Raw genomic sequence first — 57,671 nt, 5'->3', positions numbered from 1 at the left:
TGCGTCGACGCCGCCGAGCGTCCCACGCCGATCACGCGGCGCGCACCGCCCACGTCGGTGCGTTCACGCAGCGCGCGAGCGAGCGATCCGCCGATCAGCCCGACGCCGAAAATCACCAGTTTGTCGAAAGAGAACGCTGCCACGTCAGTCACAGAAAAAAACGCGCCTCGCACTCGATGAGGCGCGTGGATTGCATTGAACGCTCAGGCCGTCGCCAGCGTCTTTTCAAGCGCGGCGATGAACGCTTCGTTTTCCTCGGGCAGGCCGATCGTCACGCGCAGCCACTGTGGCAAGCCGTAACTGCCCACGGGCCGCACGATCACACCCTGCTTCAGCAGCTCGAGATTGACGCGATTGCCCGCGCTGTCGTCGTCGCCGACGCGCACCAGCACGAAGTTGCCGTCCGACGGCACGTACTCGAGACCCAGCTTGTCGAACGCTTCCGTCAGCCGGCGATAGCCCTGTGCATTCAGGTCCGCGCTCTTCTGCAGGAAAGGCTTGTCGTTCAGCGCGGCTATCGCGGCCGCTTGCGCCAGCGTATTCACGTTGAACGGCTGACGCAGACGGTTCATCAGATCGGTCAGCTCCGGCTGCGCGATCGCGAAACCGACGCGCAAGCCCGCAAGACCAAACGCCTTCGAGAACGTGCGCGACACCAGCAGATTCGGATAGCGGCGCACCCACGCGATCGAGTCGTAGCGCTTGTCCGCGCTCAGGTATTCCGTGTACGCCTCGTCGAGCACCACGGCGACGTGGCGCGGCACCTTCGACAGGAACGCTTCGAACTTCGGACCGTCGATGAACGTGCCCGTCGGATTGTTCGGGTTCGCGACGAAAACGAGCCGCGTGTCGTCGGCGATCGCGGCCAGCATCGCGTCGAGATCATGGCCGTACTTCACGGCGGGAACGACGATCGCGCGTGCGCCCAGGCCTTGCGTCGCGAGCGCGTACACGGCGAACGAATATTGCGAGTAGACGACCGACTGGCTCTTCTCGACGAACGCGTGCGCGGCCAGTTCGAGGATGTCGTTGCTGCCGTTGCCGAGTGTGATCCAGTCGGCGGGCACGTCGTAGTGCGCGGAGAGCGCCGCCTTCAGTTCGAACGCATTTGCATCCGGATAGCGGCCGAGTTCGCTCGCCGCCTGCGCCATCGCCGTCTTCGCGGAATCCGGCATGCCGAGCGGATTCTCGTTCGACGCGAGCTTCACGATGCGCGCTTCGTCCAGCCCGAATTCACGCGCGACTTCCGAGATCGGCTTGCCAGCCACATAAGGCGCGATCGCGCGAACGTAGGAAGGACCGAAAGACGTTGTCATAAGGCTCTCCGGATAGCTCTGTCCAGGTGTGTTGGTTGGATCGGAATCGAACGCGGCGTATCAGCGGGCGCGCGGATACGAGCCGAGAATCTTCAGGAAGGCCGCTTTCTGGCCGAGTTCGGCAAGCGCGGCCGCAACGGGCGCATCGTCGCGATGGCCTTCGACGTCGATGTAGAAGTAGTACTCCCACGTGCCGACGCGCGCCGGACGCGACTCGAAGCGCGTCATCGACACGCCGTGCCGCGCGAGCGGCTCCAGCAGCTTGAACACGGCGCCGGGTTCGTTCGCGACCGACACGATCAGCGACGTCTTGTCGTAGCCGCTCGCGCCCGTCGGCTCCTTGCCGATCATCACGAAGCGGGTGCGGTTGTGCGGGTCGTCCTGGATCAGCGCATAGGTGACTTGCAGACCGTATTGGGTTGCCGCGCGATCGCCGGCGATGGCCGCGATGGTCGGATCTTCCGCCGCCATCCGCGCGGCTTCGGCGTTGCTCGACACCGCCTGGCGCTCGACATGCGGCGCATGCGCGGACAGCCAGCGCTGGCACTGCGCGAGCGCCTGCGCGTGCGCGCATACGCGGGTCACGCCCGTTAGCGCGCCGTCGAGCGTCAGCAGATTGTGGTGGATCGGCAAAGCAAGTTCGCCACCGATCACCAACTGCGTTTGCAGCAGCAGATCGAGCGTGCGCGATATCGCGCCTTCCGTCGAATTCTCGATGGGCACGACGCCGAATTCCGCGCCACCCGCTTCGACCGAGCGGAACACTTCGTCGATCGACGAACACGGCAGCCCTTCGATCGACTGGCCGAAGTATTCGTGCATCGCCTGTTCGCTGTAGGTGCCCGCCGGCCCGAGGTACGCGGCCGTGAGGTTCTTTTCCAGCGCACGGCTCGCGGCCATGATTTCGCGCCAGATCGCGCCGATGTGCTCGCCGGCGAGCGGGCCCTGGCTCATGTCCTGAAGACGCGCGATCACCTGCTGCTCGCGCTCCGGACGAAACACGGGCGCGTTGAAATGCTTCTTCACCTCGCCGACTTCGAGCGCGACGGCGGCGCGTTGATTCAGCAACGCGATGAGCTGCGCGTCGATCGCGTCGATCCGGTCGCGCAGCGGTTTGAGTTGGGAATTGAGTTCGTCGTCCATGCGTCTAAAGGGCCGCTTCGGGTCCTGTATGGGCCAGTTCGGAAAGGATGCGCGCGCCGTGTCCCGGAGGATCACGCGGTGCGCTGTTCGAATTCCCTCATGTACTCGACAAGCGCTTTGACGCCTTCGAGCGGCACCGCGTTGTAAATCGACGCCCGCATGCCGCCGACGGACTTGTGGCCCTTCAGCTGCACCAGCCCGCGCGCTTTCGCGCCGGCCAGGAAATCTTCATTGCGCGACTCGTCGGCGAGGAAGAACGGTACGTTCATCCGCGACCGCGCGTTGCGCTCAACCTTGTTCAGATAGAAGCGGCTCGAATCGATCGTGTCGTACAGCAGCTTCGCCTTCTCGACGTTGCGTGCCTCGATCGCCTTCAGACCGCCCTGCTTCTTCAACCACTTGAACACGAGCCCCGCGACGTAGATCGCGTATGTGGGCGGCGTGTTGTACATCGAATTGTTCAGCGCGACCGTCTTCCACTCGAACGCCGACGGACAGATGGTCATCGAACGGTCCAGCAGGTCTTCGCGCACGATCACGACGGTCACGCCCGCCATGCCGATGTTCTTCTGCGCGCCGCCGAACAGCACGCCGTATTTGGCGATGTCCATCGGGCGCGACAGGATGTGCGACGACGCGTCCGCGACGAGCGGAATGTCGCCGAGATCGGGAATCTCGAACGTCTCGACGCCGTGAATCGTTTCGTTCGTGCAGAGGTGCACGTAGGCGGGATCGTCGGACAGCTTCCACTCGGCGCGCGGCGGCACGCGCGTAAAGCCTTCGGGCGTTTCGCCACTGGCGGCCAGATTCGCCGCGCCGTATTTCTGCGCTTCCTTGAACGACTTCTGCGACCACGAACCGGTCACGACGAAGTCGGCGCGCGCCTTGCGGCCCATCAGGTTCATCGGCACGATGGCGTTCTCGCCGAGCCCGCCGCCTTGCAGGAAGAGAATCTGATGGCTGGACGGCACCTGCAGCAACTCGCGCAGATCGGTCAGCGCCTCTTCGTGGATCGTCATGAACTCTTTGCCGCGATGGCTCATTTCCATCACGCTCATGCCGCTGCCGCGCCAATCGAGCATTTCGTCGGCTGCCTGGCGCAGCACGTCTTCGGGCATGGCCGCCGGACCGGCGGAGAAATTGAACACGCGCATCGTGAGAACCCCGAAAGGCAGGCGCACGGCATGGAAAAGAACCGGAAACCGCGCCTGAAAGAAAATGGCCGTCTGCGCGCAAGCGCAAACGGCCATTATCGCATTGACGCTCAAAACCCGCCAAACGGCGGCGATTCAAGGGGATTCAACGAATTCCTTCGACCACCGCCTGTGTCACGCGCTTCGGACGTCGTTCAGCCTCGTTCGACCTGCTTACTTCGCCGGCTTGACGGAAGCGACTTCCTTGTCGGCCTGGTCGCGCGTCGCCTTGATCGATTGCGGCATGTACTTCTGCATCAGACCGTTCACCACGTCGCGGCCAACCTGATCCTGAACCTGGATGAACTTGCGACCCGTCGGGCTCTTGTAGAACGTCGTCAGGTCCTTGATTTCCTGCACGCTGTAGTACTTCGCGTATGCGTCGTACTGAGCTTGCATCGCGTCCTGCTTGAACGCGTCCGTTGCGAAGACCTGGCCCGCCGAGTCAACCAGCTTCGGCACGGCGTTCTTCTGCAGCGCCGGGACGGAAGCCTGCTTTTGCTTGTCCGTCATCGTCTTGTTTTCCGACAGCGCGTCCGACAGGATCGCCGGAACCAGTTGCTTCGCCTGCATCTGCGCGCTGTTGCCGATCGCGCCGACCAGCTTCTGCGCGTCGATCGCATCCAGCAGATCCTTGATGGCGGCTTGCTTCGCGGGGTCGACCGGGGCAGCGGCAGCCGGGGCAGCCGGAGCCGGCTGCTGGTTTTGCAGCGCTTGCGCCATCGCCAGGGTCGGCACGAAAGCGGCCAGAACCATCAACTGCTTGAATCGTTTTTGCATCACTACTCCCTATGAGAAATTAATCTAACTGGTTTGCCGCGCAGGCGGCGCATCGGCCCGATGCGCCCATGTGGCCCGCGCGGTCACACGCATGACTTGAGAAGCTTCGGTGCAGATCAGGACGCTTCGCCGTTGGTGTCGCCTGCTTCGTCGGCGGAAGTGTCGGCGTCGCCGTCCACGTCAGCTTCCGCTTCGGCAATCTGTTGCAGACCGGAAAGCTTGGTGCCTTCATCAAGGCTGATGAGTGTAACACCTTGCGTTGCACGGCCCATTTCTCGAATTTCCGACACACGCGTACGGATCAGCACGCCCGTGTTGGTGATCAGCATGATCTGCGATTCCGGATCGGCCAGCGTCGCGGCGACCACCTTGCCGTTGCGCTCGGACGTCTGGATCGCGATCATGCCCTTTGTGCCGCGGCCGTGGCGCGTGTACTCCGTGATCGGCGTGCGCTTGCCGTAGCCGTTTTCCGTTGCCGTCAGCACCGACTGCTGCTCGTCGCCGGCCACGAGCAGCGCGATCACCTGCTGGCCATCTTCGAGTTGCATGCCACGCACACCGCGCGCTTCGCGGCCCATCGGACGCACGTCGTTTTCGTCGAACCGGACCGCCTTGCCCGAATCCGAGAACAGCATCACATCGTGCTCGCCGTCGGTGATCGCCGCGCCGATCAGGTAATCGCCGTCATCCAGACCGACCGCGATGATGCCCTTCTTCAGCGGACGGCTGAACTGTTCGAGCGGCGTCTTCTTGACGGTGCCGAGCGCCGTCGCCATGAAAACGAACTTGTCCGCCGAAAATTCCTTGACGGGCAGAACGACCGTGATCTTCTCGCCTTCCTGCAACGGGAACATGTTGACGATCGGACGACCGCGCGAGTTGCGCGAGCCCTGCGGCACTTCATAGACCTTCAGCCAGTAGACGCGGCCGCGATTCGAGAAGCACAGGATGTGATCGTGCGTGTTCGCGATGAAGAGCGTGTCGATCCAGTCGTCGTCCTTCATCTGCGTCGCCTGTTTGCCGCGACCTCCGCGCTTCTGGGCGCGATATTCGGACAACGGCTGCGATTTCACATAACCGGCATGCGACATCGTCACGACCATGTCCTGCGGCGTGATCAGGTCTTCGGTGTTCAGCTCCGTCGCGTTCATTTCGATCTTCGAGCGGCGTTCATCGCCGAATTCGCTCTTGATCGACGTGAGTTCGTCGAAGATGATCGCAGTTATGCGCTCCGGGCGCGCCAGGATGTCCAGCAGGTCGGCGATCTGCGCCATCACGTCGCGGTACTCGCCGATGATCTTGTCCTGCTCCAGACCCGTCAGGCGTTGCAGGCGCATCTGGAGAATTTCCTGAGCCTGCGTGTCCGACAGACGGTAGAGGCCGTCGGCCTGCATGCCGTACGCGGGGTTCAGCCCTTCCGGGCGGTACGCCGCGCGGCCGCCGGACGACGCCGCGTCGGATTCCGCGCGCTGCAGCATGTCGCGCACGATCGTCGAATCCCACGTGCGGTCCATCAACTCCTGCTTCGCGATCGGCGGCGTGGGCGCGGCCTTGATGAGCGCGATGAATTCGTCGATGTTGGCAAGCGCCACGGCGAGGCCTTCGAGCACGTGACCGCGTTCGCGCGCCTTGCGCAGTTCGTATACGGTGCGCCGCGTCAGCACTTCGCGACGATGCGACAGGAAATGCGTGAGCATTTCCTTCAGGTTCAGCAGCTTCGGCTGGCCGTCGACCAGCGCGACCATGTTCATGCCGAACGTGTCCTGGAGCTGCGTTGCCTTATAAAGATTGTTGAGAATCACCTCAGGCACTTCGCCGCGCTTCAGCTCGATCACGACGCGCATGCCGCTCTTGTCGGATTCGTCGCGAATATCCGAAATGCCTTCGAGCTTTTTCTCATTCACCAGCTCGGCGATCCGCTCGAGCAGCGAGCGCTTGTTCACCTGATACGGCAGCTCGTCGACGATGATCGCCATGCGCTGACCGCGGTCGATCTCTTCGAAGTGCGTCGCGGCGCGCATCACCACGCGCCCGCGGCCTGTGCGATAGCCGTCGCGCACGCCGGCGACGCCGTAGATGATGCCCGCCGTCGGAAAATCGGGCGCGGGCACGATCTCGATCAGCTCGTCGACCGTCGATTCCGGATTTTTCAGAAGATGATGGCAGGCGTCGACGATTTCGCTCAGATTGTGCGGCGGAATGTTCGTCGCCATGCCCACGGCAATACCCGACGAGCCGTTGATCAGCAGATTGGGAATGCGCGCGGGCAGAATGGACGGCTCGTTCTCGCTGCCGTCGTAGTTCGGCTGGAAGTCGACCGTTTCCTTGTCGATGTCGGCGAGCAGCTCGTGGCCGATCTTCGCCATGCGGATTTCGGTGTAACGCATCGCCGCGGCGTTGTCGCCGTCGACTGACCCGAAATTGCCTTGTCCATCGACGAGCATATAGCGCAGCGAAAAATCCTGCGCCATGCGCACGATCGTGTCGTATACAGCCGAGTCGCCGTGCGGATGGTATTTACCGATCACGTCGCCGACGATACGCGCCGATTTCTTGTATGCCCGATTCCAGTCGTTGTTCAGCTCGTGCATCGCGTAGAGCACGCGCCGGTGAACCGGCTTCAGACCATCGCGGACATCGGGAAGCGCGCGCCCTACGATCACGCTCATCGCGTACTCGATATACGAGCGGCGCATTTCCTCCTCTAGGGAGATTGGTAGAGTCTCTTTGGCGAATTGATCCATTGTCCGTATCGTTTACGCGCGAAGACGATGAGGGACACGCGTTTTTCGCCTCACCGCTTGGGCCTACCCCTATGCGTCTGCGAGCGCAGCGCATCACGCGATTCTAACATGCGGCGCAACCGCTCCCGACGACGTGCGTATACCTATTAGTGGGACACGCGAAAACAGCACCTGGAAGCGCCTCGCGCGCGCCATGGCCGGGCCCGGAAAATGCTCCCCGCCAAGCCGCGCCGAACCGCCTCCAGTGGGCTCCAGGCGAACTTGGCACCTTTTGTTGCGCATGAACCACATTCCACCGGGCGTATCTGTAGGGGGAGGATTTTTTTATCGTCGGAAGGGAACGATATGGCAAAATGCGAACGCACAAAGTTAGACACTGCTCGAAGTCTACACACAGCGTCTTTTGTTCCGCACCGATGTTATACTTCGAGCAATGTATGACTGGTCTTCGTCAACAGGCTCGCAGTAAACCTGCGGTAATCTCAATTTCGAGAGGAGAAATATGAATAAACTTTCAAAGCTCGCGTTCATTGCAGCTACCGCAGTTATGGCTGCATCCGCTTCGGCACAGTCGGTGCCGGCGTCGCGACAAGCCACGAACGACAACTGGGTGAACGGCACCGGCGAATACGTGTGGATGAACGGCACGAACGAGCTTTGCTGGCGCGATGCGTTCTGGACGCCGGCAACGGCTAACGCAAAGTGCGATGGCGCACTGGTCGCACAAGCACCGACCCCGCCGGCTCCGCCGCCGGCAGCTCCGGCTATCACCAGCCAGAAGATCACGTATCAGGCTGACGCCCTGTTCGACTTCGACAAGGCAATCCTGAAGCCGGCCGGCAAGGAAAAGCTGGATGACCTGGCATCGAAGATCGGCTCCCTGAACCTGGAAGTCGTCGTGGCCACGGGCTACACCGACCGCATCGGTTCGGACAAGTACAACGACCGTCTGTCGCTGCGTCGTGCACAAGCTGTCAAGGCATACCTGGTCAGCAAGGGCATCGAAGCCAACCGCATCTACACGGAAGGCAAGGGCAAGCGCAACCCGGTCACGACGGGCTGCAACCAGAAGAACCGCAAGCAACTCATCTCCTGCCTCGCACCGGATCGTCGCGTGGAAGTCGAAGTTGTCGGTACTTCGAAGCAGTAAGCTACAAATTACCGCAGTGTCAAAGCCCCGCTCAGCGGGGCTTTTTTTATGGCGTTTTGCACGCCCTCCGACGGGCGCCTGATCACGCATCCGGTCACGCGGAGAAAGGCGCAACCGCAGCGCGAAGCCGTTCCGCGCCGGCCGCTTTTGCCGCCCTGTTCGCGGCCCTATATACTCAGGGTTTCTCCGATCCACCCCGCTTTTTCAGCCTTCGAGACCGCATCCGTCATGACCAACGCCGATCCCCACGAGCTGCAGAAATTCAGCGATCTAGCGCATCGCTGGTGGGACCCGAACGCCGAATTCAAACCTCTGCACGAACTGAATCCGGTGCGGCTCAACTGGATCGACTCGCATGCGCATCTCACGGGTAAGCGTGTGCTCGATATCGGCTGCGGCGGCGGCATCCTGTCCGAATCGATGGCCACTCTGGGCGCCGATGTGAAGGGAATCGACCTTTCTCACGAAGCATTGGGCGTCGCGGACCTTCACAGCCTTGAAAGTGGTGTAACCGTAAATTACGAGGAAATCGCCGCCGAGGCGCTTGCCGCTCGCGAACCGGCCTCGTTCGACGTCGTGACATGCATGGAAATGCTCGAGCACGTGCCCGACCCATCGAAGGTCGTCGAGGCGTGCAAGACGCTGGTCAAACCGGGCGGCTGGGTGTTCTTTTCGACGCTCAACCGTAACGTCAAGTCCTATCTCCTGGCCGTGATCGGCGCGGAGTACCTCGCGCGCATGCTGCCGAAGGGCACTCATGACTACGCCCGCTTCATCCGTCCGTCGGAACTCGCGGGATTCGCGCGCATGGCGGGCCTGCAAACGGCCGACATCAGGGGCATCACGTACAACCCGCTCACGCGCCACTTCGGCCTGTCGAGCGACACCGACGTCAACTACATGCTCGCGTGCCGTCGCGACGCCTGAGCCACCCGCCTTTTCCGCGCCTTGCGCCTATATCAATGAGCGATCCCACGCCCCTGCCACAACGAGAAGACGAAGATGCGTCGATCGGTCTCTGCCAAGGCATTCTGTTCGATCTCGACGGCACGCTCGCGGACACCGCGCCCGACCTCGCCGCCGCCGTCAACAAGATGCGCCATGAGCGCGGCCTCGAGATGGTGCCGCTCGAGCAGTTGCGCCCGCTCGCGTCCGCCGGCGCGCGCGGACTGCTAGGCGGCGCGTTCGGCATCGGGCCCGAGCATCACGACTACTCGTCGATGCGCGAAGAGTTCCTCGCGAACTACGAAGCTGACCTGTGCATCGAGACGACACTGTTTCCCGGCATCGGGGACATCCTCGACGAACTCGATGCGCGCGGCGTCCGCTGGGGCATCGTGACGAACAAGGTCGCGCGGCTGACCGAGCCCCTCGTCGCGCAACTGGGGCTGGATATGCGCGCGGGATGCGTCGTCAGCGGCGACACCACACCGCACTCGAAGCCGCACCCCGCGCCGCTGCTACACGCCGCGAAAGAACTGGACTTGCCGGCCGAGCGGGTCGTGTATGTCGGTGACGACCTGCGCGACGTGCAGGCGGGCTTTGCCGCCGGCATGGTGACGGTGGCCGCAGCCTACGGCTATTGCGGCAACGACATTCCGCCGACTCAATGGCACGCGAGGCACGTCGTGAATTCGCCTGCGGAATTACTGGAACTGCTGCGCTACATCAGCTGACCTGCAGATCGGCGGCGGACCACGAGCCAGCGCAGGCGAACGATCGCCGTGACTCGCGGCAGCGGGTATTGTAAAATGACGTTTGAGCCACATATGTGGCTTATTCCTTCTGTGGGGGCGACCTGGTTTCGACAGGGGTTGCGAAGCGGCTAGGGCATGTCGAGGACCCGTCACCTCGTTAATCAATGGGAAAAACGTAACTGCAAACGACGATACGTTCGCACTGGCAGCCTAAGGCCGCCGTCCTCTGCCTGGCTCACTGACGGGTCAGAGTCGCAAGACCGGTAGCAATACCGCCAGAGGTCATATACGTCAGTTAAGCCTTGGTGGCGTCACGACGCCAAGGTCGAAAATTTAGTGAATCGCCGTAGCGCAGCGTGTTCGTCCGCGTCGCTGCGGTTAAATCAAAAGACAGGACTAAACATGTAGAACTGGTCGTGGAGGACTTCTGGACGCGGGTTCGATTCCCGCCGCCTCCACCACATATTTCCCCGGCAGCGTTCACGCTGTCGCGAAACCCGCGATAGCCTTGGCTACGCGGGTTTTTTGTTGTGCGTCGCCTATGTACTGCATATGCCTCGGGGCACGGCCAAACACCGTCCGCCCCGCGTTTTCAACCTTTTCTGATAGCCAGCTTCACGCGACATAGCGTGAAATCTCGAAACACCGATCAGTTCCGACGGTCCGCGACATTCGCACAGTAGAACTAACCACCTCAACTGATAGAAACAGACATGAGAGACATAGACGAGCGCTCAATGGCCCGCCTCGGCGACATCACCAGTCACGGCGGAAAGATTGTCGAGGCAGCGTTGGATCTGACGGACGAAGGTGTCCGCGTCGCACTCGACGGCCATCTGGTCGCATGCCCTCGCTGCGGCGGCAAGTACCCCATCATCGCCAGCGGCAGACGCCGGCATGACGGCCTGCGTGTGGCCTACCTCGGTGACATCACCACCTGCGGCGCAACGCTGATCCGAACCTGACCGGTTGCCAATCTGACGCGGTGCTCTGCATCGTCACCGGCGATGACAACCGCAAGACAAACGATCAGTAAATCGTTGCCGTCCCACAACGCATGGAATATCGCGGCTCGCAAACCGTTTAACCCATGCGCACGCAATTACAGCGTACGCATGCCGACCGATTGCATACACTCCATATACAACGTCAGAACAGGAGCCGCATCATGCGCAAGACTCTCCTTCTCATCGCCGCGCTCGCCGTTCAGCAGACTGCCTTCGCTGCGCCGCCGAAAACCATGGACGGACGTCTCGTCGATGAACAAGGCAGAACGCTCTACACCTTCGACAAGGACACGACACCCGGAAAAAGCGCCTGCACGGGCGGCTGCACGACGTACTGGCCCGCCGCCGCCGCCGATTCGGCCGACAAGCCCTCGGGCGACTGGACCGTGATCGACGGCGGCGATGGCAAGAAGCAATGGGCTTACAAAGGAAAGCCGCTCTACCGCTTTGCCAAGGACGAAAAGCCCGGCGACATGAAGGGCGAGGGCTTCAAGGACATGTGGCACACAGCGAAGCCGTAATCACCAGCCTTTCCGTCAGCATGCAACGCACGGCAAAACGGCCGCAGCCGAAATCCTGAACGGTTATTGATCTTCGGGACACTTGAGGTTGCAGCCGTTCGGATCGCCGTTGTCGCCGCGCTTGCGCATTTTTGTGGGCTTGTCGCCCTGGAACTTCTTCGACGGAGCCGACGCGCCAAACGGCATCTGCGGATGCTCGTTCAGACGGAACTCGTCGTTCAGGATGCCGCCCGGCACGCCGGGCGAATTCTGCGCGAACGCAACAGACATCGTGGCAAACAACGTGCCGGCAGTGAGCACGGCAGCACAAGCGGGAACAAGATATTTCATGTCGATTCGGCGCGGCACACGAGCCGCGCAAATGAGGCTAAGTAACGAAAGCGTAGAGATTAGCGCAAAGCGCGCAGCGACGCAGCCTCTACGGCTTTAGCCCCCTTTACGCTCCATTACCGTCGCTTACCCGCGCAGCGAAAGCCGTCCGCCTCACACCTGCCCTACCCCGCAAGCCCTTCGTTCAGTTCGAGCAGCCTGCCGCAATCGATGGGATCGTAGCCTTCCAGATGCGCGACGCTCTGCCGGAACGTGTCGCCGCCCAGCACCGTCATAACCGTCGTCAGCGGCTCGCGCTCGAGCCGCGCGCGATCGCACGCAAAGTAATAGTCCTCGTCGACAATCGGAATGAAGTCGAGTCCGAAGTGATGCGCGGCCGGTTCGACGCCGAACCCGACGTCCGCCATCCCGCTCGCGACGAACGCCGCGATCGCCGAATGCGTCAGCTCCGTCGATGCATAGCCGTTGATCCGGTCCGGATCGACGCCCACGCGCCGCAGCGCAAGATCGATCAGCATGCGCGTGCCCGAACCGTGCTGGCGATTGACGAAGCGAATGTCGTCGCGCGCAAGGTCGGTCAATCCTTCGATGCGTTTCGGATTGCCCTTCGCGAGAAAGAGCCCTTGCTTGCGCCGCGTCAGATGCACGAGCACATGACGTTGCGGATCGAGCCACTGCCGATACTTGTCCGCGCACACTGCGCGAAACTCGCCGCGCGGCAGGTGAAAGCCCGCGAGATCGCACTCGCCGCGCGCGAGCGCGGTGATCGCTTCGGCGCTGTCGCGATACTTGATGTCGAGCGGCACGTCGTCGGCGACGAGCGCCGTCACGAGCGCGGCCACCGCGTAACCATGCGATGCATGAATGCGCACATCGTCGGCAGGCGGCGCGAGCCAGCGGTTCAGATCGCTTGCGACTTCGCTCGCCAGAGCCTGCATGTTGCCGTTCAGCCGCTCGCCGCAAAGTCGTTGCGCGCGCAACACTGCCTGCCCCAGTTCCGATAGCGCAGAGCCGCGCCCGCGTTCCTTTTCGATCAGCGCGCCGCCCAGTTGCGTCTCGATTGCGCGAAGCAAACCCCACGCATGACGGTAGGACAAACCCTTAAGCGCAGCGGCCTGCGCAATGCTCCCCGTCTGGTCGACGAGCGCGAGCAGCGGCACAGCGTCAGTCAGGCTGGACGTTCCGCCGTTGCTGTCCCGCACAATCAGCTGCGCCTGGCATTCGATTCGAATCATATATGTAGTTAGAGTTCCTATTGCGAAAGCCGGTACACCCGCCTATCGTTCGCATTGATATATCACACAAGCCAAGCATAGATGCACGACTTATGAATAACAAGTGCATATATCGCTTTTGGAGGAGCCCCACAGTGGATCGTTCGACCGCCATAGCACCAGATGACCTCGTGCGACGTCATGCACAACCCGGCATGTCGCTGGTTGCTGTACTACATGCCATTCAGGATGACGTCGGCTTCGTGCCGCCCGCGACCGTCGCGCCGCTCGCGCGGACGATGAACCTCTCGCGTGCGGAAGTCCACGGCGTGATTACCTATTACCACCACTTCCGCCAGTCGCCCGCTGCGCCCGTCACGGTGCAGCTGTGCCGCGCGGAAGCGTGCCGCAGCATGGGCACGGAAGCGCTTGCGCAGCACATCGAAGCGCGCACCGGCTGCCGGTTCGACGCGCACAAGCACGACGACGCGCACGATCACGCGTGCGATGGCCCCGTCGGCCTCGAATCGGTCTACTGCCTCGGTCAATGCGCGCTGTCTCCGGCGATGATGATCAACGGCGAGTTGCACGCGAAAGTGACGCCGCAGAAATTCGACGCGCTGCTCGCAGCCGCCATGAAACGCGTGGAGGAAACGGTATGACGCGCATCTACGTTCCCCGCGACTCCTCCGCACTGGCGCTCGGCGCGGACGCCGTCGCACAGGCCATCGCCGACGAAGCGCAAGCACGCGGCATCGAAATCGAACTCGTGCGCAACGGCACGCGCGGCCTGCTGTATCTCGAACCGCTGATCGAAGTAGCGACGCCGGAAGGCCGCGTCGGTTACGCCAATGTCGAAGCCGGCGATGTGAAGTCGCTGTTCGACGCAGGCTTTGTCGAAGGCAAGACGCACCCGAAGCATGTCGGCCTCGTCGAAGAGATTCCTTATCTGAAGAAGCAGCAGCGCCTGACGTTCGCGCGCATCGGCATCACCGATCCGCTTTCGACCGACGACTACATCGCGAACGGCGGCATCGTCGGGCTGTACAACGCGCTCGCGATGAACGGCGACGCGGCCGTCGAAGCGCTCGTCGAATCCGGCCTGCGCGGCCGCGGCGGCGCGGCGTTCCCGGCAGGCATCAAATGGCGCACGGTGCGCGCCGCGAAAGCGGACCAGAAGTACATCGTCTGCAACGCGGACGAAGGCGACTCGGGCACCTTCTCCGATCGTCTCGTGATGGAAAGCGATCCGTTCGTGCTGATCGAAGGGATGATCATCGCGGGCATCGTGACGGGCGCGACGGTCGGCCATATCTATGTGCGCAGCGAGTATCCGCATTCGATCGCGACGCTCGAAGAAGCCATCTTCAAGGCGCGCGCAGCCGGCTGGCTCGGCGACAGCGTGCTCGGCTCGGCGCATCGCTTCGAGCTGTTCGTCGCAAAGGGCGCGGGCGCCTATGTGTGCGGCGAGGAAACAGCGCTGCTCGAATCGCTCGAAGGCAAGCGCGGCATCGTGCGCGCGAAGCCGCCGCTGCCCGCCATCGAAGGCCTGTTCGGCAAACCGACCGTCATCAACAACGTGATCACGCTCGCGACCGTGCCCATCATCTTCGCGAAGGGCGCCGCGTACTACAAGGACTTCGGCATGGGCCGCTCGCGCGGCACGCTGCCGTTCCAGATCGCGGGCAACGTAAAGCGCGGCGGTCTCGTCGAGCTCGCGTTCGGCTGCACGCTGCGCGAGCTGATGTTCGACTACGGCGGCGGCACGGCGAGCGGCCGTCCGGCGCGCGCGGTGCAGGTCGGCGGCCCGCTCGGCACGTATCTGCCGGAAAGCCAGTGGGACATCCCGCTCGACTACGAGGAATACGCGAAGGTCGGCGCCGTCGTCGGTCACGGCGGTCTCGTGATTCACGACGACACATCGAATCTCGCCGAGCTTGCGCAATACGCGATGCACTTCTGCGCGCTCGAATCGTGCGGCAAGTGCACGCCGTGCCGGATCGGCTCGACGCGCGGCGTCGAAGTGATCCAGCGCATCCGCAACGGCGATACGTCGACGAAGCAGGTGCAGCTGCTGCGCGATCTGTGCGACACGATGGTGTCCGGTTCGCTGTGCGCGATGGGCGGCATGACGCCGTTCCCGGTCGTCTCCGCCCTCGACCATTTCCCCGAAGACTTCGGTCTCGGAACCGCGACGCCGAAACAGGCGGCGTAACAGGGAGCCCAACATGTCTGATCCGATCACCTTCAAGTCCGGCGGCTGCGGCTCCGGCAACTGTGCCTGCAAGGCAGGCGCGCTGCGCAACGAGCGCGGCCCGTTCGACGATACCGACTACGGCACGCCGCTGCGCCACTCGGACGTCGACGTGACGCTCGAAATCGACGGCCAGGCGATCACGGTGCCCTCGGGCACGTCGGTGATGCGCGCCGCCGCCGAAGCGGGCGTCAACATCCCGAAGCTGTGCGCGACCGATTCGCTCGAACCGTTCGGCTCGTGCCGTCTGTGTCTCGTCGAAATCGAAGGACGGCGCGGCTATCCCGCGTCGTGCACGACGCCTGTCGAAGCGGGCATGAAGGTGCGCACGCAGACCGACCGTCTGCAAGACCTGCGCCGCAACGTGATGGAGCTGTACATCTCCGATCACCCGCTCGACTGCCTCACCTGCCCCGCCAACGGCAACTGCGAGCTGCAGGACATGGCGGGCGTGACGGGCCTGCGCGAAGTGCGCTACGGCTTCGACGGCGCGAATCACCTGAAGGACCAGAAGGACGAGTCGAATCCGTACTTCACCTACGACCCGTCGAAGTGCATCGTCTGTAACCGCTGCGTGCGCGCATGCGAAGAGACGCAAGGCACGTTCGCGCTGACCATCACCGGACGCGGCTTCGAATCGCGCGTTGCCGCGAGCGAGAGCCAGCCGTTCATGGACTCCGAGTGCGTGTCGTGTGGCGCGTGCGTCGCGGCATGCCCGACGGCGACGCTGCAAGAGAAGAGCATCGTGATGATGGGCCAGGCCGAGCACTCCGTCGTGACGACATGCGCGTACTGCGGCGTCGGCTGCTCGTTCAAGGCCGAGATGAAGGGCAACGAGGTCGTGCGGATGGTGCCGCACAAGAACGGCCAGGCGAACGAAGGCCACGCGTGCGTGAAGGGACGCTTCGCCTGGGGCTACGCGACGCACAAGGACCGCATCAAGAAGCCGATGATCCGCGCGAAGATCACCGATCCGTGGCGCGAAGTCAGCTGGGAAGAAGCGCTCAGCTACGCCGCGTCGGAGTTCCGCCGCATCCAGCAGAAGTACGGCCGCGATTCGATCGGCGGCATCACGTCGTCGCGTTGCACGAACGAAGAAACGTATCTGGTGCAGAAGCTCGTGCGCGCCGCGTTCGGCAACAACAACGTCGACACCTGCGCGCGCGTGTGCCACTCGCCGACGGGCTACGGTCTGAAGACCACCCTCGGCGAATCGGCGGGCACGCAGACCTTCGCGTCCGTCGACAAGTCCGACGTCATCATCGTGATCGGCGCGAATCCGACCGACGGCCACCCGGTGTTTGGCTCGCGTCTGAAGCGCCGCGTGCGTCAGGGCGCGAAGCTGATCGTCATCGACCCGCGCCGCATCGATATCGTCGATACCGCGCACGTGAAGGCCTCGCACCATCTGCAATTGCGTCCGGGCACGAACGTCGCGATCGTCACGTCGCTTGCACACGTGATCGTCACGGAAGGCCTGCTGAACGAGGCGTTCATCGCCGAGCGCTGTGAGACGCGCGCATTCCAGCAATGGCGCGATTTCGTCGCGCTGCCGGAAAACTCGCCAGAGATGATGGAAAGCGTGACGGGCGTGCCGGCGCAGGACGTGCGCGAAGCCGCGCGGCTCTATGCGACGGGCGGCAACGCGGCGATCTACTACGGCTTGGGCGTGACGGAACACGCGCAAGGCTCGACGACCGTGATGGGCATCGCTAACCTCGCGATGGCGACGGGCAACATCGGCCGCGAAGGCGTCGGCGTGAATCCGCTGCGCGGCCAGAACAACGTGCAGGGCTCGTGCGACATGGGCTCGTTCCCGCACGAACTGCCGGGCTATCGCCATATCAGCGATACGATCACCCGCTCGCTGTTCGAAGGCGAATGGGGCGTGACGCTGCAGCCGGAACCGGGCCTGCGCATTCCGAACATGTTCGACGCCGCGATTCACGGCACGTTCAAGGGCCTGTATTGCCAGGGCGAAGACATCGTCCAGTCCGATCCGAACACGCAGCATGTGGGCGCGGCGCTGTCGTCGATGGAATGCATCGTCGTGCAGGACATCTTCCTGAACGAGACCGCGAAGTACGCGCACGTGCTGCTGCCGGGCTCGACGTTCCTCGAAAAGGACGGCACGTTCACCAACGCTGAGCGCCGCATCTCGCGCGTGCGCAAGGTGATGCCGCCGCTCGCCGGCTACTCGGACTGGGAAGTGACGATCCTGTTGTCGCGCGCGCTCGGCTACGAGATGGATTACACGCATCCTTCGCAGATCATGGACGAGATCGCGCGCCTCACGCCGACTTTCCACGGCGTGTCGTTCGACAAGATCGACAAGCTGGGCAGCATCCAGTGGCCGTGCAACGAACACGCGCCGGAAGGCACGCCGACGATGCACATCGACGAGTTCGTGCGCGGCAAGGGCAAGTTCGTGATCACGCGGTATGTCGCGTCGCCGGAAAAGGTCACGCAGAAGTTCCCGCTGATCCTGACGACGGGCCGCATCCTGTCGCAGTACAACGTCGGTGCGCAGACGCGCCGCACGGAGAACTCGCGCTGGCACGAGGAGGACCGCCTCGAGATCCATCCGCAAGACGCAGAAGACCGCGGCATCAAGGACGCCGACTGGGTCGGCATCGAATCGCGCGCGGGCTACACGGTGCTGCGCGCGAAGGTGTCGGACCGGATGCAGCCGGGCGTGGTCTATACGACGTTCCACTTCCCCGAATCGGGCGCGAACGTGATCACGACGGAAAGCTCCGACTGGGCGACCAACTGTCCCGAGTACAAGGTGACGGCCGTGCAGGTGCTGCCCGTCGAGCAGCCGTCGCAATGGCAGAAGGACTACTCGCGCTTCAACAACGAACAGCTCGAACATCTGCGCAACCGCGAGCTGGCGGCTATCACGTCAGGCAAGTGAGGCAACACAATGGACGTACACAACCTGGTCGATATGGCAAACCGGATCGGCGATTTCTTCGAGTCGATGCCGGATCGCGAAGAAGCGATCGACAACATCGCGGATCATATCCGCCGCTTCTGGGAACCGCGGATGCGTCGCGCGCTGCTGGCCACGCTTCATTCGAAGCCCGAAGGCCTGGAGCTGGAGTTGCATGAGATGGTCCGCGAGGCGCTCGTCCGCCATCGCGAGGATCTGACGCCGAAGGAGGCTGCGGCGGCGTAACACGCTTTCATTCACGCAGAAGCGACAGCACCTGGCGTTCGCATCGGGCACGATGCGAACGCTTTTTTTATTGGCGCGTCACTGCGCCGCCGACGGCGGCTCGGGCAGCGCGCTCTTCGCGAACCACGCTTCGCAATGGCGCAGCAGTCCGTTCAGATCGGACCCGGGGCGGCCGCGCGCGCAGACGTAGCCATCGGGCCGGAGCAGATAGAACGAAGGCCGCGTGCGCCCGAACGATTCGCTGAGCGACGGGCCGCCGTCCTCGCCGTTCGCATCCGACACGCGCCAGATACGCACCGCGCCCGGCAGCAGGCCTTCGACGGCTGCGACGAAACGGTCGAGATCGGCGGCGCGCACGGGCTTGCGATGCAGCGGGAGCAGCGTGCCGTTGTTCGATGCCGCTTCTTCTGGCGGATCGACGAGCAGAAAAAGCGAGAAGAACGCGGGATCGTGCAGATCGAAAATGCAGCCGACGCCGGGCGCGCGTCCCAACGGCCCATCGACGACATGCACGAGCGCATCGGGCGCGCGCTCGCCCGCGCGCGGACCGCCGTCGAGCACGCGTTCGAGCGTCAGCGGACTGCGCCTGTACTGAACCGACAGCTCGCTGACAGTGAGCCGCGCGGCATCGCGCAATGGTCCCAGCGCGGCCAGCACTGGCATCACGCGATCGCGCAGCAGCTTCATCGGACCATGATCCGCTTCCGCCATATGCGTGACGAAGGTCGTGTGACGCAGCACGTCGCGCTCGATCGGATGACGTTCGAGGTGGTACGTATCGAGCAAACGGTCGGGCGCGTCGCCCTTCAGCACGCGCGCAAGTTTCCAGCCCAGGTTGAACGCTTCCTGGATGCCCGTGTTCATCCCTTGCGCGCCCGCAGGGCTGTGCACGTGCGCGGAGTCGCCGGCAAGAAACACGCGCTGCGAGCGCAACTGCTCGACCATGCGGCTATTCAGGTGAAAGTAGCTCGACCACGACAGCGCCGTCAGCGCGATGGGATGATGAATGCGGCTCTTCGCGATCTGTCGGCACTCGTCGAGCGTCGGCGCGGGGATCGACGAAAGCGGCGCAGGGTTGCCGCTCGCCGATGCGTTCGATGGCATCGCGGGATGATCGGCGATCAACCGGTGCCGGCCCTTGCCCATCGGAAACAGACCCGCAAGCCCCGCGCCCGACGCGAAGATGTGGAACTCGTCGTCGGACCAGTCGGTATCGGCCTCTGCGTCGGCGAGCAGAAAGGTCTGCTCGAACGTCTTGCCCGCGAAGCTCATGCCGAGCCGATGACGGATCGCGCTGTGCGCGCCGTCGGCGGCGATCATGTACGACGGATGCAGCGTCTCGATGTGGCCGTCCGCGCGCCGCAGCGTCGCGTTGATGCCCGCCGAGCCCTGCGCAAACATCGTCAGTTCGACGCCGCGTTCGACGTGCACGCCGAACGTCGCGAGATGTTCCGTCAGCAGGCGCTCCGTGATCGATTGATCGAGGAACAGCAGATACGGATAGCGCGTTTGCAGCGGATCGAAATCGAGCCGCGCGAGACGCTGCCCATTTGAATAGAGGTTCGCGGCACGCGCGCGATGGCCGAGATCGAGAAACGGTTCGACGAGGCGATGCTGTTCAAGCAGTTCGAGCGTGCGCGCCTGAATGCCGATCGCGCGCGAATGGGGATCGGGTTGTGGCGCCTTGTCGATGAGCCGCACGGGCACGCGCGCGCGTGCAAGGCTCATGGCCGCCGCGAGTCCCGTCGGCCCCGCGCCGACGATCAGCACGGGCGGCACGTCGAAGGAAGCACCCGTCATGCAGACCTCCGCTGTCGGACATGCTTGCTAGTGTACGCCGTGCCTTCCGATCGCTGAGCCATCGCCGACGACGCGCCGCATCAAACAGACACGCGGCGCAAGCGCTCAATGCGTGCCGCGCGCCTGATCGAGCGAACAGCGATGATGCGTCGTGCCGATGTCGACCTGCAACGTCGCGTGATGCATGTCGAACTCGTCGCGCAACGTGCAGACGATGCCGTCGATCACGTTGTCGCCGGGATGGCCGTCCGGTATCACCAGATGTGCGGACAGCGCGTTGCCCGTCGTCGAGATCGCCCACACGTGCAAGTCGTGCACATCGATCACGCCCGGCTGCGCGGCGAGGTAGTCGCGGATCTTCTGCACGTCGACGCCAGGCGGCACGGCATCGAGCGCAAGGCTCACGGAATCGCGCAACAGGCCCCACGTGCCGTAGACGATCACCGCGACCACGACGATGCTCATCACCGGGTCGAGCCAGGTCCAGCCTGTGAAGAGAATCGCGAGACCGCTGATCGCGACGGCGGCGGACACGGCAGCGTCGGCCGCCATGTGCAGAAACGCGCCGCGGATGTTCAGGTCGTCTTCCTGGCCGCGCATGAAGAGCCACGCCGAGAAGCCATTCACGATCATGCCGACGGCGGCGACGATGAACACGTCGAGACCCGCGACGGGCGCAGGATGAATCAGACGCCCGGCCGCTTCCGCGACGATCACGCCGCACGCGAACAGCAGCAATCCGGCATTGAGCAGGCTCGCGAGAATCGACGAGCCGCCGAGGCCGAACGTGAAACGCGCCGACGGCCGGCGCGTCGCGAGCCACGTCGCACCCCACGCGAGCAAAAGGCCCAGCACGTCCGAGAGATTGTGGCCGGCATCGGCGAGCAGCGCCGTCGAGTTGGCGAGCACGCCATAGACGGCTTGCACGACGACGATGAACACGTTCAGCGCGACGGCAAGCGCAAACGCGCGGCCATGTCCCGCGACGGGCGCGTGGTGATGGTGATGATGGCCGTGCCCGTGATGATGCGCGTGCGATGCGTTGCGGTCATCCGCGTCCGCATGGTCGTGCTCACGGTCGTGCTCGCGGTCGTGATCGTGTTGATGCTCGTGCGCCGCGTGGTCATCGGCCGCGTGATCGCATGCGCCCGTGTGCGCGTGCGATCCGGGCGCGGGCTGATGCTTCGCTGCCGCGGCGGTGTTGTTCGTGTTGGTGTTGGTGTTGGTGTTGGTGTTGTATTTCATGCGTGGTCCTGCGCGAGATCGACGGCCGTTTCGCCGACGGAATCGTTGAGAGGTTCGACGACGTGTTCGAGCATGTCCGCCAGCATGCCGCTGATGTGGCGGTCGGCTGCGACGTAGAACACCTGCTTGCCCTGCCGCTCCGCGCGCACGATGCGCGCCGCGCGCAACAGCCGCAGATGATGGCTCACGAGCGAAGGCGACAGCTTCAACGACTCAGCGATCGCGCCGACCGCGCGCCGCTCGTCGACGCACGCGAGCACGATGCGCAGGCGCGTCGGGTCGCCCAGCAGACGGAACAGATCGGCGATCTGGACGAGGCGGTCGTCGGCATTCAAAGAGACAACAGCTGACATGATTCGGACATATATGAACACGTGTTCATATGTTATTGAGCAACACTCGCCGCGTCAAGTCGGAGGTGCGCGCGCCGAGTGTGGGAAAATGCGCGTTTTCCCGCATCCCCCCACCGCCTCCGTCATGCAACCCCTTTTCGATCGCGCGTACAGCGCGCATCGTGACGGCCGGCTCGACGACGCAGAGCGCGGCTATCGCGCGACGCTCGAACTCGATCCTGCTCACGTCGACGCGCTGCATCTGCTCGGCGTGCTGCGCCATCAGCAAGGCCAGCACGAAGAAGCGGCCGACCTCGTGCGCCGTGCCGCCGATCTGCGTCCGCAGGACGCCGCGCTGCAGCTCAACCTCGGCAATGCGCTGAAGGCGCTCGGCCAGCTCGACAAGGCAATCGAACGCTTTCGCAACGCGCTGACCCTTGCGCCCGCGTTCGCGATCGCGCACTACAACCTCGGCAACGCGTATGCGCTCGCGGGCCGCCATGAAGATGCCGTCGACGCCTTCCAGAAGTCGTTGCGCCTTCAGCCGACGGACGCGTCGTCGCACGTCAATCTCGGCAACGCGCTGCATGCGCTCGGACGCCATCGCGAAGCCGTCGACTCGTTACGGCGCGCGCTCGAATTGCGGCCGGGCCACGCGGGCGCGCACAACAACCTCGGCATGGCGCTCAACGCGCTCGGCTCGGCCGACGAAGCGATCGTGCATTTCCGCGCGGCGCTCGAAGCGGAGCCGCGCTTCGTCGCCGCGCAGTTCAATCTCGGCAATACGCTCGACGCGACGGGCCGGCACCAGCAAGCCGTTGCCGCGTTCGAGGCCGCGCTCGCGCTCCAGGCCAACCTGCCGCCCGCGCTGTTTGGACTCGGCAACGCGCTCGCGGCGCTCGGCCGTCACGAAGAAGCGCTGCCGCGTTTCGAGCGCGCGGTCGGCCTCGACCCCACATTCGCGCTCGCTTGGCTGAGCCTGGGCGCCGCGCATCATGCGCTCGGCGCGCACGAAGCGGCGATTCGCGCGTTCGATCAGGCGCTGCGTCTGCGCCCCGATCTCGCCATCGCGCATATGAACCGTGGCGTGACGCTGCTCACGCTCGGCAATTTCAAGCGCGGCCTGCCCGAATACGAATGGCGTCTGGAGAATGTGGCGCAGTCGCCGAATGCGGCGTCGCTGCCGCGCTGGAACGGCGAGCCGATTACCGCGCGCACGCTCTTCGTGCATGCGGAACAGGGCTTCGGCGATACGCTGCAATTCGCGCGCTTCGTCGAAATTGCCGCGCAGCGCGCCGCACATGTCGTACTCGAAGTGCAGCCGCAACTCGTCTCGCTGCTCGCGCCCACTGCGCAGCAATGGCGCGTCACGTTGATCGCGCAAGGCGCGAAGCGCCCGCATGCCGACTTGCAGTGTCCGTTGCTGAGCCTGCCGCTCGCGCTCGGCACCGATCTCGACGCGATTCCCGCGCGCGCGCCTTATCTGAATGCGCCCGCTGCGTCGCGTCGCGCGTGGCGCGGTTCGCTCGGCGGACACGCGAAGCGCAAGATCGGGCTCGCGTGGTCGGGACGCGCGCAGCGCCAGGAAAACCGCTCGTTGCCGCTTGAGGCGCTGGAACCGCTGTTCGCGCTCGACGGCATCGACTGGATCGTGCTGCAGCCCGTGCTCAGCGACGACGAGCGCGCCGCGCTCGACGCGCATCCGCGCGCGAAGAACATTCATCGCTTCGATGCGCGCATCCACGACTTCGCGGATACCGCGGCGATCATCGAGCGGCTCGACGGCGTGGTGTCGGTCGATACGTCGATCGCGCATCTGACGGGTGCGCTGAACCGTCCGCTGTGGCTGATGCTCCCGTTCGCCGCCGACTGGCGCTGGTTCGTCGGCGACGCGCGCAGTCCGTGGTATCCGTCGGCGCGTCTCGTGCGGCAGCCACGGCCGGGCGCGTGGGAAGATGTCGTCGCAGAGGTGGCGTCCGCGCTGCGCAGTTGATCGCGCGGCCTTGCGTCGCCGACGACCCGATGAAAAACCCCCGCTGGCAAGTACCAAGCGGGGGTTTTGTTTTCCGGCGACGCAACCGGATAGGCGAAAAGCGCTTACGCCACCCGATACTGGTTGCGCGCTTCCGGCGTTCGGTACAGCACGAGCGTCGCGATCAGCCCGCAGACGGCTGCGACGCTCATCCACAGGCCAGGCGCCGCCTTGTTGCCCGTCGAATGAATCAGATACGTCGCGATGGCGGGCGTGAAGCCGCCGATCGTCGTCGCGAGACTGTACGCCAGCGAGAAGCCCGCCGTGCGCACATCCGACGGCATCACTTCCGTCAGCGCGACGACCATGCCGCCGTTGTAGCAGCCATACAGGAACGACAGCCACAGTTCGACCATCAGCAGGCGCACGAACGACGGATCGGCGACGAGCCATTGCACGGCCGGATACGACGTGAGAATCGTCAGGATCGTGAATGTCAGCAGCACTGGGCGACGGCCGACGCGATCCGAAATCGCGCCCGACACGGGCAGCCAGATCAGGTTCGACACGCCAATGCAGACGGTCACGATCAGCGTATCGATCGCGGAGAGCTTCAGCACTTCCTTGCCGAAGGTCGGCGTGTACGCGGTGATCATGTAGAACGACACCGTCGTCATGATGACCATGCCCATGCCGCCGAGCACGATGCCCCAGTTCTGCGCCATCGAACGGAAAATTTCGCCGACCGTCGGGCGATGCTTCTTCGCGAGAAACTCTTCCGTTTCCTTCAGCGAGCGGCGGATCAGGAACAGGAACGGCACGATCAGGCAGCCGATCAGGAACGGCACGCGCCAGCCCCACGCGGTCATCTGGTCGGCGGGCAGCAGGCGGTTCAGGAATACGCCGATCAGCGCGGCGAACACGACGGCCACCTGCTGGCTGCCCGACTGCCACGAACAGTAGAAGCCCTTGTTGCCCTTCGTCGCGATCTCCGACAGATACACCGACACGCCGCCCAGCTCGACGCCCGCCGAGAAGCCCTGCAACAGGCGCCCGAGCAGCACGAGCGCGGGCGCGAGCACGCCGATCGTCGCGTAGCCCGGAATCGCGGCGACCGTCAGCGTGCCGAGCGCCATCAGCGACAGCGTGAGGATCAGACCCTTGCGCCGGCCGTGATGATCGACGTAAGCGCCGAGCACGATCGCGCCCAGCGGACGCATCAGAAAGCCCGCGCCGAACACCGACAGCGACAGCATCAGCGAGGCGAACTCGTTGCCCCTCGGAAAATACGTCTTCGCGATCGCACTGGCGTAGTAGCCGTAGACCATGAAGTCGTACATTTCCAGGAAGTTGCCGCTGACGACGCGGAATACGGTACGGGCCTTGGATTCGCCCGTCGATGTGTGGGCATGGGATGCTGTTGCCATGTCTACCTCGGTATTGGCCCGCAACCTGCACAACGCAGGTGACACGGGGCAGTGGAAACGATCCGCACGGACAGCAGATACGATTGGCTCCGGCACGGCGTTCACGTGGGCGCGGTATTCTGATCTTGCGAATTCCACCGATGCATCAGGGTAAACCTGTAGTCGCGCTTAGGACACGCGGTTGTCTCGATAGTAACGTTTCTGAGAACGTTGCGCATTCAATACAATTTGCTTACATTGGCGCATTTTCAGGAAAATTCTTCCGATGCGGTCGCCGCCGCTCCCGCAATGCCAGATGACGCCGGAGGCTATGCGCCGTATCGTGAATCCTTGGCGATTTTGTCCTGCTGATTTCCAGCTTCGACCCGCCCAACCTGTCTGCTTACGTCCGTCCGGTAACGCCGCAATGCCCGATCCTGCTTCGCCACCCGCTCTTTCGACCCTCGCGCTGCGCCCGGCCACCGATGCCGACGCCGATCTCATCGCCGCCATCCATAGCGCAAGCTGGCAGGCGACATACCGCGGGCTGCTGCCCGATACGTTTCTCGATGGCGAAGTCGTGCAGGAGCGCGCGTCCTACTGGCGCGCGCGGCTCTCGGCGCCCGGTGCCGACCGGCGCATCGTGCTGATCGCCGAGCGCGCCGGAGAGCCGATCGGCTTCATGTGCGTCGAGCGTCAGCCGGATTCGCCGTGGGGCGTGCTGCTCGACAACCTGCATGCGCTGCCCGCGCACCAGGGCATCGGCGCGGGCAAGCTGCTGATGCGCGCCGCTCAGGACTGGGCGCGCGAACACGGGGAAGCTCAGCTCTATCTCTATGTGCTCGAAGGCAATGCGCCCGCGATCGCGTTCTACGAGCGGCAGGGCTGGCAGCTGTCGGGCGCGGAGCCCGATCATATGGGAGGCGTCGATATCACCGCATTGAGATACGTGTATCGCCTGGATCGCACTTCCGACTATCACTGATACCGATCAGCTTTCGGAATTATCCTATCGATCGATGTGCATCCGCCTGCCACCATGCCGCGTCGAAGGCCCCGACGGGCAGCGCAGGCAGGATGCCGGTTCACGCCTGATGTTGTCTGCCGCTTCGAGGCTCCAAGAATGCCAACAAAAACGAGGGAACGAGGCGAGGACCGTGTCGACACCACAATTCACTCTCATTGCCGGCGCCATGGCGATGCCGCGCCTCCGCCCTCTCGAGCTGGTCTCGCGCTCCATCGGCCGTGAATGGTCGCTGTTGCCGCCGAACATCAGCCTCCGAAAGGAACTGAAGGTCCTGTATACGGCGATGATGCGCACGTTCTGCCTGAACGCCGCCGCGATCCGCGCGATGTGCCGCTGGGACCCGCAGACCTTGCGCCGGCAGCCGGCCTTCCCCGACGCGCCGGCTCCCGCCCCCACCAGCAGCGCCATTCCGCTCGACTTGCGTCATCCCGCGCGCCCGTTCAAGCGCAAGGACCGTCAATGGAACACGATTGCGGGCGGCGCATGCGCGATCAGCGGCGCGGCCGTGATTGCGTGGCTCGTCGCGAGCCAGCATCGGCAGCCGCCGACGCCGACGCTGGCAGCCGCGCCTGACGTGACGCTCAACGCCCGCGCAACGCATGTCGGCGATGAACCCGCTGCACCGGAACATCTGCGCACCGGAAACGTCGCGCGATCGACCGAAGCGCCCGTCGCGTGGAATCGCGCTCGCGGCGACCTGAACGCCCGCGCGTCCGAGCCGATGACGGCGCCACAAGCCGCGGACAAGCCGGGCGCAGCTATCGCGAACGCCCCGCGCTTCGACGTCGGCAACCGTGCCGCATCCGATCGCGCACCCGCAGTTGCCCGAGGCACCGCCGATACGAACGCAAGTGCGTCTCCCAGATCCGGCGTCGATCGGTTCACACCGGCCGCGAGCCGAAAGCATCCAACGAAGCGAGCACGCGACGCCATCATCAACGCGGGCACGCACCACGCCCCGCATGCGACCGTCCGTTCGCTGGATAGCGAGCCGAGCCATGGCTGGCGGTCGCAGCTAGAAGCGCGGCGTCATCCGGCGCACGGCTCGCTGCATCGCACGCGTCCGCAACCGTCGATGGCGGGCGCCTACTCGCCGTTCGCGCCGTCGCCGCGAGCCAACAGCGACTATGCTTCCGTCACGATGTCGGCGGGCATGCACGGCGTCGCGCCCGCAGCCATCGCGCGTGGACACGTCGATACGGACAGCACCGAGTGGATGAACCATATGTCGCAACGACGCGTCACCGAGATACCCGATCACTTCTCGAAGTAGGACCGGTCAGCGCCAGTCGGACACGACAAAGCGGCCGCGCAAAAAAGAACACCCCAAAAGCTGAACGTCAGCTTTTGGGGTGTTCTTTATGGCAATGCCCTATGCCACGCAAGCGTCCCTGAAAGCAGGCACCATCACCGCCCGCCCGGCAATCCCGCCTCCGCCTGACGCTGCAATTGCAGAACCTGCTGCTGCAACTGGCGCAACTGCGACTGGGCCTTTTCCTTCTCTTCGCGCAACGCGAGCATTTCGTCCTGCGTTTGCCGCTGGTAATCCGCGACCTTGGCTTCCTGGGCGCGCGCCACCTGGATGTCCGCCTGCAAACGCTGCGCGCGTGCCTGCGACTCGCCGATCACGCGCTCGATCGAGGCGTTCTGCGCCTGCAATTGCGTCCTGCGGATTTCGACTTCGGCAAGCTGCGCCGTCTGCCGCGCAAAGCCCGCATAGATCGCTTCGGCGCGCGCCTGATCGGATGTCCGGATGACGCGCCAGAAGCGCTTGTTCTGGAACAGCGCGACGTAGTACGTCATGTCCTGCGCGTAGAAGAACATCGATGCGCCGTAGCCGCCGTTGTATGTCGTGCGCATTTCCGTGAGCCCGCCGTCGTGGATCAGCTGCATCAGATCGGCAACATCGCCCTGCGTGCCGCCGCCCGCGCTCGCGTTCGCGTCGGAATTCGCTTCGTTGGCCGCTTCCGCGACGGAGTCCGCATCGCTTGGCGCGTCAGACGACGCATCGGCCCCGGCGACTTTGGCAGCGCTCGCGCGAGCGACGTCAGGGTTCGACGCCGCCTTGCCCGCCGCCCACGCGACGCCGCCATGCATGAGCGCGCAGGTAATCGCAAGCAATCCTATGCGGCGCAGATCCAAGGGGTACTTCATACGTCGATACTCCATGCGTATCCAGAAACAGCCTCGGATTATCGCGCGGATTTTGCCCTTTCTGACGCGCTGCTACAGGACTTTAAATCGAGATAAATGGACAACTAAGCAATCTGATGCGCAAACGCAAAAGATCGTAAAACACCGTCCCTATTCCTGAATTGAGACGATCGCTGGCACCCACTACCGACGAAAAAAAGAAATGCGGGCCGCACATCGGATGTGCGCCCGCGTATCGACAGAAAGACGTGAAATCAGAAGCGCGTTTCGCGCGCGACTCGCAAGAACGTATCGAGCAGCGGCGTGCAATCGAGCAGTTCCGGGCCGCCCGAGCGGTGGAACTCGGGGTGCCACTGCACGCCCATCACGAACGGCGCGCGCCGGTAGCGCACGGCTTCGATGATGCCGTCCGACGCCGACACCGCTTCGATGTTCAGATCGCGCCCCAGCTGATTGACCGCCTGGTGGTGGATCGAGTTGACGATCGCCTCGCGCCGTCCGGGGAACATGTTGACGAGCGTCGAGCCCTCCGGGAAGTGAACCGAGTGACGGTGCTGGTCGTAATGTTCGTTCACGTGGATGCCCGCCGTCGGCACGTCGCTGGCGATGTCCTGATACAGCGTGCCGCCGAATGCGACGTTAATCAGCTGGCAGCCGCGGCACACGCCCAGCACCGGCTTGCCCGACTCGATGAACTCGTGCAGCAGTTCCAGCTCGTACATGTCGCGCACACGGTCGCCGGGCCACTCGGGCCGCGTCGCGGCTTCGGCGTAGGTTTGCGGCGACACGTCGGCGCCGCCTTGCAGCAGCAGGCCGTCCAGATGCTTCGCGTAGTCGCGCAGGCGGATGTTGCTCGGGTGCAGCATGCCCTGATGGCCGACTGTCGGAATCATGAACACGAGCACGTCGCGCGACATCACCCAGTGCGCAATCGATTCTTCCAGGTACTGCAACGTCTTGCCGCGCAGCCCCTTCGCGCCGGGTTCCGGATGGAAGATCCGCGCCGACACGCCGATGCGCAGCGTGCGCTGCGTGATCCTGCGCCCCGCGCGGTCGAATAGCTGGCGCGCGCGCGCCGCCATGACCCGTCCAAAGACGGACCACGCCGAATCGCTGCGCTTCAGGTACGCGGGCGGTCCCGGCGGAATGGCGTTGGGAGGCGGCGGATTGGCCGCGCCGAAATCGGGCGCCGAGCCAAAACCCGGCGGCGGCGAACCACTGGGTTTCGCCGATGAGCCGAGCGTGCCGTCCGGCTCGCCGCCGACGGGCGCAGCCGCAGCAGCGCCCGATGCGTCCGCCGTTCCGGCGGGGCTTCCAGCTTGCGCCGCTGCCCGCTCCGCGCTCGACACGACCGACTGCACGCGGGCCGCCGCTTCCTGCTGCGCGGTGGCCTCCGCGGCGCTCGCGCGCGCGCGCTCGGCCTCGCTGCGCCGCGCGGCGGGGGCGTCCTTCGGCGTCACGTTGGAGGCGCTTTCGGGGGAATCGGTGGAGGCCGCTTCTTTGGCGGGTGTGGGAGTCGGAGCCGGTGCGGATTTCGGCGCGCCGGGCTGGCTCGTCGAAGGCGTGGGGGTGCCGGGTGCGCCGGCGTTATCGGAATTGTTTTCGCTCATGACTGTGGTCCAAACGCGTCCTGGCGCGCGAACGAATAGACATAATTGATTATCCGCCTCGCGCCGTGTGGGGGCAAACCAGCACACATTTCGTCACATCACGTCACAACATGCAACGTTGTGCGAACGGATACCACGTCCCCTATCGCATCCGCGCAACGCCATCATGCGCCACTTCGATGACGCCTTGCCATCAAGGGTCCGGCTGTTCGTCGAAGGTTTCGCGCAGCGCGATCTGCATGGTCGCGTGAATCCGCACGCACCAGCGCCAGAGCACCGCCAGTAGCAGCGCGGCGACCAGCAGCACGGCGACGAGCAGACCCGTCGGCGGCAGGATCGCGCTCGACAGCGCCGAGACGAGCAGGAACACGCCCAGCATCGAGACGACGGGCACGAGATCCGAAATGGCGTAGCGGATCGCTCTCGTGAACCGCCCCGCCTTCGCCGGCTGCACGCTGATTTCGGCGAGCAGCAGCGCGAGCGATTTGGTCTTCCGGTAGACGGCGACGAGAAACGGCATCGAGACGACGAGCGCCGCGCTCCACAGCACGACGCGCTGCATCGGCTCGGACGGCAGCCATTCCGTGACGAAGCGGCTTCCATACGGCGCGCCATACGATGCGCCAAGAAAAATCGCCGCGACGATCGCCAGATTGACCGCGATCTGCAGGATGATCCGCCGCGTGAGGCCGAACACCGTCGGCCCGCCCGAGGCCGGCCGCAGGCTGCCGAGCCACTGCCCGTACATGCCGAACACGTTGGCGACGGTGGGCGGCATCGCGTGGCTCAGACGCCGCGTGAGGGGATCGGCAGCGCGGATCAGATACGGCGTGAAGAGCGTCGTCAGCGCGGAAACGGCGACGGCGATCGGATAGAGAAACGCGCTCGTCACCTTCAACGTGAGCCCGAGCGACGCGATGATGAACGAGAACTCGCCGATCTGCGACACCGTCATGCCGACGCGCATCGCCGTGCGCCCGTCCTTGCCGGCCAGAAAAGTGCCGAGGCCGCACGACACGATCTTGCCGACGATCACCGCGATCGTGATCACCGCGATCGGCCATGCGTAGTCGACCAGCACGGCGGGGTTCAGCATCAGCCCGATCGTCACAAAGAAGATTGCGGAGAAAGTATCGCGCAGCGGCGCGATCAGATGCTCGATCCGGTGCAGGTGGCGCGACTCGGCCATGATCGCGCCGATCAGGAACGCGCCGAGCGCGATGCTGTAGTCCAGCTTGACGACCAGCAGGCAGAACGCGAAGCAGAAGCCCAGCACCGAGACGAGCAGCATTTCGTCGCTCTGCGATTTCGCGACGTAGTTGAGCGCGCGCGGCACGACGAGTATTCCGACCACCAGCGACACCGTCATGAACAGCAGCAGCTTGCCGAGCGTGACAAGCGCGATGCCCGCGGACAGCTCGCCCGTCTGCGCGATGCCCGACAGCAGCACGAGCATCGCGATGCCGAGAATGTCTTCGACGATCAGAATGCCGAACACCAGTTGCGCGAAACTCTCGCGCTTCAGGCCGAGATCGGCGAGCGCCTTGACGATAATCGTCGTCGACGAGATCGCGAGAATCGCGCCGAGGAACAGCGAATCCATCGGGCTCCAGCCGAACGCGCTGCCGATCTCGTAGCCGATCCACAGCATCAGCACGATCTCCGACAGCGCCGCCACGATGGCCGTCGCGCCGACCTCGACAAGCTTGCGCAGGCTGAATTCGAGCCCCAGCGAGAACATCAGGAACACGACGCCGAGCTCGCCGAGCGTCTGGATCGTCTGTTCGTCGTGGATCAGCTGGAACGGCGGCGTGTACGGCCCGATGATCACGCCCGCCGCGATATAGCCGAGCACCACCGGCTGCTTCAGGCGATGGAACAGCACGGTGACGACGCCCGCGAGCGCCATCACGACTGCCAGATCCTGAATGAAGCCGATTCCGTGATGCATGGCGCCTTCCTTACAAAAAGTAATACAGAGAGCGCGATGGTACCGCACGATCGGTGAAAAACAATTGTGGCGAAGCGCAACGGCATGCATCGCGCGGGATTGGCGCGTGTCCCGCATGAAGCGTCACAATACGAGTCCCAGTCATCGTCAACCGTACCTGTCGCGCTCACGCCATGACCACAGCCACGCCTACCGATTTCACGCCCTTCCCGCCGCTCGCCCAGCTTGGCGCCGATCTCGCCGCCGGCCGCACGACGAGCCGCGCGCTCGTCGAAGCCGCGCTCGAACGCATCGCCGATCCCGCCGGCCAGGGCGCGACCGCCTTCATGCACGTCGACGCCGACAACGCCCGCGCGACAGCCGATGCGCACGACCGCCTGCGCGCCGCCGGCACTGTTCTGTCGCCGCTGGCGGGCATTCCCGTCTCCGTGAAAGACCTGTTCGACATCGAAGGCCAGGTGACGCGCGCCGGCTCGACGGCATTGGCGGGCGCCGCGCCAGCGACGTCTGATGCGCCCGCCGTCGCGCGGCTCAAGCGCGCGGGCGCCGTGATCGTCGGCCGCACGAACATGAGCGAGTTCGCGTTTTCCGGCCTCGGGCTGAATCCGCACTACGGCAATCCGCTGTCGCCGTACCGGCGCGGCGTGAAAGGCGACGAGCGGGTGTCGGGCGGATCGTCGTCGGGCGCGGCCGCGTCGGTGGCGGACGGCATGGCGGCCGTCGCGCTCGGCAGCGACACGGGCGGATCGCTGCGCATCCCCGCCGCGCTGTGCGGCCTGACGGGCTTCAAGCCGACCGCCGACCGCGTGCCGAAGCAAGGCGGCGTGCCGCTCTCGCCAACGCTCGACGCGTTCGGTCCGATCGGCATGACGGTCGCGTGCTGCGCGCTCGTCGACCGGATTCTCGCGGGACTGGAGCCCGTCGTCCCGGCCGCGCGGCCGCTCGAAGGCGTGCGGCTCGGCGTGCTGAATCACTACGTGATGGACGGCATCGAGCCGCAAGTCGCGCAGGCCTACGACGCTGCGCTGAAACACCTGGAAGCAGCGGGCGCGATCGTCAGCGACGTGCGCTTTGCGCCGCTCAACCGTCTCGCGGAGATCAACCGCTTCGGCTTTTCGCCGATCGAGGCGTATGCATGGCACAGGCCGCTGCTCGAAGCGCATCGCGGCGATTACGATCCGCGCGTGCTCGTGCGCATTCTGAAAGGCGAGCCGGCGACGGCCGCCGACTACCTCGACCTGCTCGCCGAACGCGCGGCCGTGCTGGCCGAGGCGCGCATGATGTGGCAGCGCTTCGATGCCATCGTCGCGCCGACGACGCCGATCGTGCCGCCGCGCGTCGCGGATCTCGTCGATGACGACGACGCGTTTTTCCGCGCCAACGGTCTGGTGTTGCGCAATCCGAGCGCGTTCAATTTCCTCGATGCGTGCGCGCTGTCGCTGCCTTGCCATCCGCGTGGCGATGCGCCCGTCGGGCTGATGCTGGCCGCCGCGCCGCACGCCGACGATGCGCTGCTGGGAATAGGACGTGCCGTCGAAGCAGTATTGAATACGATCCGCTGACAGCCGCTCTCGACGGCTCATCGCGGAGTTTTTTGCGCGCCGGCAAGCGTCACGGCCTTCGGCTAGAATCGCGCGACGCCTTTTCGGAAACTCAACCGCTATAAGGATTATGGTCAACGATAACGTCACGCTGCGCCGCGAGCGCAATCTCCTCGTTCTGCTCGGGCTCGTCTGCGTCGCGCTCGTCGGCGGGGCGCTCTATCTTCAGTTCGTCGAGCATCAGGACCCCTGCCCGCTGTGCATCATCCAGCGGTATTTCTATCTGCTGATCGCCGTGTTCGCCTTTATCGGCGCAACGATGCGCCGATGGCGCGGCGTGCGCGCACTCGAAGTGCTGGCGCTGCTCTCCGCGCTCGGCGGCGTGGCGACGGCCGTGCGGCATGTGTATGTGCAGTCGCACCCGAATTTCAGCTGCGGATTCGATGCGCTGCAGCCGATCGTCGACGGACTGCCTCCCGCACATTGGCTTCCGGGCGTGTTCAAGGTCGCCGGGCTATGCGAGACACTCTATCCGCCGATTCTTGGTCTTTCGCTGCCGCAGTGGTCGATGGTTGGGTTCGTCGTCGCGTTTCTGGCGCTCGCGGTAAGCCTTTGGCGGAACCGGCAAACACGCTGATTCTGCTGGACTGCGCTGGGAAAAGCCTTCCGGCGCAATGTGTCCGATCCGCCGCGCCGGGCCGTTCGCGTTGCCGTTGCTCCCGACGGAGCGACGACCCGGCTTCCCCTTCGGCGTAAACACCTGGCGCGCCGCCGTACGCGGCGAGCGCATCGCCTGATCTCCTGTCCACCGCGCGCTAAACGCGTAAAGCCCCACGCCATAAGGCTTCGCGCCCTTTTCAGCACGCTCGCGCCCCGTCTGCGTCGTTGCAGTCGCGCCCCTCATGACCACTCCCGAATAACCCCCATTCGCGCCCGGAAATATTTTTGGGACAAAGTGGTGTTATGTTCGGTCATGGATGGCGATCTACGTGCGCGAGGCCCGCTGCGGCGCGACCCCATGCGTAACGCGCGCCTGGTCCGCAATGTCTTCAGGATTCGCCATGACAACGCAAACCATCCGTTTCTATCACCAGGGGACCGTCCACGAAGTCGCCGACGCCCCCGCTTCGCGCACCGTGCTCCAGCATCTGCGCGACGACCTGCATTGCACGGGAACCAAGGAAGGCTGCGCGGAAGGCGATTGCGGCGCTTGCACCGTCGTCGTCGGTGAAGCCGATGCGCACGGCGAGCTTTCGCTCAAGGCCGTCAACGCGTGCATCCAGTTTCTTCCCACGCTCGACGGCAAGGCACTCTTCACCGTCGAAGATCTGCGCTCCGCGAACGGCGCGCTGCATCCTGTTCAACAGGCGATGGTCGATTGCCACGGCTCGCAGTGCGGGTTCTGCACGCCCGGCTTCGTGATGTCGATGTGGGCGCTGTACGAGAACCAGCCCACAGGCGCGGGCCTGCCCACCCGTGACGAGATCAACACTGCGCTCTCCGGCAATCTGTGTCGCTGCACCGGCTACCGGCCGATCGTCGAAGCGGCGCAGAAGATTTTCGACGAGCAGCAGTACCCGCGCGTCGCGCTCGATCGCGCCGCCGTCGTCAACGCGCTCCGTTCGATCCAGCGCGAAGAGACGTTCGAATACACCGCGCCCGACGCGCGCGGCGCCGCATTCGGCTCGCCGACCTTCTTCGCCCCCGTCACGCTCGATGCCTTCGCGACCCTGCGCGCGCGGCATCCGCACGCGCGGCTGCTCGCGGGCAGCACCGACGTCGGCCTGTGGGTCACGAAGCAGTTCCGCGACCTGGGCGACATCCTCTACATCGGCAACGTCGCCGAACTGAAGACGATCGAGAGCGACGCGCAGACGCTGACGATCGGCGCGGCCGCATCGCTCGAAGACGCCTACGCCGCGCTGACGGCCGACTACCCCGAACTCGCCGAACTGTGGACGCGCTTCGCGTCGCTGCCGATTCGCAATGCCGGCACGCTCGGCGGCAATGTCGCGAACGGTTCGCCCATCGGCGACTCGATGCCGGCGCTGATCGCGCTCAACGCGCTCGTCGTGCTGCAGCGCGAGCAGAAGACGCGCACGCTGCCGCTCGATGCGTTCTACGTCGGCTATCAGAAGACGGCACTGGAGCCGGGCGAATTCGTCGCCGCGATCCGCGTGCCGCGCCCTGCGCCGGATCTGCGCTTTCGGACCTACAAGGTGTCGAAGCGCTACGATCAGGACATCTCGGCTGTGTGCGCCGCGTTTGCGCTGCGCATCGCCGAGGACGGTGCGATCGCCGATGCGCGTGTCGCGTTCGGCGGGATGGCCGCGACGCCGAAGCGCGCGCCGCATGCCGAAGCCGCGCTCAACCGCGCGCCCTGGGACGAAGCGGCGGCGCAACGCGCGATGGACGCCCTCGCCGCCGACTATCAGCCGCTCACCGACATGCGCGCGTCGGCCGCGTACCGGCTGAAGATCGCGCGCAATCTGCTGTGGCGCTTCCATCTGGAAACGCGCGACGCCGCCCCGCTCGCGCTCTGCGACGTCAACGCATTCGCATTCGATGCAGGCACGGGTCACGCCGCGCCCGCGCAGGAGCCGACGTCATGAACAAGCAGACGGATGCCTTCATTCATCACGCGGCGCAAGCCGAAGATCAGACGGCGCAAGCGGCAATCGGCGTGCCGCTGCCGCACGAATCGGCGGCGCTGCACGTGAGCGGCGAAGCGACGTACACCGACGACATCCCCGAACTCCAGCAGACGCTGCACGCGGCGCTCGGCCTGTCGAGGCACGCGCATGCGCGCATCGTGTCGCTCGATCTCGATGCCGTGCGCGCGGCGCCCGGCGTCGTCGCCGTGCTGACGGCCGACGACATTCCCGGCGAGAACAATTGCGGCCCCGTGCTGCACGACGATCCGATTCTCGCGGACGGGGAAGTGCTGTATCTCGGGCAGCCCGTCTTCATCGTCGTCGCGCGGAATCATGAACTCGCGCGGCGCGCGGCGTCGCTCGCGAAGAGCGACGACGTCGTGCGCTACGAGCCGCTCGAAGCCGTGCTCACCGCGACGGAAGCAAAGGCGAAGAAGCAGTACGTGCTGCCGCCGTTGCATCTGAAGCGCGGCGCGCCTGCCGAGAAAATCGCCGGCGCGCCGCACCGGATCGTGGGCACGTTCGAAGTCGGCGGCCAGGAGCAGTTCTATCTGGAAGGCCAGGTCGCGTATGCCGTGCCGAAGGAAATGGACGGCATGCTCGTCTATAGCTCGACGCAGCATCCGAGCGAGATGCAACACGTCGTTGCGCACATGCTCGGCTGGCCGACGCATAACGTCGTGTGCGAATGCCGTCGGATGGGCGGCGGCTTCGGCGGCAAGGAATCGCAGTCGGCGCTGTTTGCGTGCGCCGCGTCGCTCGCCGCGCATCGGCTGCGCCGACCAATCAAGCTGCGCGCCGATCGCGACGACGACTTCATGATCACCGGCAAGCGTCACGACGCCGTCTACGAGTACGAAGCCGGCTTCGACGACGACGGCCGCATTCTCGGCACGCGCGTCGAGATTGCATTGCGCGCGGGCTTTTCGGCGGATCTTTCCGGCGCTGTCGCGACGCGCGCCGTCTGCCACTTCGACAACGCGTATTACCTGCCGGACGTCGAGATACTCGCGCTACCGTGCAAGACGAACACGCAGTCGAACACCGCGTTTCGCGGCTTCGGCGGACCGCAAGGCGCGCTCGTGATGGAAGTGATGATGGACGGCATCGCGCGCGAACTGAAACGCGATCCGCTCGACGTGCGCCGCGCGAATTTCTACGGCATCGGCGAGCGCAACGTCACGCCGTATGGCCAGACCGTCGAAGACAACATCATCGCGCCGCTGACGGACGAGCTCATCGAATCGAGCGATTACCACGCGAGGCGCGACGCGATCGCCGCGTTCAACGCGACGAGTCCTGTTCTCAAGCGCGGCATCGCCTATACGCCCGTGAAGTTCGGCATCTCGTTCAACGTGCCGTTTCTGAATCAGGCGGGCGCGCTCGTGCACGTCTACAAGGATGGCTCGGTGCTCGTGAATCACGGCGGCACCGAAATGGGCCAGGGCCTCAACACGAAGGTCGCGCAAGTCGTCGCGAACGAATTCGGCTTGCCGCTTGCGCGCGTGCGCGTGACGGCCGCCGATACGTCGAAAGTGGCGAACACGTCGGCCACGGCTGCATCGACGGGCAGCGACCTGAACGGCAAGGCCGCGGAAGCCGCCGCGCGCACGATCCGCGAAAGGCTTGCCGTGCTGGCCGCGAAAGAACTCGGCGGCAACGTGGAAGACGTGACGTTCGCGAACGGTGCGGCGCACGCGAACGGCGCATCGATCCCGTTCGCGCAACTGGTCGGCGCCGCGTATCTCGCGCGCGTCCAGTTGTGGTCCGACGGCTTCTATGCAACGCCCAAAGTGCACTGGGACGCAAAGACGCTGACGGGCCATCCGTTCTACTACTTCGCGTATGGCGCGGCCGTCTCCGAGGTCGTGATCGACACGCTGACGGGCGAGTGGAAGCTCGTGCGCGTCGACGCATTGCACGACGCCGGCCAGTCGATCAACCCGGGCATCGATCTCGGCCAGGTCGAAGGCGCTTTCATTCAGGGCATGGGCTGGCTCACGACGGAAGAGCTCTGGTGGAATCGCGATGGCCGCCTGATGACGCACGCGCCGTCGACGTACAAGATTCCCGCCGTCAGCGATACGCCTGCCGCGTTCAACGTGAAGCTGTACCGCACCGTGAACGCCGAGCCGACCGTGTTCCGCTCGAAGGCCGTCGGCGAGCCGCCGCTGCTGCTGCCGTTCTCGGTGTTTCTCGCGATCCGCGATGCCGTCGCCGCGACGGCGCCCGATGCAGCGCATGCGCCCGCGTTGCGCGCGCCCGCAACGCCCGAAGCGATTCTCGATGCAATCGACGCGCTGAAGCCCGCTGCAACGATCGCCACGACGGCCAGTCCAAAATCACCAGAGACTGCGCCCGCCGGCGCGGGCACGACGGCATAGCGAACGCGCCGGAAAGAGTGCCGCGCGACACGACCGCGAGGCGCACGAGATCAACCGGCTGCGAGGCCATCCCGCGCGGCCTTGCATGGAGAACCGCCGGATGCACGCCTGGCTCACCGATCTGCAACAACTGCTCGCGCACGGCGACGCCGTCGTGCTCGTGACGGTCGCCCGCGCCGAAGGCTCGGCGCCGCGCGACGCCGGCACGAAGATGATCGTCACGCGCGACTCGGCGCGTCACACGATCGGCGGTGGACACCTCGAATGGAAAGCGATCGAAGGCGCGCGCCAGGTGCTGCGCGACGGCATGCGCACGCCGAACATGCGGCGGCTCGAGCGTTTCGCGCTCGGCCCGAGCCTCGGCCAGTGCTGCGGCGGTGCCGTCGTGCTCGCGTTCGAGCGGCTCGACATCGGCGACCTGGGCTGGGTCACGTCGCTGGCGAAGCGCGTCGCGGCGGGCCAATCGGTGGTGCGTAGCGTATCATTCGGGCCCGCGCCCGATGCGGTGATGCTGTCCGATCCGGAACCGGGCGTCGAAAGCGCCGATTGCCTGCTGTGGGACGGCGCGGGTTTCGACGACAGCAGCGCGCTGCTCACCGAAACGATCGCGCCGCGCGATTTCCCCGTCGTGCTGTTCGGCGCGGGGCACGTGGGCGCGGCGCTCGTGCGCGTGCTCGCGACGCTGCCCTGCCATGTACGCTGGGTCGACGAACGCGACGCGCAGTTCCCGCCGCCCGAAACGCTGGGCGCGCCGAACGTGGTCATCGACGCGAACGACGCGCCCGACGAAGCCGTCGACAAGGCCGCGCCCAACACGTACTTCATCGTGATGACGCACAACCATGCACGCGACCTCGATCTCGCCGAGCGCATCCTGCGGCGCGGCGACTTCGCGTTCTTCGGCATGATCGGCTCGCACACGAAGCGCAAGCAGTTCGAGCACCGGCTCGCTGCGCGCGGCTTCGATCCTGCGCTCGTCGCGCGAATGAAGTGCCCGCTCGGCGTGGACGGCATCGTCGACAAGTCGCCGGAAATCATCGCAATTTCAGCGGCGGCGCAACTGCTGCAAGCCGTCGAGGCCAACGCGGCGCGCGCGGCGCAGACGGCCTGAACACGACGGGTACGGCAATCACCGAATGAACGCATATTGAGGGACGCCTGACCAGCCATCGGGCGCTGCAGCTTTTCATCGATAACTCGAATCATTGACCGACCATGACGACAACCACACTTTCTCCGCTGGCGCAAAAGACGAAGGACGCGCCGAAAGCCGAGCTGCACATCCATATCGAAGGCTCGCTCGAACCGGAGCTGATTTTCCGGCTCGCCGAACGCAACGGCGTGAAGCTCGCATACGACTCGATCGAAGCGCTGCGCGCGGCGTATGCGTTCACCGATCTGCAATCGTTCCTCGATATCTACTATGCAGGCGCGAGCGTGCTGTTGAAGGAAGAGGACTTCTACGACATGACGATGGCCTACGTCGAGCGCGCGCTCGCGGACAACGTCGTGCACACGGAAATCTTCTTCGATCCGCAGACGCACACCGAGCGCGGCGTGCCGATCGCGACCGTCGTCGCGGGCATCGAACGCGCGCTCGCCGAAGCCGAGCAGCGCGGTCTCACGAGCAAGCTGATCCTGTGCTTCCTGCGCCATCTGTCCGAGGACGATGCGCTCGCAACGTTCGACGCCGCGCTGCCCCTGTTCGATCAGTACGCGCACAGGCTGATCGGCGTCGGTCTCGATTCGTCGGAGCGCGGCCATCCGCCGTCGAAGTTCGAGCGCGTGTTCGCGAAGGCCCGCGCCAAAGGGCTGAAGCTCGTCGCGCATGCGGGCGAAGAAGGCCCGCCGTCGTACGTCTACGAAGCACTTGATCTGCTCAAGGTGGACCGCGTCGATCACGGCGTGCGCAGCATCGAAGACCGGGCGCTCGTCACGCGCCTCGCCGACACGCGCGTCGCATTGACCGTATGCCCGCTGTCGAACCTGAAGCTGTGCGTGTTCGACGATCTGACCAAACACACGCTGAAGGCGCTGCTCGATGAGGGCGTCGCCGTCACCGTGAATTCCGACGACCCCGCCTACTTCGGCGGCTACGTCAACGAGAACTACCTCGCGACGATCGAAGCCCTCAAGCTCGGCGACGACGAGGTGTACACGATCATCCGCAACGGCTTCGAGGCGTCGTTCGTGACGCCCGCGGAGCGCGACGCGATGATCGCCAGACTCGATGCGCACTGGCGCGCATCAGCATGATTCATACAGTTCGGAGACGGTTTCACTCATGACTCAAACGGCTTATCGCGCGCAACTGCTGACGTTCAACGGCGATCCTGCGCAATCGTCCAACGCGGCCATCTTCGACGAAGACGGGCTTCTGATCGTCGAAGACGGACATGTCGTCGCGGCGGGCGCGCATGCGTCCGTTGCGTCGCAACTCGCGCCCGGAACGCAAGTGGTCGAGATGCGCGACAAGCTGATCGTCCCCGGTTTCATCGATACGCACATCCACTTCCCGCAGACGGACATGATCGCGTCGCCGGCGCCGGGGCTGTTGCCGTGGCTCGACACGTACACGTTCCCGACCGAGCGCGGTTTCAGCGATCCTGCCGTTGCGCAGGACACAGCACGCTTTTTCATCGACGAATTGCTTTCGTGCGGCACGACGACGGCGCTCGTCTACTGCACGGTTCACAAGCAGTCGGCTGACGCGCTCTTTACGGAAGCGCAAGCGCGCAATGTGCGGATGATCGGCGGCAAGGTGCTGATGGACCGCAACTGCCCCGAGTTCCTGCGCGACACCGCGCAATCGGGTTACGACGACAGCGCCGAGCTGATCGCGCGCTGGCACAACCACGGGCGTCAGATGTACGCGCTGACGCCGCGCTTCGCGCCGACTTCGACGCAAGCGCAACTCGAAGCGACGGGCGCACTCGCGAAGCTACACCCCGATGTGTTCATCCAGAGCCACGTCGCGGAGAATCACGACGAAGTGAAGTGGGTGGCGAGCCTCTTTCCCGGTCATCGCAGCTACCTCGACGTGTACGACCATTACGGCCTGCTGCGCCCGCGCGCCGTCTATGGACACTGCATTCATCTCGATGACGAAGACCGCCGCCGGATGGCCGAGACGCGCACGGTCGCATCGCACTGCCCGACGTCGAACCTGTTCCTCGGCAGCGGCCTGTTCGATTTCGACAAGGCAGCCGAATCGCGGATGCCAATCGCGCTTGCGACGGATGTCGGCGGCGGCACGTCGTTCTCGATGCTGCAGACGATGAACGAAGCGCACAAGGTCGCGCGCCTGGGCGGCCATCATCTGACGGCGACGCGCATGTTCTGGCTCGCAACGGCGGGCGCGGCGGAAGCGCTCGACCTCGGCGACACGATCGGCACGCTCAAGCCGAAGTCGGAAGCGGACTTCATCGTGCTCGATCCGAAGGCGACACCGTTGCTCACGCGGCGCACGGCGCGCACGGAAACGCTCGAAGAATTGCTGTTCGCGTTCGCGCTGCTCGGCGACGATCGCGCCGTGTACGAAACCTATGCGGCGGGCCAGCGCGTGCATCGGCGCGACGACGCACGCCAGCATGCGGCGGGAAAGGCGCGCATCGCGGCATGACGGTTTTCAGCGAGCCATATCGCTGATGTGCGCTGAAGTGAAAATGGCGCTTCGTGGGTTCACGAAGCGCCGTTCGTCCGCCGTTGTTCGTCTACGGCTGCTGCCTGCACCACTCATGCAGCGCATTCAATCGGCGAGCCGGGTCCGCGACATAAGGATTCGTCTCGTCCCACGCATAGCCCGCGAGCACCGCGCTGATCATGCGCCGAATCGAAGGCGTCTGGTCCGGATAGAACATGATGTCCTGCAACTCGCCCGTGTACCAGCGCTCGACGAATGCGCGGAACGCATCGATGCCCTTTCTCAGCGGGATGTCGTAAGCCTGCTGCCAGTCGACCGTTTCGCCGTTCAGTTGACGCTCCAGCGTCTTCACGGCCAGATGCGCGGAACGCAGCGCGATCGTCACGCCCGACGAGAACACCGGGTCCAGGAACTCGCCCGCATTGCCGAGCAGCGCGAAGCCCGGTCCATGCAGCCGCTCGACATTCGCCGAATAGCCGCCGATATGTCTTACCGGCATCAGGAACGGCGCGTTGCCGATCAGGCGGTTCAACGTCGGCTCGCTGTGGATCAGCGCGCGCAGCTTCGCCTCGCGCTCCGCTTCCGGCACATCGAGGAAAGCGGCCTCTGCGACACAGCCCACCGACGACCGGCCGTTCGCCAACGGAATCATCCAGTACCACACGTCGCGATGCTCGGGATGCACGGCGACCGTGATCTTGTTGCGATCGTGTGCGTCGACGGGAATGCCGTCGCGCACATGCGTGAAGATCGCGGCGCGCGTCGGCATGCGCGTCGGCGCTTCGAGATTCAACAGACGCGGCAGCACTCGACCGAATCCGCTCGCATCGAGCACGAAGCGCGCATGCACTTCGTAGCGATTGCCCGCTTCGTCGGCCACGTCGAGCACGGGCGCGTCGCCCGTCTTCATCGCGAGCACCGTGTGGCCGAAGCGCACGTCGGCCCCCTGCTGCGCCGCGCAGCGGATCAGCAGATCGTCGAACACAGCGCGCTCGACCTGGTACGTCGTGCCCCAACCGTCCGAGTGCTTGTCGCGGAAGTCGTACGCCGACATCTGTTCGCGATACACGAACTGTGCGCCGTTCTTGTACTGGAAGCCCGCTTCGACGACTGCCTGCAGCATGCCCGCCTCTTCGAGGTACGCCATGCTCTGCGGCAACAGGCTCTCGCCAATCGAGAAGCGCGGAAAGTGCTGGCGTTCGAGCACGAGCACCGAGCGCCCCGTCTTGCGCAACAGCGCCGCGGCGACGGCGCCCGACGGCCCTGCTCCGATAATGGCCACATCCACGGCGGCGTTCAGCGACGAATCCGTATTCATCAATCTTCCTTCAGATAACCCATCATTACGTATTGCACACGCGACATCCGCTCGACCCGCCAGCGATTACAATGTCGCGCACCCATCAAGAAATCAAACCAGGACCAACGATTCACGGGGAACAACGTGCAGTCCACCGAAACATCCAGCGTGCCCTTCGTCGTCTGCGCATCTATACGCCGAAGCCCGGCAAGCGGCGCGAAACGCTCGTCAACGTCGCGGCCGTCAAGACGGCTTGATCGTATCGTGTGGCGCCGAGGCATCGGCAATGCCCGGCGGCCGTCCTCACGCGTCAGCATCGTCGCGCCTGCTCCAAGGATGAACGCCGTTGCGCTTCCGCGCAGCGCATTCAGTTCGTTTCGAGCGTCACGATATCGCCGCGCACGGCAAGCGTCGATCCATTCAGGCTCGCGCCGCAAGTGAACTCCGTCGCGGATGCCGTGATCGTGCTTTGAAAGCGCGTCTTCACGTTGATGACGGCATTCGCGTGATGCTCGCGCGCATAGTCGCGCAGTTGCTGAAGCGCCTTCGTCAGCGCGAGATTGCAGGTTGCCTCCTTGCTGTTTTCCGGCTGGCGTTTTACACGCACCGCAAACTCCTTGTTGCCGAACGTCTGCTTGACGGGCGCATGCGCGTCGTCGCCGAAATACAGCGCGACGTCTTGCGCGTTCTGCGTCTGCAACGCGGCTGGCATCGGCAGCGATCTGATCTTCGTCGAGCAGCCTGCCTGCGTCAGCAGAACGGCCGCCACCAGCCCCAGCGTCATTCATTGTTCGACTTCCTTTTTTCGTTGTTTGTATCGTGCGTACTGCACGCGTGTGCCTGTGCCTGTGATTCGTTCCGGGAATTCTCCCGCGTTGAGTCCCGACAGGCGGCGGTCAGATCCTCGCGAACATCAAACTCGCGCAACTGCCGCCGAAACCGAACGACACCGACATCGCCGTGTCAATGCGCGCGTCGCGCGTCGCCTGCACGAGCGGCAGCGCCCGAGCCAGCGGCTCGACGTGCTCGATGCCCGGCGTGCCCGCGATGAAACCGTCGCGCATCATCAGCAGCGTATAGATCGCTTCGTGCGCGCCACATGCGCCAAGCGGATGCCCCGTGAGGCCTTTCGTCGACGAAAACGGCGGCACGTCCGAGCCGAATACCGTTTGCAATGCGCGCAGTTCTTCGAGATCGCCGAGCGGCGTCGACGGCGCGTGCGTGTTCACGTAGTCGGGGCGCGTGCCCGCTTCGTCGAGCGCGGCCTCGATCGCGCGCGCGATGCCCGGCGCGTGCGGCGTCACCATGCCCGCGCCATCCGTGGCGTGGCCGAAGCCTGCGAGTTCCGCGTAGATGCGCGCGCCGCGCGCGAGCGCATGATCGAGCGCTTCGAGCACCAGCACGCCGCCGCCCGAAGCGATCACGAAGCCGTCGCGCGCCGTGTCGTATGGGCGGGACGCGCGTGCGGGCGCGTCGTTGAAGCGGCGCGACAGCGCGTGCATCGCGTCGAACATCAGCGTCACGTTGTCGTGCAGGCATTCGCTGCCGCCCGCGAGCACGATCTGTTGACGGCCCGTCTGGATCAGCTGCATCGCCTGGCCGATTGCGAGCGTCGATGTCGTGCAGGCCGACGACGGCGAATACGTGACGCCTTCGATGCCGAACACCTGCGCGACATTCGCCGACGCCGTGCTGCTCATCGCCTGCGGCACCGTGTACGGCGGCGTCCTGTCGATACCGCGCGCATTCGCGACGGCCACCGCTTCGTCATACGCGGACATCGTGCCGACGCCCGAGCCGATCACAGCTCCGACATCGGCCGAGCGCAGCGCAACGGGATCGAGACGGGCGTCGTCGATGGCCTTGCGCGCCGCGTGACACGCAAAGCGCGCGGTATCGCCCATGAATCGCTCGAGCTTGCGCTCGAACGGCGGCTCGCCCGCCACCGACGCAACGCCCGCGACCTGCGAGCCGAAGCCGCGCGCTCGCCACGCATCGACATGCGTGACGCCGCTGCGCCCTTCGCGCAGCGCGGCGCTCACTTCGTCGAGCGTATTGCCGAGACAGGACACGATGCCCATGCCCGTCACGACGACACGCTGCAAGCGTCGCTGACCGCTCATCGAACGCGCCTGAAAATCAGCGACGTATTGATGCCGCCAAACGCGAAGTTGTTGCTCATCACGTATTCGGCGTCGATACTGCGACCCTCGCCGCGGATGTAATCGAGCGGCGCGCAGGCGGGATCGACGTCGGTGAGATTCAACGTCGGCGCATACCAGTTGCGCTTCATCATCTCGATCGTCCACCACGCTTCGAGCGCGCCGCACGCGCCGAGCGTATGGCCGACGTAGCTCTTCAGCGATGAGATCGGCATGCGATCGCCGAAGGTCTGCGCGGTGGCCTCGCTCTCGGCAATGTCGCCGCGATCCGTCGATGTGCCGTGCGCGTTCACATACGCGATGGCCTGCGCATCGAGCTTCGCGTCTTCGAGCGCAAGCTGCATCGCGCGCGCCATCGTGTTCGCCGTCGGCTGCGTCATGTGCGCGCCGTCCGAATTGCAGCCGAAGCCGACGATCTCCGCGTAAATCGTCGCGCCGCGCGCTTTCGCGTGCTCGTACTCTTCGAGCACGAGCGTCGCCGCGCCCTCGCCGACCACGAGACCGTCGCGCTTCGCATCGAACGGGCGCGGCGTCAGATGCGGCTCGTCGTTGCGCGTGCTGGTCGCATAGAGCGTGTCGAACACGGCGACGGCGGGCCCCGACAGCTCTTCCGCGCCGCCCGCGAGCATCAGCGCCTGCTTGCCCGTCGCGATGGTTTCATACGCGTAGCCGATCGCCTGGCTGCCCGATGCGCACGCCGACGACGTCGGCACAATGCGGCCTTTCAGGTCCCAGAAGAGGCTCACGTTGACGGCCGTCGTGTGCGGCATCATCTGCACGTAGCTGTTCGACGTGACGTTGGTCATCGCGCCCGTTTCGAGCATCGCGCCGAACGCGCGTATCGGCGCGACGGAACCCGACGACGAGCCATAGGCGACGCCCATGCGGCCGTCCCTGATCGACGCATCGTCAGCGAGGCCCGCGTCGGCGAGCGCCAGTTCGCTCGCGCGCACCGCGTACATCGACACCGCGCCCATCGAGCGCGTCTTCTTGCGCGGCCATTGCGCGGGTTGCTCGAACGCGGGCAACGGACACGCGAGGCGCGTATGCAGCGACTCGAAGTAGTCCCACTCCGGCATGCGACGCACGGCATTGCGGCCCGCTTTCAACGCCGCTTCGATCTCGTCCCAGCGGCTGCCGAGCGCCGTGACGCCGCCCATGCCCGTAACGACGACTCGCTTCATCAGATCATCCCGCCATTGACGCCGATCACCTGGCGCGTCACATACGAGGCCGCATCCGACATCAGGAAGCTGACCACCGACGCGACTTCAGCCGGTTGACCGACACGGTTCATCGGCACGGCCTTCAACGCGTGTTCGAGCGGCGCGTCGTCGAGCATGCCCGTTTCGATCAGCCCGGGCGCCACGCAGTTGACCGTGATGCTTCGCGACGCGAGTTCGACGGCGAGCGCCTTCGTTGCGCCGATCAGCCCCGCTTTCGCCGCGCTGTAGTTCACCTGGCCGCGATTGCCGATCACGCCCGACACCGACGCGATCGTCACGATGCGGCCGCCCTTCTTCGCGCGGACCATCGGCATCGTCAGCGGATGGATCACGTTGTAGAACGCGTCGAGTCCCGTTTCGATCACGACGTCCCAGTCTTCGTCGGTGAGCGCGGGAAACGCGGCGTCGCGCGTCACGCCCGCGCTGCACACGATGCCGTAATACGGACCGTGCGCGGCCACATCCGCTTCGAGCACTTCACGGCACGCGGCACGCTCGCGCACGTCGAACTGCAGCACGCGCGCCGAGCCGCCTTGCGCCGCGATGCCCGCCGTGACGGCTTCCGCTTCGCTGCGGCCCGTGCGGCAATGCACGGAGACGGCGAAGCCGTCGGCGGCCAGTTGATACGCAATCGCGCGGCCGATGCCGCGGCTCGCGCCCGTTACGAGAACTCGCCGGCTCATGTACTGAGACTCCCTTCGATGAACGTCTGAAAATCGCCCGGTTGAAAGACCTTGATGACGGCCTCCGCACAGCGCGCGCCGTCGTGATCGATCGTGCATTCGTATGCGCTGTGCCCCACTTCGCTGCGCAGCACTTCATGCGCGCCGATCGTTAGCTGCGCGTCGCGCGCGAACGCGCTCATGTGTGCCTTGTAGCTGCGCGTGCCGAGCAGCACGCCCGGACGCGCATGGCCGCCCGCACGCATCGCGAGCAGCGCGATGTGCGCGGCCACCGCTTGCGCCATCAGCTCGATGCCGATCCACGCGGGCATCGCGCCGTTTCCGTCCGCGTACCATGCATCGCCGCGCGCGGCCGCATGGGCCGTCAGCGCAGCATCGCTGCATGCGCTCACGCGGTCGATCAGCAGCATCGTGCCGCGATGCGGCAGGATCATGTCGATCGGCGGAAAAATTTCATTGGTCTCGGGTGTGGCCGTCATGTCGTTATGTTTTTGCTGCGTGACATTCGATGCGGCTCAGCGCGCCAGTATCAGGCTGACGTTGCTGCCGCCGAACGCGAACGAATTGCTCATCACGTACTGCGTGCCGCCCGTGCGCGGCACATGCCGCTCATCCTGCACGAGATCGAGCGCGGGCAACGCGGGGTCTGCTTCGCCGTCCCATTGATGACGCGGCATCGCGACGCCGTCGCGCGCGAGCGTGAGCCACGCGAAGCCGAGTTCCGTCGCGCCCGCCGCGCCGAGCTGGTGCCCCGTGGACGGTTTCGTGCCGCTCGCGGGCACGCCGTTCGCGAACACGCGCGCCATCAGATGCGCTTCCATGTCGTCGTTCTTGCGCGTGGCCGTTGCGTGCAGATTCACATACGCAATCGCCGATGCTTCGATGCCTGCGTTCTTCAGCGCGTCGCGCAACGCAAGCTCGCCGCCGACGCCATGCGGGTCCGGCGCGGACACGTGATGCGCGTCGCTCGATTCGCCCGCGCCCGCGAGGCGCACTTCGCCTTCGTCGCGCGTCATCAGAAACACGGCTGCGCCTTCGCCGACGTTGATGCCGTTGCGATTGCGGCTCATCGGATTGGTGCGCGTGATGCTCGTCGATTCGAGCGACGCGAAGCCCTGCACCGTCAGCTCGCACAGCGTATCCACGCCGCCGACGATCATCGCGTCGCACAGGCCCAGTTGCAACAGGCGGCGAGCCGACACGAACGCCTTGGCGCTCGACGTGCACGCCGTCGAAATCGTGAACGCGGGGCCCTGCACGTCGAGCGCGGCGGCCGCGAACGGCGCGGCCGTGCCGATCTCCATCTGCCGGTAGTTGAAGTTGTCGGGGAGTTGCCCCGCTTGCGCCTGATGAACGAACGCGACTTCCGCCGCGTCGATGCCCGACGTGCTCGTGCCGAGCACGACGCCGATGCGATGCGAGCCGTAGCGCTCGCGCGCGGCGTCGATCGCCGGGCGAATCTGCGCGAGCGCCGCGAGCAGCATGCGGTTGTTGCGGCAGTCGAAGCGCGTCAACCGTTCGGGCGGCGCGATGTCGAGCGGCGTCGACACGCGGCCGACGAACGCATCGCCGATGCCCGTATGCATCAGCCCCATGCCCGGCGATTGCGCCGCCGCGAGCGCGGGCACGATCGAATCGACGTCGCCACCGAGCGCATTGACCATGCCGAGCGCGTGCAGATAAACAGATGGCAGCGTCATGCGGCTCTCCTCGTTGCGGATCTTTCCTGATGCGGCATCCCGATCGGCGCAAGCAGCACCGATACGAGAATGCCGAGCGCCAGCGTGGCGCCGAAACTCTTCAATGCGGGCATCTCGCTCATGCCGAGCATGCCGAACGACAGCAGCGTCGTCGCCGCCGACAGCAGCACACCCGTCCACACGGCGCCGAGATCGGCGTCGTCGCGCAGGCAGCCTTCGCGCAGAAACACCGCATAGTTTGCGCCGACGCCGAGCACCAGCATCAGCGCGAGACAGTTGAACAGATTGAGCGGCACGCGCGCGTAGCCGAACGCGGCCAGCGTCACGCCGATCGCGAGCAGCACGGGCAGCGTGGTCGCGATGCCGCCGCGCGGCTTGTAGCGCACCATCAGCAGCACCAGCACGAACAGCAGCGCGAGCGCGAGCCAGATGCCGCTATCGACGCGATACGCGCCGAAGAGCTTCGACACGCTCGCGGCCTTGTCGACGAACACGACGCCTTCGACGGAACGCGCGGTGTTCGTCAACGTCCGAACGTTGTCGGGCGTCACGCGCTGCGGAATCACGATGGCCGCATAGCCGCGTTGACCGCGAGCATCCACCGCGCCCAGCCACAAGTGACGATACGGCTGCGACCATTGCGCCGAGAGCCACTGTTCGACCGTCAGCGGCGCGGCGTTCGACTTCGCATAAGAGGTGAGCCACGCATCGGCGACTTCATCGCGAAAGCCCGCTTGCAGCAGCATCGAACGCAATTCGGCCGGATCGGCGAACACATGCTGCGCGAGCACGGCATGTGCATCGGCCTGGCGTTGCGCCGACGGCACGAACTGCGTGACCGATTGCCAGCCGTCCACCGTCTGCGCGCCGCTCAATGCATCGAGCTTCGCGCCGAGCGCTTCCGCGCGCTGCAAAACCACTTCCTGCGACGGACCGCGCACGACGAAGAACTGCGCTGTGTTGTCGACGCCGATCGCATTGCGCACCTGATCTTCCTGCGCCACCAGCGACGCATCGCGCTGGATCAGCAGATGAATGTCGTCGTCGCTCGTCAGGCGCAGCCAGCCAGGAATCGCGGCGAGCACGAGCACGCCCGCGACGATCCACGCGCGCCGCCCGCCGATCGCCGCATGCCAGCGCGCGAGCAGCGCGGCCGCACGCACGAAGAGACGCCGTTGCGCGCGCTTCGGCCCCTTGACGAGCAGCACGGGCAGCAGCCACAGCACGGACGCGAATGCGGTGCAGATGCCGGCGATCGCGAAGCACGCGATCTGCTTGAGCGCCGGGAACGGCACCCACGCAAGGATCGCGTAGCCGAGCAGACTCGTCGCAAGCGCGACGCTCAACGCGGGCCGCACCGAACGCGCGCCTCGCCGCGCATTCCAGCCTCCGTCTCCTGGCCTCGCGCCGAGATAGACGACGAAGTATTGAATCGAATAATCGACGGCCTCGCCGATCAGGCTCGCGCCGAACACGAGCGTCAGCAGATGCAGCTTGCCGAACACGAGCATCGTCGCAGTGAGCGCGCACACGATGCCGAGCGCCGTCGACACGAAGCCGAGCAGCAGCAGACGCGGCGAGCGGAACACCCACAACATCAGCAACGCGATGCCGCACGCGGACGCGACGCCGATCAGATGCACTTCGCGCTCCGACGCGGCGCGCGCTGCCTCCGCGTAGAACACGGCGCCCGTGCGCGCGACGCTCGCATCGGGATAGCTCGCCTTCAACGACGCCTCGGCTTGTGCGACGGCCGACAGCACCGCGCGCTGCGTTTGCGTTTCGTATGCCGAGCCCGGCAGCGTCGTGACGACGAGCACGCTCGTCCTGTCGCCGCGATGCGCGACGAGCATGTTGTCTTCGAGATCGAGATTCGATGTCGCGAGCGGCAGGCCCGACAGCCAGTGTTCGAGCCAGCCGAACGGATCGTCGGCGAGTTGCGTTGCGAGCGGGCCACGCACCGGGTTGTAGATGCGCTGCATCAGCGCGTCGTGCAGCGGCATCGCGTTGCTCGCGAGCGCATCGCGGTCGTCGCGCGTCAGCAGGCCGAAGCGATACGGCATGTACAGCGCACCGATCTGCGACATGTCGAACGGCGGCAGCTCCGCCGTCACCGAGCCGAACGCGCCGCTCTTTTGCAGCGCCGCGCCGAACTCTTTCGCGGCCGCTTTCGCGTGCTCGGCGTCCTGGCTCGTGACGAGAAATACCGTGCGATCGCCGAGCGCATTGGCGAGCGTATCGACGGCTTTTTCGGCGACAGGATCGGCTTCCGTCGCGGGCAGCAGCGCGAGCAGGTTCGTCTCCAGCGGCGACGGCCCCATGAAGCGATGGACGCAATAAAGCGAGGCGGCGAGCGCGAGCACGAGCCATGCGGCCCGGATGCCCCACAACTGCGTCTTCGTCCACTGTCGCGCGAGCAGCATCATTGCGCTCCGAGCAGCGTGCGTTCGCCGGGCGCCAGTTCGCTGACGGCTTCGCTCTTCGCGAACTCGATCTGCGTGACGTCGCCGTTCGCGAGCGCGATGCGCAGCGTTTGCAGGAATTCGCCGCCCGTCATCTGCAAGCCCTTGATCGATTGCGCGAGCTGCGGCTGGTTCGGCTTCAGATCGAGCTTCCATTGCGACGCCGTGCCTTGCGCATCGACGTCGAACTGCGAGTACAGCGCGGACAGATCGCCGCCGAGCATCGCGCGCATCATCTTCGACACCTGCGCGACGCCACGCACGCCTTGCGCGCTCTTCGTGTTGATGCGCTTGCCGTTTGCATCGACTTCGCTCACGCCCGCGTCGCCGATCACGTACGTCGCCTTGTACGGCGTGTCGATGCGCCAGATCACGCCGCGCTCGCGAAAGAACACGAGCGAGCCCGTGCTGACGAGCGGCTGCTTCATCGCGGAGAGCGTCTGCGTCTGCGTGAACTGCGCGCGCACGCCCTTCGTTTGCGCGAGATGCGCGGCGATCTGCGAGACGAGTGCTGCGTTGGCGTTTTGCGCTTGAGGTTGCGGCTGCGCTGCGGCGTGTGCGGTCGTCAGCGTGACCAAGCTCGCGGCAAGCGATGCAGCCATCAGCGCGGCGCGAAGTGTCAGCGTGCCCATGCGCGCTCCAGCTTCTCGAACACGACGGACGGCGAGACGAACTGCAATTCCTGCGTGGCTGCATCGACGGCCACCTGGATCGTGTGGCCCTTCGTCACCCGCGCGCCCGTCGCGCAATCGACGATTTCATAGCCTATTTTCAGGCGGTTTTCGAATTCGAGCAGTTCCGTGCGCACGTCGAGCCGCTGGCCGTAGGTCGCGGGCCGCACGTACTTCAGATGCGCCTCGACGATCGGCCACAGATAGCCCGACGCCTGCATCTCGCGATAGTCGTAGTCGAATGCGCGCAACAACGCGGCGCGGCCGATCTCGAAGTACTTCAGATAATGACCATGCCAGCAGACGTTCATCGCATCGACATCATGAAACGGCACTTCGACGATCGCACTTGCCGTCAGTGTCTTGCCTTGAAGACGCTCGTCCATCACGCGCCTCCGCTTTCGATGAGCGCGCAATCGGCGATGCGCGCCGTCAGCGCGCGCAGATCGCTTTCGAGCGCGCGGTCTTCGCCGACGAACGGCGACAGCGCCGCGACATTCGCAGCGAACGCGCGCAGCGGCGCAGGCACGGGCGTCGCGCCGTCGATGCGCATGCGCAGTTCGAGCGCCTGCACCGTCGCGAGCGTATGCGCGGCGGCGACCTGCTCGGTCAGTTCGAGCACGCGCAGGCAGTCGCGCGCGGCGATCGTGCCCATGCTGACCTTGTCCTGGTTGTGCGCTTCCGTCGAACGCGAGAACACGCTTGCGGGCATCGTGTGCTTGAGCGCCTCCGCCGTCCACGCCGACGACGAAATCTGCACCGCTTTGAAGCCGTGATTGATCGGCGCGCGTGCCGTCGTGGCGCCCGACAGGTTGCGCGGCAAGCCGTTGTTGAACTTGTCGTCGACGAGCAACGCAAGCTGCCGGTCCATCAGGTCGGCGAGATTCGCGACGGCTGTTTTCAGCGCGTCCATCGCGAACGCGATGTGGCCGCCGTAGAAGTTGCCGCCGTGCAGCACGCGCTCGCCATCGGGATCGATCAGCGGATTGTCGTTGGCGCTATTGAGTTCGTTCTCGACGTCGCGCCGCACCCACGACAGCGCATCGACGGCGACGCCGATCACATGCGGCGCGCAGCGGATCGAGTAGCGGTCCTGCAAGCGATGGCCCGGCGTATCGTCGCGGCCCGCGAGATCCGCGCGTATCCATGCGGCCGCATCGGCCTGGCCCGCGTGAGGCTTCGCTTCGAAGATCAGCGCGTCGAAGTGCGCGGCGCGGCCGTCGAGCCCGACCGTCGCGAGAGCCGTCAGGCGCGCGGCAAGACGCGCGAGATGCCCGGCGCGCGCGAATGCGAGACACGCGAGCCCCGTCATCACGGCCGTGCCGTTCATCAGCGCGAGACCTTCCTTCGGCGCGAGCGTGAGGGGCGCGCGGCCGAGTTGCGCCCATACGCCCGCCGCATCGCGCAGCGCGCCGTCGAACATCACGTCGCGTTCGCCGACGAGCGCCGCGGCCACATACGAAAGCGGCGTGAGATCGCCGCTCGCGCCCACCGACCCTTCGGCCGGAATGCGCGGCAGCACGCGATGATTGATCAGATCGGCGAGCCGTTCGAGCAGCACGGGACGCACGCCGGAAAAGCCATACGCCAGCGAGTTCAGACGCGCGGCGATCACGGCGAGCGTCTGCGCGTCGTCGAGATACGCGCCCATGCCGCAGCCGTGATAGCGCGTCAGTTGCAGCGGCAGCGATTCGACGAGTTCCATCGGCACGTCGACGATGCACGCGTCGCCATAGCCCGTGTTCACGCCATACACCGTTTCGCCCGCCGCCAGATGTCGGCGCAGAAAATCCGCGCCGCGCTCGATGCGCGAGCGCCACGCGGGATCGCCGCTCAGCGCGACGCGCGCGCGCCCTTTCGCAATCGCGACGACCTCTTCGATCGACAGCATGCGTCCGCCGATCACCACCGCGCGCGGCGTTGCTGCATGCACGGCATTGGCGTGCGCTTCGTCGATCAGATCATGTTCTGACATTCGCGTCTCCTTGCGGGATGCCACCCGTTATCGCGTTTCGGGGACGCGCCCAGAAATCGAAGAAGTTGAACCATTGATAAGGCGCCTTGCGGCAATAGTGTTCGAGCCGCGACGCGTAGCGCTGCGCCCATGCCGCGATGTGCTGCGCGCGTTCGCGGCGCGGCAGGTCGATGCGCTCGGCGAACGGCTCGAAATACAGTCGATAGCGCTCGCGGTTTCGTTCATCGCGCTCTTTCAGGCAGAAGAACAGATACACCGGGCAGCCAAGCGCATGAGCGAGCACATACGGCCCTTGCGCGAACGGCGCCGTTGCGCCGAGAAACTGCGCGTCGGTCGTGCGGCCCGATTCGCGCGCGGGCACGCGGTCGCCGACGATCACGAGCAGTTCGCCCGCATCGATGCGCTCCTGCATCATCATCGACGTCTCGGGCCCGAAGTCGCTCACCTGCACGAGGCGCTTCGCGAACTCGCTGTTCGCCGTCGACAGCACGCTGTTGAAGCGCTTCGCGTGCTCGGTGTAGACGATGGCCGTGACCTTCGCATGGCCGCCGCTCCACGCGAGCGCGCGCGTCATTTCGAGGTTGCCCAGATGCGCGCCGATCACGAGCGCGCCGCGCCCGCTCGCGACGAGCGCTTCGAACGCGGACGCATCGTCGAATACGACATCGTTCGAGCCGATGCGCCCCGACCACGCGGCGAGCTTGTCGAGCCCCGACTGCGCGAACGCGAGCATGTGCCGGTAGGCGGAACCCCAGCCGGGGCGCGGCGTGCGCTCGCCTTGCGTCGAATGGGCGAGATGCGCGAAGTAGTTTCGCGATGCGTCGCGCGCGGCGCGGCCTGTCAGCAGAAAATACGCGACGACGGGATGCAGCCACAGCGCGGTGAAGCGCATGCCGAACAGCTTGCAACTGAGCGCGAGCAGCGTCATGCCGACGCGGCTGCCGCGTTCGGCGATGCGCCACCACTTCGCGTCGTCGCCGCTCACGACAACGGCCGATTTGTGCGGCATGAACTTGTGCGCGAGCAACAAGGGCAAACGCAGCAGCATCCCGCACACGAGCCGCGTATGGCTCGCGCTGATGCGCACGTTGTCCCACAGCACGTCGAAGTGCGAGACGCCGTCCGTCGCATACGTGACGCGAGTCGGAATCGCGCGGAACGCGAGACGCCGCCAGTACAAACGCACGAGAATCTCGATGTCGAAGTCCATGCGCGTCGGCAGATCGACGCTGTCGATCAACGCGCACGCGGCATCGAGCGGATAGAGGCGAAAGCCGCACATCGAATCGCGGATCGTGAACGACAGCGTCTCGATCCACACCCACACGTGCGTCAGATAGCGGCCATAGAGACGCGCCTTCGGCACGCTCTCGTCGTAGACAGGGCGGCCGAGAATCACGGCGCCCGGCTCGGCGCGCGCGGCGGCGATGAAAAGCGGCACGTCATTCGCGTCGTGCTGGCCGTCGGCGTCGATCTGCAATGCGTGCGTGTAGCAGGCGCGCTTCGCCGCGCGCAGTCCCGCCATCACGGCCGCGCCCTTGCCGCCGTTGACAGGCAGGCGCAGCAGCGTCATGTGATGGCGATACTGGCAGGCCAGCTTCGCGAGCACGGCTTGCGTCGCTTCATCGCTGCCATCGTCGACGACGAAGATGGGCAGGCCATGCGCGATCAGACGCTCGACCGTGCCGCCGATCGCGTCCTTGTGGTTGTAGATCGGAATGACGATGCACGCGGCGAAGGCAATCTCGCTCATACGCGCTCCCGATACACGATGACGCCCGACGCGCAGTCGCGCCCGTCGAGCCGAAACGCGAACTGCACGCGCCGCCGCGCCGCATCGTGCGACAGCTTCAGATCGAGCATCGCACCGGGCATCACAGGCGCGGTGAACTTCAGGCGATCGACGGATTGGATGTCGCGCACGCCCGTCACATGCTCGGCGGCGAGGCGGATCGCCCAGTCGAGCTGCACGACGCCGGGCAGAATCGGCAAGCCGGGAAAGTGGCCTTCGAAATGCACGAGCGTCGGCGGCACGCGCAGCGCGTAGTGCAGATCGTCGCCGCTGCGCGCTTCCGACAGCAGTTCGAAGCCTTCGGCGCGCGCGTCGAATGCGGCGGCCACGGCCGCGACGGGCAGCTTGCCGCGCGCATCGAACGGCAACGCGATGCGAAAGCGCCAGTGACGCGGCAGCACGACCACGTCGAAATACGCGGCGAGATGGCGGCGCAACGTCTTCGCGAGCGCGACGCGACCTTCGCTGCGCAGCGCGTCGCTGCCCGCATCGTTGAGCGCGACGACGGCGCCGACACGCTCGCGCGACGCGCCCGCAAGCGGCACCACGCAAGCCTGCGCGACATACGGATGCAGCGCGAGACGCGCCTCGACTTCGGGCAGCGACACGCGCTTGCCGTCGAGCTTGATCACGCGGTCGAGCCGTCCTTGCAGACGAAAGCGCCCGTCGTCGTCGAACGCGATCGCGTCGTCGGTGCGATGCCAGTCGGCGTGACCGAGATGCGGCGAGCGCACGACGAGCGCGCCGTCTTCGCCGCGCCGCACTTCGACGCCGTTGACGGGCTGCCACGCCGCCGTCTCGTTCTGCCGGCGCCACGCGATGCCGCCCGTTTCCGTGCTGCCGTAGATCTCGATCGGCGCGCTGCCGAAGGCCGCCGTGTATTCGGCGGCGGCTTCGGCGGACAGCGGCCCGCCCGACGAAAAGAATGCGCGCGGCGCAGGCGTCAACGCAGCGAAGCCCGGCAACGCGGGCCAGCGCGACAGTTGCGCCGGCGACGATACGACCACAGCGGCGCCGCATCGCTCGATGCGCGACTGCACGTGCTGCGGCTCGTTACAGATCGCGCGATCGAATGCGCGCCCCGCCGCGAGCGGCCACATCACGCGAAACAGCAAACCGTAGATGTGATGATGCGGCACGCTCGCGAGCATCGTCGCATCGCCGATGAGAGCGCCCCACTCGCGTTCGAGCGTGTGCACTTCGGCGTTGAACTGCGCGAGCGTCTTGTGGATCGGCTTCGGCGTGCCGCTGCTGCCCGACGTGTAAAGCGTGAGCGGCGCGTCCGGATCGATTGCGAACGATGCAACGGGCGCGGCGGCTTGCGCGTCGGCATGCGCGCGCACGTCGGCATCCGTCAGCACGGCATCGTAGGCGTCGGCAAGATCGGCGAGATAGCCGGGCGTTGCGTTCGCCGGAACCACGGGCTCTTTGCCGCATACGAAGAGCGCGAA

Annotated in this window: 47 protein-coding genes, 1 other RNA gene and 1 pseudogene (2 of these 49 only partly in view); 21 read left to right on the top strand and 28 right to left on the bottom strand. The window is 65.2% G+C overall.

Annotation, left to right across the window (positions count from 1 at the left end; genetic code table 11):
* The 6 genes from VSR68_RS02050 to gyrA form a co-directional block, all read right to left on the bottom strand.
* Window positions 1–152, bottom strand: partial view of a prephenate dehydrogenase gene (locus VSR68_RS02050; RefSeq protein ID WP_342938201.1) — the start only. It extends 823 nt beyond the left edge of the window; only the first 152 of its 975 coding nucleotides appear in the window; the start codon lies at window positions 150–152; the stop codon falls past the left edge of the window.
* A 51-nt stretch (window positions 153–203) separates the two neighbouring features.
* The gene (gene hisC / locus VSR68_RS02045) at window positions 204–1,316 is read right to left on the bottom strand and encodes a histidinol-phosphate transaminase (protein ID WP_342938200.1); all 1,113 of its coding nucleotides are present in this window, start codon (window positions 1,314–1,316) and stop codon (window positions 204–206) included.
* A gap of 60 nt (window positions 1,317–1,376) precedes the next feature.
* Window positions 1,377–2,459 (bottom strand): prephenate dehydratase, encoded by a 1,083-nt coding sequence (pheA, locus tag VSR68_RS02040; protein WP_342938199.1) that lies wholly within the window; start codon window positions 2,457–2,459, stop codon window positions 1,377–1,379.
* Window positions 2,460–2,530: 71 nt separating this feature from the next.
* Window positions 2,531–3,613 carry a 3-phosphoserine/phosphohydroxythreonine transaminase gene (gene serC / locus VSR68_RS02035; protein WP_342938198.1) on the bottom strand — a complete coding sequence of 361 codons (1,083 nt, stop codon included), beginning with the start codon at window positions 3,611–3,613 and terminating at the stop codon, window positions 2,531–2,533.
* A 213-nt stretch (window positions 3,614–3,826) separates the two neighbouring features.
* A complete protein-coding gene (locus VSR68_RS02030; protein ID WP_342938197.1) occupies window positions 3,827–4,432 on the bottom strand; it encodes a DUF2059 domain-containing protein in 606 nt (201 codons plus the stop codon).
* Between the two features lie 116 nt (window positions 4,433–4,548).
* Window positions 4,549–7,176 (bottom strand): DNA gyrase subunit A, encoded by a 2,628-nt coding sequence (gene gyrA, locus VSR68_RS02025; RefSeq protein ID WP_342938196.1) that lies wholly within the window; start codon window positions 7,174–7,176, stop codon window positions 4,549–4,551.
* 502 nt (window positions 7,177–7,678) lie between these two features.
* On the opposite strand from gyrA, the gene ompA reads away from it, so the two are divergent.
* From ompA to VSR68_RS01995, 6 genes are all read left to right on the top strand, one after another.
* Complete coding sequence (gene ompA, locus VSR68_RS02020) at window positions 7,679–8,326, top strand: outer membrane protein OmpA (RefSeq protein ID WP_342932768.1); 648 nt, start codon at window positions 7,679–7,681, stop codon at window positions 8,324–8,326.
* Between the two features lie 228 nt (window positions 8,327–8,554).
* Complete coding sequence (ubiG, locus tag VSR68_RS02015) at window positions 8,555–9,253, top strand: bifunctional 2-polyprenyl-6-hydroxyphenol methylase/3-demethylubiquinol 3-O-methyltransferase UbiG (protein WP_342938195.1); 699 nt, start codon at window positions 8,555–8,557, stop codon at window positions 9,251–9,253.
* Between the two features lie 35 nt (window positions 9,254–9,288).
* Window positions 9,289–10,002 carry an HAD-IA family hydrolase gene (locus VSR68_RS02010; protein ID WP_342938194.1) on the top strand — a complete coding sequence of 238 codons (714 nt, stop codon included), beginning with the start codon at window positions 9,289–9,291 and terminating at the stop codon, window positions 10,000–10,002.
* Window positions 10,003–10,115: 113 nt separating this feature from the next.
* Window positions 10,116–10,484: a transfer-messenger RNA gene (gene ssrA, locus VSR68_RS02005) on the top strand.
* A 276-nt stretch (window positions 10,485–10,760) separates the two neighbouring features.
* Window positions 10,761–10,988, top strand: a complete 228-nt coding sequence (locus VSR68_RS02000) for a PAAR domain-containing protein (protein WP_342938193.1) — start codon at window positions 10,761–10,763, stop codon at window positions 10,986–10,988.
* Between the two features lie 203 nt (window positions 10,989–11,191).
* Window positions 11,192–11,551: a hypothetical protein gene (locus VSR68_RS01995; RefSeq protein WP_342938192.1), complete on the top strand. Its 360-nt coding sequence runs from the start codon at window positions 11,192–11,194 to the stop codon at window positions 11,549–11,551.
* Window positions 11,552–11,614: 63 nt separating this feature from the next.
* Here VSR68_RS01995 and VSR68_RS01990 read toward each other — a convergent pair whose 3' ends face one another.
* The gene (locus VSR68_RS01990; protein ID WP_342938191.1) at window positions 11,615–11,881 is read right to left on the bottom strand and encodes a hypothetical protein; all 267 of its coding nucleotides are present in this window, start codon (window positions 11,879–11,881) and stop codon (window positions 11,615–11,617) included.
* Window positions 11,882–12,045: 164 nt separating this feature from the next.
* Window positions 12,046–13,116, bottom strand: coding sequence for a substrate-binding domain-containing protein (locus VSR68_RS01985; RefSeq protein WP_342938190.1), 1,071 nt, complete (start codon window positions 13,114–13,116; stop codon window positions 12,046–12,048).
* A 134-nt stretch (window positions 13,117–13,250) separates the two neighbouring features.
* On the opposite strand from VSR68_RS01985, the gene VSR68_RS01980 reads away from it, so the two are divergent.
* Genes VSR68_RS01980 through VSR68_RS01965 form a run of 4 tightly spaced genes read left to right on the top strand, consistent with a single transcriptional unit; the run spans window position 13,251 to window position 18,530 of the window.
* Window positions 13,251–13,757 carry an NAD(P)H-dependent oxidoreductase subunit E gene (locus VSR68_RS01980; RefSeq protein ID WP_342938189.1) on the top strand — a complete coding sequence of 169 codons (507 nt, stop codon included), beginning with the start codon at window positions 13,251–13,253 and terminating at the stop codon, window positions 13,755–13,757.
* Window positions 13,754–15,310: a formate dehydrogenase beta subunit gene (locus VSR68_RS01975; protein ID WP_342938188.1), complete on the top strand. Its 1,557-nt coding sequence runs from the start codon at window positions 13,754–13,756 to the stop codon at window positions 15,308–15,310. The genes VSR68_RS01980 and VSR68_RS01975 overlap by 4 nt, the downstream gene beginning before the upstream one ends.
* A gap of 13 nt (window positions 15,311–15,323) precedes the next feature.
* Entirely contained in the window at window positions 15,324–18,266 is a 2,943-nt protein-coding gene (fdhF, locus tag VSR68_RS01970; RefSeq protein WP_342938187.1) for a formate dehydrogenase subunit alpha, read from the top strand.
* Window positions 18,267–18,275: 9 nt separating this feature from the next.
* A complete protein-coding gene (locus VSR68_RS01965; RefSeq protein ID WP_342938186.1) occupies window positions 18,276–18,530 on the top strand; it encodes a formate dehydrogenase subunit delta in 255 nt (84 codons plus the stop codon).
* Window positions 18,531–18,608: 78 nt separating this feature from the next.
* On the opposite strand, the gene VSR68_RS01960 is transcribed toward VSR68_RS01965, so the two are convergent.
* The 3 genes from VSR68_RS01960 to VSR68_RS01950 form a co-directional block, all read right to left on the bottom strand.
* Window positions 18,609–20,330 (bottom strand): FAD-dependent monooxygenase, encoded by a 1,722-nt coding sequence (locus VSR68_RS01960; protein WP_342938185.1) that lies wholly within the window; start codon window positions 20,328–20,330, stop codon window positions 18,609–18,611.
* Window positions 20,331–20,435: 105 nt separating this feature from the next.
* The gene (locus VSR68_RS01955; protein WP_342938184.1) at window positions 20,436–21,575 is read right to left on the bottom strand and encodes a cation diffusion facilitator family transporter; all 1,140 of its coding nucleotides are present in this window, start codon (window positions 21,573–21,575) and stop codon (window positions 20,436–20,438) included.
* Entirely contained in the window at window positions 21,572–21,928 is a 357-nt protein-coding gene (locus VSR68_RS01950) for a metalloregulator ArsR/SmtB family transcription factor (RefSeq protein ID WP_342938183.1), read from the bottom strand. Before VSR68_RS01950 ends, VSR68_RS01955 begins: the two co-directional genes overlap by 4 nt.
* A gap of 124 nt (window positions 21,929–22,052) precedes the next feature.
* Here VSR68_RS01950 and VSR68_RS01945 point away from each other — a divergent pair, with 124 nt between their 5' ends.
* Complete coding sequence (locus tag VSR68_RS01945) at window positions 22,053–23,900, top strand: tetratricopeptide repeat protein (RefSeq protein WP_342938182.1); 1,848 nt, start codon at window positions 22,053–22,055, stop codon at window positions 23,898–23,900.
* A 104-nt stretch (window positions 23,901–24,004) separates the two neighbouring features.
* Here the strand turns inward: VSR68_RS01945 and VSR68_RS01940 are convergent, their stop codons facing one another.
* The gene (locus VSR68_RS01940) at window positions 24,005–25,306 is read right to left on the bottom strand and encodes an MFS transporter (protein WP_342938181.1); all 1,302 of its coding nucleotides are present in this window, start codon (window positions 25,304–25,306) and stop codon (window positions 24,005–24,007) included.
* Between the two features lie 406 nt (window positions 25,307–25,712).
* On the opposite strand from VSR68_RS01940, the gene VSR68_RS01935 reads away from it, so the two are divergent.
* The gene (locus tag VSR68_RS01935) at window positions 25,713–26,270 is read left to right on the top strand and encodes a GNAT family N-acetyltransferase (RefSeq protein ID WP_342938180.1); all 558 of its coding nucleotides are present in this window, start codon (window positions 25,713–25,715) and stop codon (window positions 26,268–26,270) included.
* Window positions 26,271–26,484: 214 nt separating this feature from the next.
* The gene (locus tag VSR68_RS01930; RefSeq protein WP_342938179.1) at window positions 26,485–27,585 is read left to right on the top strand and encodes a hypothetical protein; all 1,101 of its coding nucleotides are present in this window, start codon (window positions 26,485–26,487) and stop codon (window positions 27,583–27,585) included.
* Between the two features lie 134 nt (window positions 27,586–27,719).
* Here VSR68_RS01930 and VSR68_RS01925 read toward each other — a convergent pair whose 3' ends face one another.
* The 3 genes from VSR68_RS01925 to VSR68_RS01915 form a co-directional block, all read right to left on the bottom strand.
* Window positions 27,720–28,466, bottom strand: a complete 747-nt coding sequence (locus VSR68_RS01925) for a DUF2968 domain-containing protein (protein WP_342938178.1) — start codon at window positions 28,464–28,466, stop codon at window positions 27,720–27,722.
* Between the two features lie 254 nt (window positions 28,467–28,720).
* Window positions 28,721–30,076: a type 1 glutamine amidotransferase gene (locus VSR68_RS01920; RefSeq protein WP_342938177.1), complete on the bottom strand. Its 1,356-nt coding sequence runs from the start codon at window positions 30,074–30,076 to the stop codon at window positions 28,721–28,723.
* 193 nt (window positions 30,077–30,269) lie between these two features.
* Window positions 30,270–32,027 (bottom strand): cation:proton antiporter, encoded by a 1,758-nt coding sequence (locus tag VSR68_RS01915; RefSeq protein ID WP_342938176.1) that lies wholly within the window; start codon window positions 32,025–32,027, stop codon window positions 30,270–30,272.
* A gap of 173 nt (window positions 32,028–32,200) precedes the next feature.
* Between VSR68_RS01915 and VSR68_RS01910 the strand changes: the two genes are divergently transcribed.
* The 7 genes from VSR68_RS01910 (at window position 32,201) to guaD (ending at window position 42,228) form a co-directional block, all read left to right on the top strand.
* Complete coding sequence (locus VSR68_RS01910; protein ID WP_342938175.1) at window positions 32,201–33,589, top strand: amidase; 1,389 nt, start codon at window positions 32,201–32,203, stop codon at window positions 33,587–33,589.
* A gap of 109 nt (window positions 33,590–33,698) precedes the next feature.
* On the top strand, window positions 33,699–34,205 hold the full coding sequence (locus VSR68_RS01905) for a disulfide bond formation protein B (protein ID WP_342938174.1): 507 nt from the start codon (window positions 33,699–33,701) through the stop codon (window positions 34,203–34,205).
* Window positions 34,206–34,629: 424 nt separating this feature from the next.
* On the top strand, window positions 34,630–36,180 hold the full coding sequence (xdhA, locus tag VSR68_RS01900) for a xanthine dehydrogenase small subunit (RefSeq protein WP_342938173.1): 1,551 nt from the start codon (window positions 34,630–34,632) through the stop codon (window positions 36,178–36,180).
* Window positions 36,177–38,606, top strand: coding sequence for a xanthine dehydrogenase molybdopterin binding subunit (xdhB, locus tag VSR68_RS01895; protein WP_342938172.1), 2,430 nt, complete (start codon window positions 36,177–36,179; stop codon window positions 38,604–38,606). The genes xdhA and xdhB overlap by 4 nt, the downstream gene beginning before the upstream one ends.
* A gap of 100 nt (window positions 38,607–38,706) precedes the next feature.
* Entirely contained in the window at window positions 38,707–39,717 is a 1,011-nt protein-coding gene (gene xdhC, locus VSR68_RS01890) for a xanthine dehydrogenase accessory protein XdhC (RefSeq protein WP_342938171.1), read from the top strand.
* A gap of 104 nt (window positions 39,718–39,821) precedes the next feature.
* Entirely contained in the window at window positions 39,822–40,862 is a 1,041-nt protein-coding gene (locus VSR68_RS01885) for an adenosine deaminase (RefSeq protein ID WP_342938170.1), read from the top strand.
* 28 nt (window positions 40,863–40,890) lie between these two features.
* Window positions 40,891–42,228 (top strand): guanine deaminase, encoded by a 1,338-nt coding sequence (gene guaD, locus VSR68_RS01880; protein ID WP_342938169.1) that lies wholly within the window; start codon window positions 40,891–40,893, stop codon window positions 42,226–42,228.
* A gap of 91 nt (window positions 42,229–42,319) precedes the next feature.
* Here guaD and VSR68_RS01875 read toward each other — a convergent pair whose 3' ends face one another.
* Window positions 42,320–43,567, bottom strand: a complete 1,248-nt coding sequence (locus VSR68_RS01875; RefSeq protein ID WP_342938168.1) for an NAD(P)/FAD-dependent oxidoreductase — start codon at window positions 43,565–43,567, stop codon at window positions 42,320–42,322.
* A 155-nt stretch (window positions 43,568–43,722) separates the two neighbouring features.
* Between VSR68_RS01875 and VSR68_RS01870 the strand changes: the two are divergent.
* Window positions 43,723–43,806: pseudogene (locus tag VSR68_RS01870) on the top strand (SAM-dependent methyltransferase); the annotation flags it as partial.
* Window positions 43,807–43,916: 110 nt separating this feature from the next.
* Here VSR68_RS01870 and VSR68_RS01865 read toward each other — a convergent pair.
* The 12 genes from VSR68_RS01865 to VSR68_RS01810 form a co-directional block, all read right to left on the bottom strand.
* Window positions 43,917–44,333, bottom strand: a complete 417-nt coding sequence (locus tag VSR68_RS01865) for a hypothetical protein (protein ID WP_342938167.1) — start codon at window positions 44,331–44,333, stop codon at window positions 43,917–43,919.
* Between the two features lie 112 nt (window positions 44,334–44,445).
* Window positions 44,446–45,672, bottom strand: a complete 1,227-nt coding sequence (locus tag VSR68_RS01860; RefSeq protein ID WP_342938166.1) for a beta-ketoacyl-[acyl-carrier-protein] synthase family protein — start codon at window positions 45,670–45,672, stop codon at window positions 44,446–44,448.
* Entirely contained in the window at window positions 45,669–46,895 is a 1,227-nt protein-coding gene (locus VSR68_RS01855) for a beta-ketoacyl-ACP synthase (RefSeq protein ID WP_342938165.1), read from the bottom strand. Before VSR68_RS01855 ends, VSR68_RS01860 begins: the two co-directional genes overlap by 4 nt.
* Window positions 46,895–47,620: a 3-ketoacyl-ACP reductase FabG2 gene (locus tag VSR68_RS01850; protein ID WP_342938164.1), complete on the bottom strand. Its 726-nt coding sequence runs from the start codon at window positions 47,618–47,620 to the stop codon at window positions 46,895–46,897. The genes VSR68_RS01855 and VSR68_RS01850 overlap by 1 nt, the downstream gene beginning before the upstream one ends.
* Window positions 47,617–48,099 (bottom strand): beta-hydroxyacyl-ACP dehydratase, encoded by a 483-nt coding sequence (locus VSR68_RS01845; protein WP_342938163.1) that lies wholly within the window; start codon window positions 48,097–48,099, stop codon window positions 47,617–47,619. Before VSR68_RS01845 ends, VSR68_RS01850 begins: the two co-directional genes overlap by 4 nt.
* Window positions 48,100–48,135: 36 nt before the next feature.
* Window positions 48,136–49,320 (bottom strand): beta-ketoacyl-[acyl-carrier-protein] synthase family protein, encoded by a 1,185-nt coding sequence (locus VSR68_RS01840; RefSeq protein WP_342938162.1) that lies wholly within the window; start codon window positions 49,318–49,320, stop codon window positions 48,136–48,138.
* On the bottom strand, window positions 49,317–51,743 hold the full coding sequence (locus VSR68_RS01835) for an MMPL family transporter (RefSeq protein WP_342938425.1): 2,427 nt from the start codon (window positions 51,741–51,743) through the stop codon (window positions 49,317–49,319). Before VSR68_RS01835 ends, VSR68_RS01840 begins: the two co-directional genes overlap by 4 nt.
* Window positions 51,743–52,414, bottom strand: a complete 672-nt coding sequence (locus tag VSR68_RS01830; protein ID WP_342938161.1) for an outer membrane lipoprotein carrier protein LolA — start codon at window positions 52,412–52,414, stop codon at window positions 51,743–51,745. Before VSR68_RS01830 ends, VSR68_RS01835 begins: the two co-directional genes overlap by 1 nt.
* On the bottom strand, window positions 52,402–52,839 hold the full coding sequence (locus tag VSR68_RS01825; RefSeq protein ID WP_342938160.1) for a thioesterase family protein: 438 nt from the start codon (window positions 52,837–52,839) through the stop codon (window positions 52,402–52,404). The genes VSR68_RS01830 and VSR68_RS01825 overlap by 13 nt, the downstream gene beginning before the upstream one ends.
* Window positions 52,839–54,428 (bottom strand): aromatic amino acid ammonia-lyase, encoded by a 1,590-nt coding sequence (locus tag VSR68_RS01820; protein ID WP_342938159.1) that lies wholly within the window; start codon window positions 54,426–54,428, stop codon window positions 52,839–52,841. Before VSR68_RS01820 ends, VSR68_RS01825 begins: the two co-directional genes overlap by 1 nt.
* A complete protein-coding gene (locus tag VSR68_RS01815; protein WP_342938158.1) occupies window positions 54,415–56,181 on the bottom strand; it encodes a glycosyltransferase family 2 protein in 1,767 nt (588 codons plus the stop codon). The genes VSR68_RS01820 and VSR68_RS01815 overlap by 14 nt, the downstream gene beginning before the upstream one ends.
* Window positions 56,178–57,671, bottom strand: the 3' portion of a protein-coding gene (locus VSR68_RS01810; protein ID WP_342938157.1) for an AMP-binding protein. The gene runs 210 nt beyond the window's last position; 1,494 of the gene's 1,704 nt are visible here — the last part of the coding sequence; its start codon lies beyond the right edge, outside the window; it ends in the stop codon at window positions 56,178–56,180. Before VSR68_RS01810 ends, VSR68_RS01815 begins: the two co-directional genes overlap by 4 nt.

It is taken from the genome of Paraburkholderia phymatum (genome assembly GCF_038900715.1).
GTDB lineage: Bacteria > Pseudomonadota > Gammaproteobacteria > Burkholderiales > Burkholderiaceae > Paraburkholderia > Paraburkholderia phymatum_A.
This window is presented reverse-complemented; position numbering and strand designations above follow the sequence as displayed.

Excerpts from the sequence above, each read along its gene's own strand:
- hisC (WP_342938200.1), bottom strand. The coding sequence starts at position 1,316 with ATGACAACGTCTTTCGGTCCTTCCTACGTTCGCGCGATCGCGCCTTAT.
- pheA (WP_342938199.1), bottom strand. The coding sequence starts at position 2,459 with ATGGACGACGAACTCAATTCCCAACTCAAACCGCTGCGCGACCGGATC.
- serC (WP_342938198.1), bottom strand. The coding sequence starts at position 3,613 with ATGCGCGTGTTCAATTTCTCCGCCGGTCCGGCGGCCATGCCCGAAGAC.
- VSR68_RS02030 (WP_342938197.1), bottom strand. The coding sequence starts at position 4,432 with ATGCAAAAACGATTCAAGCAGTTGATGGTTCTGGCCGCTTTCGTGCCG.
- gyrA (WP_342938196.1), bottom strand. The coding sequence starts at position 7,176 with ATGGATCAATTCGCCAAAGAGACTCTACCAATCTCCCTAGAGGAGGAA.
- ompA (WP_342932768.1), top strand. The coding sequence starts at position 7,679 with ATGAATAAACTTTCAAAGCTCGCGTTCATTGCAGCTACCGCAGTTATG.
- ubiG (WP_342938195.1), top strand. The coding sequence starts at position 8,555 with ATGACCAACGCCGATCCCCACGAGCTGCAGAAATTCAGCGATCTAGCG.
- VSR68_RS02010 (WP_342938194.1), top strand. The coding sequence starts at position 9,289 with ATGAGCGATCCCACGCCCCTGCCACAACGAGAAGACGAAGATGCGTCG.
- VSR68_RS02000 (WP_342938193.1), top strand. The coding sequence starts at position 10,761 with ATGGCCCGCCTCGGCGACATCACCAGTCACGGCGGAAAGATTGTCGAG.
- VSR68_RS01995 (WP_342938192.1), top strand. The coding sequence starts at position 11,192 with ATGCGCAAGACTCTCCTTCTCATCGCCGCGCTCGCCGTTCAGCAGACT.
- VSR68_RS01990 (WP_342938191.1), bottom strand. The coding sequence starts at position 11,881 with ATGAAATATCTTGTTCCCGCTTGTGCTGCCGTGCTCACTGCCGGCACG.
- VSR68_RS01985 (WP_342938190.1), bottom strand. The coding sequence starts at position 13,116 with ATGATTCGAATCGAATGCCAGGCGCAGCTGATTGTGCGGGACAGCAAC.
- VSR68_RS01975 (WP_342938188.1), top strand. The coding sequence starts at position 13,754 with ATGACGCGCATCTACGTTCCCCGCGACTCCTCCGCACTGGCGCTCGGC.
- fdhF (WP_342938187.1), top strand. The coding sequence starts at position 15,324 with ATGTCTGATCCGATCACCTTCAAGTCCGGCGGCTGCGGCTCCGGCAAC.
- VSR68_RS01965 (WP_342938186.1), top strand. The coding sequence starts at position 18,276 with ATGGACGTACACAACCTGGTCGATATGGCAAACCGGATCGGCGATTTC.
- VSR68_RS01960 (WP_342938185.1), bottom strand. The coding sequence starts at position 20,330 with ATGACGGGTGCTTCCTTCGACGTGCCGCCCGTGCTGATCGTCGGCGCG.
- VSR68_RS01955 (WP_342938184.1), bottom strand. The coding sequence starts at position 21,575 with ATGAAATACAACACCAACACCAACACCAACACCAACACGAACAACACC.
- VSR68_RS01950 (WP_342938183.1), bottom strand. The coding sequence starts at position 21,928 with ATGTCAGCTGTTGTCTCTTTGAATGCCGACGACCGCCTCGTCCAGATC.
- VSR68_RS01945 (WP_342938182.1), top strand. The coding sequence starts at position 22,053 with ATGCAACCCCTTTTCGATCGCGCGTACAGCGCGCATCGTGACGGCCGG.
- VSR68_RS01940 (WP_342938181.1), bottom strand. The coding sequence starts at position 25,306 with ATGGCAACAGCATCCCATGCCCACACATCGACGGGCGAATCCAAGGCC.
- VSR68_RS01935 (WP_342938180.1), top strand. The coding sequence starts at position 25,713 with ATGCCCGATCCTGCTTCGCCACCCGCTCTTTCGACCCTCGCGCTGCGC.
- VSR68_RS01930 (WP_342938179.1), top strand. The coding sequence starts at position 26,485 with ATGCCGCGCCTCCGCCCTCTCGAGCTGGTCTCGCGCTCCATCGGCCGT.
- VSR68_RS01925 (WP_342938178.1), bottom strand. The coding sequence starts at position 28,466 with ATGAAGTACCCCTTGGATCTGCGCCGCATAGGATTGCTTGCGATTACC.
- VSR68_RS01920 (WP_342938177.1), bottom strand. The coding sequence starts at position 30,076 with ATGAGCGAAAACAATTCCGATAACGCCGGCGCACCCGGCACCCCCACG.
- VSR68_RS01915 (WP_342938176.1), bottom strand. The coding sequence starts at position 32,027 with ATGCATCACGGAATCGGCTTCATTCAGGATCTGGCAGTCGTGATGGCG.
- VSR68_RS01910 (WP_342938175.1), top strand. The coding sequence starts at position 32,201 with ATGACCACAGCCACGCCTACCGATTTCACGCCCTTCCCGCCGCTCGCC.
- VSR68_RS01905 (WP_342938174.1), top strand. The coding sequence starts at position 33,699 with ATGGTCAACGATAACGTCACGCTGCGCCGCGAGCGCAATCTCCTCGTT.
- xdhA (WP_342938173.1), top strand. The coding sequence starts at position 34,630 with ATGACAACGCAAACCATCCGTTTCTATCACCAGGGGACCGTCCACGAA.
- xdhB (WP_342938172.1), top strand. The coding sequence starts at position 36,177 with ATGAACAAGCAGACGGATGCCTTCATTCATCACGCGGCGCAAGCCGAA.
- xdhC (WP_342938171.1), top strand. The coding sequence starts at position 38,707 with ATGCACGCCTGGCTCACCGATCTGCAACAACTGCTCGCGCACGGCGAC.
- VSR68_RS01885 (WP_342938170.1), top strand. The coding sequence starts at position 39,822 with ATGACGACAACCACACTTTCTCCGCTGGCGCAAAAGACGAAGGACGCG.
- guaD (WP_342938169.1), top strand. The coding sequence starts at position 40,891 with ATGACTCAAACGGCTTATCGCGCGCAACTGCTGACGTTCAACGGCGAT.
- VSR68_RS01875 (WP_342938168.1), bottom strand. The coding sequence starts at position 43,567 with ATGAATACGGATTCGTCGCTGAACGCCGCCGTGGATGTGGCCATTATC.
- VSR68_RS01865 (WP_342938167.1), bottom strand. The coding sequence starts at position 44,333 with ATGACGCTGGGGCTGGTGGCGGCCGTTCTGCTGACGCAGGCAGGCTGC.
- VSR68_RS01860 (WP_342938166.1), bottom strand. The coding sequence starts at position 45,672 with ATGAGCGGTCAGCGACGCTTGCAGCGTGTCGTCGTGACGGGCATGGGC.
- VSR68_RS01855 (WP_342938165.1), bottom strand. The coding sequence starts at position 46,895 with ATGAAGCGAGTCGTCGTTACGGGCATGGGCGGCGTCACGGCGCTCGGC.
- VSR68_RS01850 (WP_342938164.1), bottom strand. The coding sequence starts at position 47,620 with ATGAGCCGGCGAGTTCTCGTAACGGGCGCGAGCCGCGGCATCGGCCGC.
- VSR68_RS01845 (WP_342938163.1), bottom strand. The coding sequence starts at position 48,099 with ATGACGGCCACACCCGAGACCAATGAAATTTTTCCGCCGATCGACATG.
- VSR68_RS01840 (WP_342938162.1), bottom strand. The coding sequence starts at position 49,320 with ATGACGCTGCCATCTGTTTATCTGCACGCGCTCGGCATGGTCAATGCG.
- VSR68_RS01835 (WP_342938425.1), bottom strand. The coding sequence starts at position 51,743 with ATGCTGCTCGCGCGACAGTGGACGAAGACGCAGTTGTGGGGCATCCGG.
- VSR68_RS01830 (WP_342938161.1), bottom strand. The coding sequence starts at position 52,414 with ATGGGCACGCTGACACTTCGCGCCGCGCTGATGGCTGCATCGCTTGCC.
- VSR68_RS01825 (WP_342938160.1), bottom strand. The coding sequence starts at position 52,839 with ATGGACGAGCGTCTTCAAGGCAAGACACTGACGGCAAGTGCGATCGTC.
- VSR68_RS01820 (WP_342938159.1), bottom strand. The coding sequence starts at position 54,428 with ATGTCAGAACATGATCTGATCGACGAAGCGCACGCCAATGCCGTGCAT.
- VSR68_RS01815 (WP_342938158.1), bottom strand. The coding sequence starts at position 56,181 with ATGAGCGAGATTGCCTTCGCCGCGTGCATCGTCATTCCGATCTACAAC.